At 69.2% G+C, this 57,671-nt stretch carries 51 protein-coding genes and 9 pseudogenes (1 of these 60 running past the window's edge); 29 read left to right on the forward strand and 31 right to left on the reverse strand.

Going from position 1 to position 57,671, the window contains the following annotated elements; genetic code table 11:
• Positions 1-384 precede the first annotated feature (384 nt).
• The 4 genes from ALI22I_RS08385 to ALI22I_RS08400 form a co-directional block, all read right to left on the reverse strand.
• Positions 385-1,611 (reverse strand): PQQ-dependent sugar dehydrogenase, encoded by a 1,227-nt coding sequence (locus ALI22I_RS08385; RefSeq protein ID WP_077004912.1) that lies wholly within the window; start codon positions 1,609-1,611, stop codon positions 385-387.
• 283 nt (positions 1,612-1,894) lie between these two features.
• Positions 1,895-2,134, reverse strand: a complete 240-nt coding sequence (locus ALI22I_RS08390; RefSeq protein WP_077004913.1) for a hypothetical protein — start codon at positions 2,132-2,134, stop codon at positions 1,895-1,897.
• Entirely contained in the window at positions 2,119-3,285 is a 1,167-nt protein-coding gene (locus tag ALI22I_RS08395; protein ID WP_077004914.1) for a hypothetical protein, read from the reverse strand. The genes ALI22I_RS08390 and ALI22I_RS08395 overlap by 16 nt, the downstream gene beginning before the upstream one ends.
• A gap of 256 nt (positions 3,286-3,541) precedes the next feature.
• A complete protein-coding gene (locus ALI22I_RS08400; RefSeq protein WP_179118156.1) occupies positions 3,542-4,342 on the reverse strand; it encodes a hypothetical protein in 801 nt (266 codons plus the stop codon).
• Positions 4,343-4,368: 26 nt separating this feature from the next.
• Here ALI22I_RS08400 and ALI22I_RS53295 point away from each other — a divergent pair, with 26 nt between their 5' ends.
• Both ALI22I_RS53295 and ALI22I_RS53300 read left to right on the forward strand, forming a co-directional pair.
• Entirely contained in the window at positions 4,369-5,046 is a 678-nt protein-coding gene (locus ALI22I_RS53295) for a hypothetical protein (protein WP_238598211.1), read from the forward strand.
• Positions 5,047-5,154: 108 nt separating this feature from the next.
• Positions 5,155-5,280 (forward strand): annotated as a pseudogene (locus tag ALI22I_RS53300) (integrase); the annotation flags it as partial.
• 32 nt (positions 5,281-5,312) lie between these two features.
• Here ALI22I_RS53300 and ALI22I_RS53305 read toward each other — a convergent pair.
• Positions 5,313-6,377, reverse strand: coding sequence for a recombinase family protein (locus tag ALI22I_RS53305; protein WP_238598212.1), 1,065 nt, complete (start codon positions 6,375-6,377; stop codon positions 5,313-5,315).
• A gap of 244 nt (positions 6,378-6,621) precedes the next feature.
• Between ALI22I_RS53305 and ALI22I_RS08415 the strand changes: the two genes are divergently transcribed.
• From ALI22I_RS08415 to ALI22I_RS52255, 3 genes are all read left to right on the forward strand, one after another.
• Positions 6,622-6,969, forward strand: coding sequence for a hypothetical protein (locus ALI22I_RS08415; RefSeq protein ID WP_077004916.1), 348 nt, complete (start codon positions 6,622-6,624; stop codon positions 6,967-6,969).
• 239 nt (positions 6,970-7,208) lie between these two features.
• Entirely contained in the window at positions 7,209-7,433 is a 225-nt protein-coding gene (locus tag ALI22I_RS53310) for a hypothetical protein (RefSeq protein WP_238598213.1), read from the forward strand.
• A gap of 384 nt (positions 7,434-7,817) precedes the next feature.
• Positions 7,818-8,279, forward strand: a complete 462-nt coding sequence (locus ALI22I_RS52255) for an integrase core domain-containing protein (protein WP_238598214.1) — start codon at positions 7,818-7,820, stop codon at positions 8,277-8,279.
• 59 nt (positions 8,280-8,338) lie between these two features.
• Here ALI22I_RS52255 and ALI22I_RS53315 read toward each other — a convergent pair whose 3' ends face one another.
• A complete protein-coding gene (locus ALI22I_RS53315; protein WP_238598233.1) occupies positions 8,339-8,539 on the reverse strand; it encodes a hypothetical protein in 201 nt (66 codons plus the stop codon).
• An 80-nt stretch (positions 8,540-8,619) separates the two neighbouring features.
• A pseudogene (locus ALI22I_RS55485) lies at positions 8,620-8,736 on the reverse strand (FCD domain-containing protein); the annotation flags it as partial.
• Between ALI22I_RS55485 and ALI22I_RS55490 the strand changes: the two are divergent.
• A complete protein-coding gene (locus ALI22I_RS55490) occupies positions 8,686-9,183 on the forward strand; it encodes a hypothetical protein (RefSeq protein ID WP_443216907.1) in 498 nt (165 codons plus the stop codon). The pseudogene ALI22I_RS55485 and the gene ALI22I_RS55490 sit on opposite strands and share 51 nt — an antisense overlap.
• A 157-nt stretch (positions 9,184-9,340) precedes the next feature.
• A complete protein-coding gene (locus tag ALI22I_RS08430) occupies positions 9,341-11,368 on the forward strand; it encodes an alpha-L-fucosidase (RefSeq protein WP_077004917.1) in 2,028 nt (675 codons plus the stop codon).
• Between the two features lie 90 nt (positions 11,369-11,458).
• Here the strand turns inward: ALI22I_RS08430 and ALI22I_RS08435 are convergent.
• Positions 11,459-11,839, reverse strand: a pseudogene (locus tag ALI22I_RS08435) (transposase); the annotation flags it as partial.
• A 351-nt stretch (positions 11,840-12,190) separates the two neighbouring features.
• Here ALI22I_RS08435 and ALI22I_RS08440 point away from each other — a divergent pair.
• The 7 genes and pseudogenes from ALI22I_RS08440 (at position 12,191) to ALI22I_RS08470 (ending at position 20,307) form a co-directional block, all read left to right on the forward strand.
• On the forward strand, positions 12,191-12,958 hold the full coding sequence (locus ALI22I_RS08440) for a FadR/GntR family transcriptional regulator (protein WP_077004919.1): 768 nt from the start codon (positions 12,191-12,193) through the stop codon (positions 12,956-12,958).
• Positions 12,959-13,274: 316 nt separating this feature from the next.
• Positions 13,275-14,363, forward strand: coding sequence for an enolase C-terminal domain-like protein (locus ALI22I_RS08445; protein ID WP_077004920.1), 1,089 nt, complete (start codon positions 13,275-13,277; stop codon positions 14,361-14,363).
• Between the two features lie 106 nt (positions 14,364-14,469).
• On the forward strand, positions 14,470-15,771 hold the full coding sequence (locus ALI22I_RS08450; RefSeq protein ID WP_202970874.1) for an ABC transporter substrate-binding protein: 1,302 nt from the start codon (positions 14,470-14,472) through the stop codon (positions 15,769-15,771).
• A gap of 114 nt (positions 15,772-15,885) precedes the next feature.
• A complete protein-coding gene (locus ALI22I_RS08455; protein ID WP_238598216.1) occupies positions 15,886-16,719 on the forward strand; it encodes a carbohydrate ABC transporter permease in 834 nt (277 codons plus the stop codon).
• Positions 16,716-17,636: a carbohydrate ABC transporter permease gene (locus tag ALI22I_RS08460; protein ID WP_238598217.1), complete on the forward strand. Its 921-nt coding sequence runs from the start codon at positions 16,716-16,718 to the stop codon at positions 17,634-17,636. Before ALI22I_RS08455 ends, ALI22I_RS08460 begins: the two co-directional genes overlap by 4 nt.
• A 17-nt stretch (positions 17,637-17,653) precedes the next feature.
• Positions 17,654-17,830 (forward strand): annotated as a pseudogene (locus tag ALI22I_RS53330) (bifunctional D-altronate/D-mannonate dehydratase); the annotation flags it as partial.
• A 131-nt stretch (positions 17,831-17,961) separates the two neighbouring features.
• Positions 17,962-20,307: a right-handed parallel beta-helix repeat-containing protein gene (locus ALI22I_RS08470; protein ID WP_083751560.1), complete on the forward strand. Its 2,346-nt coding sequence runs from the start codon at positions 17,962-17,964 to the stop codon at positions 20,305-20,307.
• A 5-nt stretch (positions 20,308-20,312) separates the two neighbouring features.
• On the opposite strand, the gene ALI22I_RS48915 is transcribed toward ALI22I_RS08470, so the two are convergent.
• A complete protein-coding gene (locus tag ALI22I_RS48915; RefSeq protein WP_143532068.1) occupies positions 20,313-20,450 on the reverse strand; it encodes a GDP-mannose 4,6-dehydratase in 138 nt (45 codons plus the stop codon).
• Between the two features lie 32 nt (positions 20,451-20,482).
• A complete protein-coding gene (locus tag ALI22I_RS52260; protein ID WP_202970876.1) occupies positions 20,483-21,166 on the reverse strand; it encodes an integrase core domain-containing protein in 684 nt (227 codons plus the stop codon).
• A 597-nt stretch (positions 21,167-21,763) separates the two neighbouring features.
• Between ALI22I_RS52260 and ALI22I_RS08480 the strand changes: the two genes are divergently transcribed.
• Positions 21,764-22,147, forward strand: a complete 384-nt coding sequence (locus ALI22I_RS08480) for a PEP-utilizing enzyme (protein WP_238598218.1) — start codon at positions 21,764-21,766, stop codon at positions 22,145-22,147.
• Positions 22,148-22,247: 100 nt separating this feature from the next.
• Here the strand turns inward: ALI22I_RS08480 and ALI22I_RS08485 are convergent, their stop codons facing one another.
• Complete coding sequence (locus ALI22I_RS08485; RefSeq protein WP_077004923.1) at positions 22,248-25,076, reverse strand: AfsR/SARP family transcriptional regulator; 2,829 nt, start codon at positions 25,074-25,076, stop codon at positions 22,248-22,250.
• A 343-nt stretch (positions 25,077-25,419) separates the two neighbouring features.
• Here ALI22I_RS08485 and ALI22I_RS08490 point away from each other — a divergent pair, with 343 nt between their 5' ends.
• A complete protein-coding gene (locus ALI22I_RS08490) occupies positions 25,420-25,962 on the forward strand; it encodes a hypothetical protein (protein WP_143532069.1) in 543 nt (180 codons plus the stop codon).
• A gap of 182 nt (positions 25,963-26,144) precedes the next feature.
• On the opposite strand, the gene ALI22I_RS08495 is transcribed toward ALI22I_RS08490, so the two are convergent.
• The 9 genes from ALI22I_RS08495 to ALI22I_RS08535 form a co-directional block, all read right to left on the reverse strand.
• A complete protein-coding gene (locus ALI22I_RS08495; RefSeq protein WP_077004925.1) occupies positions 26,145-26,495 on the reverse strand; it encodes a hypothetical protein in 351 nt (116 codons plus the stop codon).
• 58 nt (positions 26,496-26,553) lie between these two features.
• Positions 26,554-27,651 carry an integrase core domain-containing protein gene (locus ALI22I_RS53335; RefSeq protein ID WP_077004926.1) on the reverse strand — a complete coding sequence of 366 codons (1,098 nt, stop codon included), beginning with the start codon at positions 27,649-27,651 and terminating at the stop codon, positions 26,554-26,556.
• Between the two features lie 125 nt (positions 27,652-27,776).
• Positions 27,777-28,067, reverse strand: a complete 291-nt coding sequence (locus ALI22I_RS08505; protein WP_179118157.1) for a transposase — start codon at positions 28,065-28,067, stop codon at positions 27,777-27,779.
• A gap of 258 nt (positions 28,068-28,325) precedes the next feature.
• Positions 28,326-28,958: an adenosylcobinamide amidohydrolase gene (locus ALI22I_RS08510; protein WP_238598219.1), complete on the reverse strand. Its 633-nt coding sequence runs from the start codon at positions 28,956-28,958 to the stop codon at positions 28,326-28,328.
• Between the two features lie 32 nt (positions 28,959-28,990).
• Positions 28,991-30,040 carry a phytanoyl-CoA dioxygenase family protein gene (locus tag ALI22I_RS08515; RefSeq protein ID WP_077004929.1) on the reverse strand — a complete coding sequence of 350 codons (1,050 nt, stop codon included), beginning with the start codon at positions 30,038-30,040 and terminating at the stop codon, positions 28,991-28,993.
• Between the two features lie 21 nt (positions 30,041-30,061).
• Entirely contained in the window at positions 30,062-30,844 is a 783-nt protein-coding gene (locus tag ALI22I_RS08520) for an ABC transporter ATP-binding protein (protein ID WP_077004930.1), read from the reverse strand.
• Positions 30,841-31,947, reverse strand: a complete 1,107-nt coding sequence (locus tag ALI22I_RS08525; RefSeq protein WP_083751562.1) for a FecCD family ABC transporter permease — start codon at positions 31,945-31,947, stop codon at positions 30,841-30,843. Before ALI22I_RS08525 ends, ALI22I_RS08520 begins: the two co-directional genes overlap by 4 nt.
• A 13-nt stretch (positions 31,948-31,960) precedes the next feature.
• Positions 31,961-32,875 carry an ABC transporter substrate-binding protein gene (locus tag ALI22I_RS08530; RefSeq protein ID WP_238598220.1) on the reverse strand — a complete coding sequence of 305 codons (915 nt, stop codon included), beginning with the start codon at positions 32,873-32,875 and terminating at the stop codon, positions 31,961-31,963.
• Positions 32,876-32,994: 119 nt separating this feature from the next.
• Positions 32,995-33,903, reverse strand: a complete 909-nt coding sequence (locus ALI22I_RS08535) for an ABC transporter ATP-binding protein (RefSeq protein WP_077004932.1) — start codon at positions 33,901-33,903, stop codon at positions 32,995-32,997.
• Between the two features lie 29 nt (positions 33,904-33,932).
• On the opposite strand from ALI22I_RS08535, the gene ALI22I_RS08540 reads away from it, so the two are divergent.
• On the forward strand, positions 33,933-34,694 hold the full coding sequence (locus tag ALI22I_RS08540; RefSeq protein WP_077004933.1) for an ABC transporter permease: 762 nt from the start codon (positions 33,933-33,935) through the stop codon (positions 34,692-34,694).
• A 12-nt stretch (positions 34,695-34,706) separates the two neighbouring features.
• Here ALI22I_RS08540 and ALI22I_RS08545 read toward each other — a convergent pair whose 3' ends face one another.
• The 5 genes and pseudogenes from ALI22I_RS08545 to ALI22I_RS08565 all read right to left on the reverse strand — a co-directional run.
• On the reverse strand, positions 34,707-36,125 hold the full coding sequence (locus ALI22I_RS08545; protein WP_077004934.1) for a B12-binding domain-containing radical SAM protein: 1,419 nt from the start codon (positions 36,123-36,125) through the stop codon (positions 34,707-34,709).
• 334 nt (positions 36,126-36,459) lie between these two features.
• Positions 36,460-36,960, reverse strand: a complete 501-nt coding sequence (locus tag ALI22I_RS08550; protein ID WP_083751564.1) for a transposase — start codon at positions 36,958-36,960, stop codon at positions 36,460-36,462.
• Between the two features lie 47 nt (positions 36,961-37,007).
• Positions 37,008-37,763: pseudogene (locus ALI22I_RS08555) on the reverse strand (IS256 family transposase); the annotation flags it as partial.
• Positions 37,764-37,876: 113 nt separating this feature from the next.
• A complete protein-coding gene (locus ALI22I_RS08560; RefSeq protein ID WP_077004936.1) occupies positions 37,877-38,635 on the reverse strand; it encodes an SAM-dependent methyltransferase in 759 nt (252 codons plus the stop codon).
• 88 nt (positions 38,636-38,723) lie between these two features.
• A pseudogene (locus tag ALI22I_RS08565) lies at positions 38,724-39,205 on the reverse strand (transposase); the annotation flags it as partial.
• Between the two features lie 52 nt (positions 39,206-39,257).
• Between ALI22I_RS08565 and ALI22I_RS08570 the strand changes: the two are divergent.
• The 12 genes and pseudogenes from ALI22I_RS08570 to ALI22I_RS08620 all read left to right on the forward strand — a co-directional run.
• Positions 39,258-40,217 (forward strand): annotated as a pseudogene (locus ALI22I_RS08570) (ISAzo13 family transposase); the annotation flags it as partial.
• Between the two features lie 155 nt (positions 40,218-40,372).
• Positions 40,373-40,780 carry a transposase domain-containing protein gene (locus ALI22I_RS08575; protein WP_077004937.1) on the forward strand — a complete coding sequence of 136 codons (408 nt, stop codon included), beginning with the start codon at positions 40,373-40,375 and terminating at the stop codon, positions 40,778-40,780.
• Complete coding sequence (locus ALI22I_RS08580) at positions 40,690-41,640, forward strand: IS4 family transposase (protein WP_238598230.1); 951 nt, start codon at positions 40,690-40,692, stop codon at positions 41,638-41,640. The genes ALI22I_RS08575 and ALI22I_RS08580 overlap by 91 nt, the downstream gene beginning before the upstream one ends.
• A gap of 17 nt (positions 41,641-41,657) precedes the next feature.
• A pseudogene (locus ALI22I_RS53340) lies at positions 41,658-41,924 on the forward strand (ISAzo13-like element transposase-related protein); the annotation flags it as partial.
• Between the two features lie 890 nt (positions 41,925-42,814).
• Entirely contained in the window at positions 42,815-43,885 is a 1,071-nt protein-coding gene (locus ALI22I_RS53345) for an integrase core domain-containing protein (protein ID WP_077004940.1), read from the forward strand.
• 11 nt (positions 43,886-43,896) lie between these two features.
• Positions 43,897-44,568: pseudogene (locus tag ALI22I_RS55065) on the forward strand (AMP-binding protein); the annotation flags it as partial.
• Positions 44,569-44,733: 165 nt separating this feature from the next.
• Positions 44,734-45,012, forward strand: a complete 279-nt coding sequence (locus ALI22I_RS55070) for an AMP-binding enzyme (RefSeq protein WP_338013477.1) — start codon at positions 44,734-44,736, stop codon at positions 45,010-45,012.
• Positions 45,009-46,472 (forward strand): amino acid adenylation domain-containing protein, encoded by a 1,464-nt coding sequence (locus tag ALI22I_RS08600; RefSeq protein ID WP_077004941.1) that lies wholly within the window; start codon positions 45,009-45,011, stop codon positions 46,470-46,472. The genes ALI22I_RS55070 and ALI22I_RS08600 overlap by 4 nt, the downstream gene beginning before the upstream one ends.
• A 9-nt stretch (positions 46,473-46,481) precedes the next feature.
• The gene (locus ALI22I_RS08605) at positions 46,482-46,754 is read left to right on the forward strand and encodes an acyl carrier protein (RefSeq protein WP_077004942.1); all 273 of its coding nucleotides are present in this window, start codon (positions 46,482-46,484) and stop codon (positions 46,752-46,754) included.
• A complete protein-coding gene (locus ALI22I_RS08610; protein ID WP_077004943.1) occupies positions 46,751-47,881 on the forward strand; it encodes an acyl-CoA dehydrogenase family protein in 1,131 nt (376 codons plus the stop codon). Before ALI22I_RS08605 ends, ALI22I_RS08610 begins: the two co-directional genes overlap by 4 nt.
• 27 nt (positions 47,882-47,908) lie before the next feature.
• Complete coding sequence (locus tag ALI22I_RS08615) at positions 47,909-49,096, forward strand: acyl-CoA dehydrogenase family protein (RefSeq protein WP_077004944.1); 1,188 nt, start codon at positions 47,909-47,911, stop codon at positions 49,094-49,096.
• Between the two features lie 6 nt (positions 49,097-49,102).
• On the forward strand, positions 49,103-49,888 hold the full coding sequence (locus tag ALI22I_RS08620; protein ID WP_077004945.1) for an alpha/beta fold hydrolase: 786 nt from the start codon (positions 49,103-49,105) through the stop codon (positions 49,886-49,888).
• A 4-nt stretch (positions 49,889-49,892) separates the two neighbouring features.
• Here ALI22I_RS08620 and ALI22I_RS08625 read toward each other — a convergent pair whose 3' ends face one another.
• The 6 genes from ALI22I_RS08625 to ALI22I_RS08650 all read right to left on the reverse strand — a co-directional run.
• Entirely contained in the window at positions 49,893-51,632 is a 1,740-nt protein-coding gene (locus tag ALI22I_RS08625) for an ABC transporter ATP-binding protein (RefSeq protein WP_077004946.1), read from the reverse strand.
• On the reverse strand, positions 51,632-53,377 hold the full coding sequence (locus ALI22I_RS08630) for an ABC transporter ATP-binding protein (protein WP_077004947.1): 1,746 nt from the start codon (positions 53,375-53,377) through the stop codon (positions 51,632-51,634). Before ALI22I_RS08630 ends, ALI22I_RS08625 begins: the two co-directional genes overlap by 1 nt.
• Positions 53,374-54,807 carry an MFS transporter gene (locus ALI22I_RS08635; RefSeq protein WP_077004948.1) on the reverse strand — a complete coding sequence of 478 codons (1,434 nt, stop codon included), beginning with the start codon at positions 54,805-54,807 and terminating at the stop codon, positions 53,374-53,376. Before ALI22I_RS08635 ends, ALI22I_RS08630 begins: the two co-directional genes overlap by 4 nt.
• A gap of 97 nt (positions 54,808-54,904) precedes the next feature.
• Positions 54,905-56,305: an MFS transporter gene (locus ALI22I_RS08640; RefSeq protein WP_077004949.1), complete on the reverse strand. Its 1,401-nt coding sequence runs from the start codon at positions 56,303-56,305 to the stop codon at positions 54,905-54,907.
• A gap of 62 nt (positions 56,306-56,367) precedes the next feature.
• Positions 56,368-56,994 (reverse strand): TetR/AcrR family transcriptional regulator, encoded by a 627-nt coding sequence (locus ALI22I_RS08645; protein ID WP_143532070.1) that lies wholly within the window; start codon positions 56,992-56,994, stop codon positions 56,368-56,370.
• Between the two features lie 92 nt (positions 56,995-57,086).
• On the reverse strand, positions 57,087-57,671 hold the 3' portion of the coding sequence (locus ALI22I_RS08650) for an MOSC domain-containing protein (RefSeq protein ID WP_238598221.1). The gene runs 63 nt beyond the window's last position; 585 of the gene's 648 nt are visible here — the last part of the coding sequence; its start codon lies beyond the right edge, outside the window — the gene reads right to left on this strand; it ends in the stop codon at positions 57,087-57,089.

Raw genomic sequence — 57,671 nt, forward strand, 5'->3', positions numbered from 1 at the left:
AGCCGTAGAACACGAGCACCCCCACGGGCTATCCCGAGCCCTTGTCCCGCTCACGCTTCTCACCTGCATGGATGAGGTTATCGGCAGGCACAGCGTCAAGCCACTGAGGCCGAACAGATGACGAGGATGTAGTCGGAGTGGCGGTCGACGGCTCCATGAATCCACGGTCCGTACAGAACAAGCCTCCACTACACCAATAGCGGCATGAGCGGTTGCGCACATGAGTCAGAGCCGGGATCGACGGGCCCCGACGACGCGGTCTTCGACCCGACGGGGAAGCGTGCAACGTGACCTGCGGGGCCTGCATCGGGGATGAGCCGGGGACGGCCGCCTAGAGGTGGCCGTCCCCGGAGGTCTTGCGGATGCGGGAGGTCGTCCCGGGTTTCAGCGGTTTGCCACCCCGCCGCCAGAGGCCGGCTGGACCCGCTCGAACCGCACCCGGTTCAGGTATCCCGGGAGGTCGCTGAGCACGTACAGCTCACCGTGCACGTCGGTGCCGATCGCGCTCGGCTGGGTGGGGAAGTTGCCGATCTCGGCGGACTCGTAACCGCCGTCGAACTTGGGACGCACGGCGAACACACGGGTCGAGCAGTAGTCGCTCGCGACGTAGGTCCCCCACGCCTCCGGGGTCCGGAACCCCCGGTACACCACGCCGCCGGTCACCGAGCAGTTGCCGTTGTAGTGGTCGTACTCGAAGACCGGGTCGGTGTACCGCCCGCCCGCCCGGCATTGCTGCGGATCGAACACCGGGGTGCCCTCCCGGCAGGACCAGCCGAGGTTCGCCCCACCCTGCCACGGGCGGATGTGGTTGATCTCCTCGACCAGGCCCTGGCCGACGTCACCGATCCACAGCGAGCCGTCGACCGGGTCGAGGGAGAACCGCCACGGGTTGCGCAGCCCGTAGACCCAGATCTCCGGCCGCGCGCCCGGCACGCGGACGAACGGGTTGTTGTAGGGCACGCAGTAGGGCTTCGCCCCGCAGGTGCGGTTGACGTCGATCCGCACGATCTTCCCGAGCAGGGTGCCGAGGTCCTGACCGGCCTTGAACGGGTCGTACGCGTGGCCGCCGTCGCCGAGGGACCAGTAGAGGTAGCCGTCGCGGCCGAACGCCACCTGCCCGCCGTTGTGGTTGCCATACTCGGCGTGCTCCTGGGTGAGCAGCACCTGCACCCGCTCAGGAGCACCGAGGGGCACTCGCGCCAGGGTCAGCGCACCGGCCGGCAGGCTCGTGTAGGCCACGTAGAGGATCCCGGTCCGCGCGAAGTTCGGCCCGGGCGTGATGCCGAGGAGGCCACGCTCGTTGTCCGACGCGTCGATCCGGGCGGTCAGGTCGAGCACCGGCTCGGCCGCCAGGCCGGTGTCGGGATGGTAGGCGCGGACGGTGCCCTCCTTCTCCGCGATCAGCATCCGGCCATCCGGCAGCCCGGTGATCGCGATCGGACGCCGCAGACCGAACGCCACCCGTTCGGATACCACGGTCAGCTCAGCGAGCGGCACCGCGCGGGTGTGGGATGTGCCGGCAACCGACACCGAAGGCAACAGAAACGCAGGCAGGGCCAGGACGAGCAGGCCGGCCAGCAGGGTGAACGGGCGACAACGCCGTCGCAACATGGTTCGGCTCCTCAAGCAAGGTGGAAGACACGTTCTGGGAGCGCTCCCAACGTACCGCGACTTCCCGACGACATCCAGCCGCCGTCTTGCCCCCTTCGCCGGTCGGAGAAGAAGTACGGATCGACAGGCGCCAAGGACACGACCACGATCCCGAGGTCCACCACCGCCATATCCGGCGAGAACATCATCCGAGCCGACAGGCTTCACCACCTCAACGGTCCTGACCGCCCGGACACGATCCGGTCAAACCTCGACCAGGCGAAATCAATGGGCGGTGGCTGTGCTAGGAGGGCTGTGGGCCGGACTTCAGTGATTCGAGGAACGCGGCGATGGGATCGTTGATGCGCTTTTTCCGCACCTGTGTAGACAGGAGCGCTTCGTCGAACACGGTGTCCGGGTCCAGGTGCGGTCCGAGGACGATGGTCCTGATGAGGGCGCGGCGGACAATGGCCCGTAAGTGCGTGATGGCAGGCTTGAGCTGGTCCTCCTTGACCTCACTACCGTGGGCTACCGCGCTGCGCACCTTATAGGCCGAGTGACGCGATGGTAGATCGCCAGGCGCTCAGCGTTGTGGCGGCCGATCAGCACGGCTGTCCTTTGGGCGGTTCGCCGTTTGAGGTCGCCGCGATCGTCGTTGGCCGACACCAGCCGCTCTAGCGCCACGACGTAGTTGAACGCCACCTCACCGGGATCTTCCCCGAAGTTGACCTCGGCGTCGAAGGCGATTTTCGCGCATGTGTCGAGAAACCTGCCCGCCACCGGTCGTAGGCGCTTGCTCGGCCTGGTCATCCCCGCAGCAGCCGTCCACTCTTCGAGCTTGCAGGACAGCGCGGAGAGGAAGCCGGCCAACCAAACTGCTTGATCCTCGTCCACGTGCAGGGGGCCGAGCTGGGGGACCTCGTAGTCGCCCTCGGGACCGAGGAAGGTGGTGGGGATCGACTCCTGGTACGTGGCCACAGATCTGGCGGGCTCGATGAGGTACTCCGCGACCGGCATGACGTGCGTGTCTTGCGCGAGGTTGAGGCACAACAACGGCGCCCACGCGGGCGACTGTTGGACACGGGGTTGGAACAGCCGCCAGAAAATCCTGTTGTCGACCGGTTCGGCTCCAGGGTCCTCGGCCGAGAGCACCAAGTGCTGTCCGAACTCCAGAACGGGGTCGAACGACGGCTTTGCGGCGAAGTCAGCTGCGAGAGGGACCGGCCGCAGCGCGTTCCAGTCCTGCTTGCTCGGGCGCCACAACCGCCATCCCGCCAACATGAGCGGTTCGGCGAGATCCCAGTCGACGTTGAGGACCAGGTACCGGTGCAGCGGGACGCCCGGTCCCGCCAGGTAGACGGCTGTCTGAGCGACGAGCACGGGCGTGTCGATAGGTGCGCCGGAGCGCAGCAGTCCCGCGAGCCCGAGACGGTGCAGCACTGGACCGGAGAGCTCGCGTCCTGCCGTGGTGATTGGAGCACTGCCTCCTGCTCGACGGTCATCCTCGTCGACCATGTAGCGGTTTGCGATAGCTGTGGCGAGGGCGACCTCGCGGACTTGGCGGGCGCTGGACAGCTCAGCCATCGTCTCTGCGGCGTCGCGGTCGGCCAAGCCGACGAAGTCGTCGGACCGCTGGCGGACTTCGTCGAAGAACGACGCCAAAGCCGCGTCGAGCTCGCTGGGCAGGTTCGTCACCCAGGCACCATAGCGCCGCCCTACGCGGGGTCCACTGCGCATTTCCCAGTGCGTCCGCAGCTCCAACGCCGGATGCCTCAGCACAGCCACGGCGTGCTGGAGTGGCGGTCCGACAGCGCCTCACATGACCCCTTGAAGTGGGCTACAGAAACGCCTGAAACAGTCGATCGTCGGCAGAAGCGCGAACGTTCGTCGACACTCGGTCAGCGGCAGATCCGGAAGTCTCATGAGGGTTCGCACAGGGGGTCTTGAGACGTCACCTGCTGTACGGCGCCAGTCCTTCGTTCCCGGCAACGACCAGGGAATCGACTAGCATCTGCCACTCGGCTAGGCGGCCGAGTTCCTCCGCCGTGCTGCGAATCTCCTTGAGCCAGTCGTTCGACAGGAACGACTGCTTGACTGTGACACAGCCCTCTTGGATGCACAGGTCGGACACCCAGCGCAGGCCGCGAGTGACCTGCACCTCCATTGGGAGCTTCCGCAGGATGCCGATGAGCCCGTCGACGCATTTCATCTCCCCGTGGGCGGCGGGTAGCCATTCGTCGATCAGCTCGACGAGGTCTTCAGCGCGGACCCAGTCGATGGGTGCACCGATGATCTCGTTGTACAGGCCTTGCGTCCACGGCAGCGGGTCCGGCAGGAGAGCAGCGGCAGCCCAGTCGCCCCAGTGGTGGTCCTGGTAGGGAGTCGGGTCGTCGCTCAAGTAGCCGATGGCGCGGCGCAGCAACGATGGCCAGACACCTCGGGCAGCCGCAGCCAGGCGTTCGTTCTCTGCGCCGGCTGCCGCAAGGCCGTGGAGGAAGTTCGTCATCAGGCCTGCGTCCGCGCGAAGGACATCGAGGTGTTCGAGCACTGGCCCGACGTCACCGTTCTTTGCAATGCCCTCGAGCAGGGCCCGTGCGGCGACGAAGATGTGCGTTCCTCGGTCGTCCGCTGTCCAGCCCTTCTCTTCCTGGGCGACCATCGCACGTCGCTCGGCGTCGAGGAGGGTGGCGAGCAGCGTGTGGGGTGCCAGAACTCTGCACTGGGCTGCTGACCTGCGGTGATCGCGCACCATGGGTCGTAGGGGCATGATGGTGAGGCGTGGCGTTACGACTGCTGTACCTGATGTTCGTCCGGCTCGTCGGCTGGTTGGTTCTGCTCAGCCGATCGTCGGCGTCGAAGGACGTCGAACTGCTGGTACTGCGGCACGAGGTCGCCATGTTGCGTCGGACCAATTCTCGACCGCGGTTGGAGTGGGCCGATCGAGCGGTGCTCGCCGCGTTGACGCGCCGGCTCCCCCAGTTGCTGCGCGAGCACCGGTTGGTGACACCGGGAACCCTCCTACGCCGGCACCGGCGCCTGGTCGCGAAGAAGTGGACCTGCCCCAACCGCACCGGACGCCCACCGGTCGACGACACCGTCGTGGCGTTGATCGAGAGGATGGCACGGGAGAACGCGGGCTGGGGCTACCGTCGAATCCAGGGCGAGCTGCTCAAGCTCGGACACCGGACAGCCGCTTCAACGGTTCGCCGCGTGCTCAAGCGCCTGCGGGTACCGCTCGCGCCTCAGCGCGACACCGACACCTCCTGGCGACGGTTCCTGCGCGCCCAAGCCGCAAGCCTGCCGGCCTGCGACTTCTTCCACGTCGACTTTGCCGTCGCCCTCAAGCGCGTCCACGTGTTCTTCGTATGGAGGTCGCCACCCGCTACGTCTACATCCCTGGCACCACGACCAACCCCGACGGGCCCTGGACCACCCAACAAGCCCGCAACCTACTGATGGACCTAGGCGATCGGGCTGACGCCTTCCGGTTCCTCATCCGAGACCGGGCCGGCCAGTTCACCGCCCCGTTCGACGCGGTCCTCTCCGGCGCCGGCATCCAAGGTCGTGAAGATCCCACCACGGTGCCCACGGGCCAACTGCTACGCGGAACGGTTCATCGGCACCATCCGACGCGAAGCCACCGACCGACTGCTCATCATCAACGAACACCACCTGCGGGCAGTGCTGAACCGCTACACGGCCCACTACAATCACCGCCGGCCTCACCAAGCACTGCAACACACCCCACCACGACCAGACCAGCCGATCGCAGAACCGGGCCACACCTCGATACGCCGCCGACCAGTCCTCGGCGGCCTGATCAACGAGTGCGAACCCGCAGCAGCATAACCGCAGGTCAGACCATGCGGCCGACTTCTGGCACCCCACAGGTTCCACACCTGCCTCCCGGTGTAGCGCGGATTCCCCAGAATCGCCGCCACCGTCTGCACACTCCACGCACTGTCCGACCGATGCCGGTTGCGGTCCACATCGGACCCCGACGGGCTGGGCACGGCGCGTTCGTTGAGCGTGCGGGCGATCCCGGCGATGCTGTGCCCGGCCAACCGACGCTCGAAGATCCACTCCACGTGCGGCGCGGTCGCCGGGTCCGGCTCCAGCTTCTGCAACCGCCGCCCCCACTTCGCGTGCACCCGATTCGGATGCGACCCGCCATCCACGAGCCGATACCCGTACGGCGGCCGACCGCCCAGATACCTGCCCTGGTCACACGTCTGGGCCCGCATCGCCTGGATCACCCGGTTCCGGGTCCGCATCACCTCACGCTCCGACTGCGCACCGAGCACGCTCATCAGCGTGCGATGCGCGTCGTCGGCGAAGTCGACCCGCCCGCTCGCCTCCGGCAACCAAAGCTGAACCCCGGACTCCTCCAACACCGGCACCAGGTCCTCGAACTGCCGCCCGCAGAACGCCCGCTCGTACTCCCCCACCACAATCGCGTCGAACCCACGCTCCGGATCCGCCAACGCCGCCAACAACCGCGCCGCCGCCGGACGCCGGTGCCACGCACGCGTCCGCGAACACCCCTCGTCGAAGAACGAGTCCATGATCTCCCCGTGCCCGTCGACCAGCCGCTCGGCGATCTCCATCTGCCAGAACCGCGCCGCCCGCCGATCCTGGTACCCACTGGTCGACATCCGCCCGTAGAACACAAACCGCAACCCGCGATGAACATGCGGATCCTGCGAACGTCTCCGCTCCGACTTCCGCTGCTTGGTCCGCAGCCAACCGTCGAACAGCGCCTGGTCCTCATCGGGCATCGAGATCATCACGACCACCTTCATCAGCAAGGAAATGAGACGACACCGGGACCGCCCGCCCTGACGACCATGACGTCCGACGACCCGCCGACACCCGAAGAGCGCAACGAACACACCCGAATGACGCAACTACGGTGGGTGGCACTGCGATGCCTCACGACCGTGGGCGCCAGGGCTGGACGAGCCGCTGTCGGGCGATCCCGACGGCGCGGCACGATTCGCCCGACCGTGCCCGGGCGGTAACCTGTGCGGCATGGCCGAGCCCGAGAACCTGGAGTCCCGCGTCGCCGAACTGGAGGCCCGCGTCGAAGAGTTGGCCGGCCTGGTGCGCGCCACCGCCCAGGACGCCGCCGCCGCACGAGTGCTGGCCGGCGGCGCGGACCGGGACGTCTCCGAGTTCCGCGGCGAGATCCGCGACTTCCGCCAGGCCACGACCTCCAGCTTCAACGCCATGCGCGAGGACCTGACCGACCTCGGCACCAAGGTCGGCGACGGGTTCACCGAGATGCGAGGCAAGTTCGACGCCCTCGCCACCGGACAACAGACCGTCGTCGACCTGCTGACCAAACTCGCCGGCCCCGACGACGACCAGACCAACTGATCGACACCGGCCGGAGGCCATGTCCTCCGGCCGGGCGACCCAGGCCGCCTGACCGTGGAATGCTCCTCGAGGACGGGTACCCGCCCAGCGGTTGATCAGGTCCACGCCGCGCTGTGGCCAACACAGATCGCCGATCGCAGAACGTTCCCGTTCGGCAGCTTGTGGGGTTCCAGAACTCTGCGCTTGGGCGCTGAGCTGCGGTGATCGCGCACCATCGCTGTAGGGCATGATCGTGGAGCGTGGCGTTACGACTGCTGTATCTGATCTTCGTCCGGCTCGTTGGCCGGCTGGTTCTGCTCGGACGGTCATCAGGGGCCAAGGACGTGGAGCTGCTGGTGCTGCGGCACGAAGTCGCCGTGCTGCGCCGGACCAGTCCCCCACCGCGGTTGCAGTGGGCCGATCGCGCGCTGCTCGCCCACTGGTGCGCCGACTCCCCCGGCTGCTGCGCGAGCACCGGCTGGTGACACCGGCCACCGTCCTGCGACGGCACCGGCGCCTGGTCGCGAAGAAGTGGACCTACCCGAACCGGACCGGGCGACCGCCGGTCGACGATGCCGTGGTGGCGCTGATCGAGCGGATGGCCCGGGAGAACGCCGGCTGGGGCCACCGCAGGATCCAGGGCGAAATGCTCAAACTCGGCCACCGGGTAGCCGCCTCGACCGTCCGCCGGGTGCTCAAGCGCCTGCGGATACCACCCGCGCCCAAGCGTGACACCGACATGCCATGGCGGCGGTTCCTCCGCGCCCAGGCCGCCGGCATGCCGGCCTGCGACTTCCTCCACGTCGACTGCGCCGTCACCCTCCAGCGCGTGTACGTCTTCTTCGTGATGGAAGGTCGCCACCCGCCACGTGCACATCCTCGGTACCACCGCCAACCCCGACGGCCCCTGGACCAGCCAACAGACCCGCAACCTGCTCATGGACCTCGACGACCGGGCCGACGACTTCCGGTTCCTCATCCGAGACCGGGCCGGTCAGTTCACCGCCTCGTTCGACACGGTCCTCACCGACACCGGCATCCAAGTCGTGAAGACCCCACCACGGTGTCCACGAGCCAACGCCCACGCCGAACGATTCGTCGGCACCGTCCGACGCGAAGCCACCGACCACCTGCCCATCCTCAACGAACACCACCTGCGGGCGGTGCCGGACCGCTACGCGGCCCACTACAACCACCGCAGACCACACCAAGCCCGACAACTCACCCCACCACGACCAGACCACCCGATCACAGAGCCGGACTGCACCTCGATACGCCGCAGACCAGTCCTCGGCGGCATGATCAACGAGTACGAACCCACAGCAGCCTAACCGCAGGTCAGACCATATGGCCGACTTCTGGCACCCCACACCCCGCCTTCCCCTTCTGGTCAGGTGGGGACTGGTGGCAGTGTCTCGGGTTCCGAGTCGGTGCTGTCCGCCGCGTCGTGCACTCGGCGCAGCCACTGTTCGGTGGTGCTGACGTGCAGGAGGGCTGCGGCTTGGGCGAGGTTGGCGTCGCGGTTGGCGAGGGCGTTGTAGATCGCCTCGTGTTCGGCGAGGGTGCGGTCGGCGGCGTTGGCCTCGACCATGCCGCGCCACACCCGGGCGCGCGCAGTGTGCTGCTGGAGATGCCGTCGACGAGCGTGGTCAGTGCCTCGTTGCCGGTGGCCGCGACGACCGCGCGGTGGAACGCGGCGTCGTGTTTGTTGAGTAGTTCGACATCCTCGACGGCGGTGTGCATGGCGTCGAGGTGACCCTTGATCTCGGCGAGTTGGTCGGGTGTCATCCGGGCGGCGGCGAGGCCGGTGGCGACCGGCTCGAACAGCCTGCGTGCCTCGGTGAGCTCCAACAACGTGTTGCCCTGCATGAGTTCGACGGCCAGTCCGAGCCCTTCGAGCAGCTCGGCCGGGACGAGGCTGGTGACGTAGGTGCCGTCGCCGCGGCGCACGTCGAGCACCCAGGCCACGGCCAGGGCTTTGACGCCTCACGCATCGGGCTGCGGGAGATGCCCGACTCGGCGGCGAGTCGCGGCTCAGGCGGCAGCTTCGAGCCGGGCGGAAGCTTCCCGGACTGGATCAGCGTCCGGATGCGCGCGATCGCCTCGTCGGTCAGCGACATACGTCGACTGTATCGGCAGACATCGGACCTTAGTCAACCTTCGGCGCGAAGACACCATACGTATACCGACGTTTGCCCAGTACAGTTGGGCCATCTGGTCGGACACTGGACTTAACAGCAGACTTCCTCTACATATACATCTGATGTCTGTGTTCGGTTGGTCAAGGTGGACCGCTGCCACAGAACCGGTCCCGACGTGGATGCGGACGGGACGGACGCGGAGCACTTTGAGTCGGACGCGGACCTTCGGACCAAAGGAGGTCTTCCCTGCCATGTCCACTTTCGACCGCCGGAAGATGTTGGGTCTGCTCAGCGTGAGCGGTGCCGCGGCTGCCGGTCTGTTGCCCGCCGGTGCCGTCTGGGCCACGGACGGCCCGTCCAGCTACACGCCGACGTGGGAGTCGGTCGACCAACACCCGGCAGCCCCGGAGTGGTTCCAGGACGCCAAGTTCGGCATCTACTGGCACTGGGGGGCGTTCACCACCCCCGAGTACGGGTACGAGTGGTACGGCCGCGAGATGTACAACGACGGCACCGGCATCAACAACCACCACAAGGCGACCTACGGCGACCCCCGCACGCAGTGGGGATACACCAAGTTCATCGACGGCGGCGTCGACAAAGCCGGTAACCGTGTGCAGTTCCGGCCGGTGCTCAAGTCGCAAGGCGGCAAGTTCGACCCGAACGAGTGGGTCCAGCTGTTCAAGAACGCGGGCGCGCGGATCAGTGGGCCCGTCGCCGAGCACCACGACGGCTACTCGATGTGGGACAGCCAGGTCAACGAGTGGAACTCGGTCGATCGCGGCCCACGACTGAACCTGCTGAAGCTCTTCGCGGACGCGGTGCGCGGGCAGAACATGAAGCTGTTCGTATCTATGCACCACTCGTTCAACCACAACGGGTTCTTCCGGTTCGTTCCCCAACAGTCCGACCCGAGCCTGAAGAAGCTCTACGGCCAGCTTTCCCGAGCCCAAGAGGACCAACTCTGGTTCGACAAGCTCAAGGAAGTCATCGACCAGGCCCAGCCGGACATCATCTACCACGACTTCGCCCTCGACAGCCCCGGCTACTGCCACGGCGACCCAGGCCCGTGCGCGGTCGCCGAGCAACAGCGTCTGAACTTCCTGGCCTACTACTTCAACAAGGGCCTGGAGTGGGGCAAGGACGTCGTCACCACCTACAAGCACTTCGACCGAGGCTTCCACAACGCCAGTGCGGTCGAGGACTACGAGCGCGGCGGCCCGGCGGATCTGGTGTACCCGTACTGGCAGACCGACGAGTCGATCGCCTCCGGCACTTGGAGCTACACCAAGGGGATCAGCTACTACTCGTCCCAGCAGATGATCCACCAACTCATCGACCGGGTCAGTAAGAACGGCAACATGATGCTCAATGTCGCCCCGACCGCCGAAGGGGAGATCCCACAGGCGCAGCGCAACGTGCTGAACGACTTCGGGACCTACCTGAACCGCAACGGCGAGTCGATCTACTCCACCCGGGCGTGGGCGGTCTACGGCGAGGGTCCGACCAAGATGGGCGGCGGCTCGTTCGTCGCGCCGAAGGTCGGCACAAACACCGACATCCGGTTCACGCGGAGCAAGGACAACCGCGTCCTGTACGCCACCGTCCTCGGCTGGCCCACCGGCACCCTGAACATCACCACCCTGAACTCGAACCGGATCAACCTGGGCACCCTCACCTCGGTACAGCTGCTCGGCTCGACCGCCGGTACCTACGTCAACCTGCCCAGCCGAACCCAGGACGGCTCGGGCCTGCGCATCACCATGCCGTCGAACGCACCGTACAGCGCACCCGCGTACGTCGTGAAGCTGACCTTCTCCGGCGCCATCCCCACCCCAGGCGGCGGCACCGGTGGGACCATCCCCACCGGGTGGGCCCGGATCACGAACGTCGCCACCGGGCTGGTCCTGGACAGCGGCGGCAACGTCGCGTCCGGCTCACCGCTCAAACAGTGGAACTCCGGCAGCAGCTACAACCTTCAGTGGCAACTGGTCGACGTCGGCAGCGGCTACTACCGCCTGGTCAACCGCACCAACGGCATGGTCGCCGACAGCTGGGGCGACACCGCCAACGGGGCAATCGCCAAGCAGGCACCCTGGAACGGCGGCAACAACCAGCAATGGCGGCTCAACAGCATGGGCAACGGCCGCTACCAGATCATCAACCGCGGCACCGGCACCTGCCTGGACAGCGGCGGCGACACCACCGCCGACTCTCAGGTCAAGCTCTGGGCGCCACAGTCCAGCACCAACCTCCAGTGGACCATCACCGCAGTCTGAACTCCGACCACTGTCCATCGATGCCGGGAACCGTTGGAGCGAAGCGCTCCGGTTCTGGTGGAGTCTCCATCAATGCCGGAGCGCTTCAATATCAAGAAGGCGGTCCACCCGTCCGGCCTGCAGCAGGCGGTCGCGGAAGTCACCGAGCACGCTGTGGTGGAAGCCGGGATCGTCGAGCTCCAGACCGAGCGCGTACTTGAAGTCGATACGGCAGCGCACGGCCTCGGCGGCCTCGCGGTCGGACAGTCCCAGCAGGAACTGCAACACGCTCACCGTGGCCAACTGGGCGGGTGAAAGCCCGGGGCGCCCGTTACGCGAGTAACAGTCGGCGAAGTCCTCGTCCCTCCACAGGCCGCCGAGGCGGTCACGCATCCACATCGCCGTCGTACCACCGGGATTACCGGCACGAGCCATCCGCGCGGTGAGCTCCGGGACCTCCGCCGCCGGCCGGGGACCAACAGGTAAGGACATCTGACCACCTCAGGGAGCGTTACGACTTCACCGACCACGAAAGCCTCACTGTTACCTACCGGTCACCATCCACGACACGCCAGCTGCTTCAAGATTCCCGACAGAGTCAAGCCAGGGCCAGCGCCAACGGCAGCAACCCAACTCAGCGGCCAACTGCTGAACCTGGTCAACTGGCTGCTCGGGCAGCTTGTACCGCAGGTACGCGATCGCCTCGCCGGTGCGTTCGTTGCGGGCCGACTGCACCGCGAGCGCGAGTTGTGCGGCGCGGCGGCTTCCAGCTGGCGTGGTGCGGCACGGCGCCGACGATGTGGCTCGATGAGGGCGGACCGTGTGATGAGCCATACTAATCTGGTGGGTGAAACGGGTCACGGCAAGGTCGAGACGTTCGTACCGGAGGCGGACGGGGGTGCCACCTACCGGCCGGGTTATACCCGGGCGGCAGAGCGGATCCTGCAGTTCATCACCGAGCAGGGCTTCGTGCCAGGTGACCGGCTACCCACCGAGGCGCGGTTCGCCGAGATCCTCGGTATCAGCCGCACGATCACCCGGGACGCGCTGAAGACCCTCGCGGCCACCGGCCGGATCAGCACGCAGCGCGGGCGGGGCATCTTCGTCGCCGATCCGGCGGACGCGCCGGTGTCGCCGGTGGCCGGGTTCGTGCCGACTGACATTGCCCACATCATGGATATGTTCGAGTTCCGAGGGGTGCAGGAACGGGCTGCGGCCGGCCTGGCCGCGAAGCGGGCTACGCCGGGCGAGTTGGTTGCCATCGACGAGGCCCTCGACGCGTATGCCCGGTCGCTGGAGGCTGCGGATCCGAGGGTGATGGCGGCCGCCGACGAGTCCTTCCACCGTGCCGTCGCCAGGGCTGCCCACAATATGTTCTTGCTCGACTCGATCGCGACCGTTCAGGGTCTGCAACGGCGGGTGGTGGCGGCGGCGTTCGGCGGATTCAGCGGTGGTCCGGTGGCCACCGCTTTGGCGGAACACCGTCAGATCCTCGAGGCCGTCCGACGCGGAGACGCCGAACAGGCAGGCATCGCGGCCCTGGCGCACGTCGAGCGCACCCGCCTGAGTTACCAGGCGGAGATCGATCGGCGAGTCTTCCGGTCGTACTGACCGCAAGCACGGGGCAGGACCGACAGGCAGATATCTGTCGTTCTCGACCCCCTCTCAAGACTTGCTTCATCTACGTCAAATGAAGCTGGTTAATCTCTCTGATCCAGCGCTTTCCGCCGCGCCTGCCTCGTCCTCGTTCTGCCTGGGGCAGAAGGTTGATATGCGTCTTCTGGCGCCCGCACCGGCTCAATTGTGTCCAAAATGGGGCCTACTCATTTCGATCAGTGACTGATATGTTGTGCACCTCACACGAGATGTACCAGCTTCATTGACCGCCGATGCTGTATCGCCCTGCCCCGCCCGGACCGGAGTCACCGTGCGCATCACCCACGTAGAAGCCTTCTCTGCCGACGTCGCCGCTCCGGAGCCGCCCTTCCGGTGGCGTGACGGGTTGCGCGGCGGGTCCGGCGGACAGGTCGGCATCATCCGCATCGGCACCGACACGGGTGCGACCGGTGTGGCAACCGCGCACAAGCCGGGCTCCGCCGTCGTTCTGCGGGAGCTCGTCGACCGCGTGCTGCGCCCGGAACTGGTCGGCGCCGACCCGTTGCAGCGCGAGTGGCTGTGGGAGCGCCTCTGGAACGTCGACCGCACCGAGTATCTGCCTATTCACCTGCTCGGCGTCGTCGACACAGCGCTGTGGGACCTGGCCGGGCGGGTGCACGGCGCCCCGTGCTGGCAACTGCTCGGCGGCTACCGCACGCGCATCCCTGCGTACGCGTCGACCGTGACCTTCGATTCGATCGAGGAGTACCTCGACGTTGCGGACCAGTGTTTGGCGCTCGGCTATTCGGCCATCAAGCTGCACGCCTGGGGCGATCGCGATCGCGATACCCGGCTGATCCAGGCGATGCGGGCGCACGTCGGTCCGGACGTCCCGTTGATGTACGACGGCTCCGCGGCGTTCGACCTCGCGGACGCTGTGCACGTCGGCGACGCCCTGACCGAGTGTGGCTACCTCTGGTACGAGGAACCGATCCGGGAGTACAGCATCACGGCGTATCGGCGGCTCGCCGAGCGGGTCGGCGTGCCGCTCAACGTGGCGGAGACGATCCCCGGGGTGCATCTGAGCACGGCCGACTTCATTGCTGCCGGTTGCGCGACCTACGTCCGGACGAGTGCGGCCCTGCGCGGCGGAATGACCGGTGCGATGCGGATCGCCCACCTAGCGGACGCCTACCGGCTGCGCGCCGAGGTGCACGGCAACACCCAGTCGGCTCGGCATCTGTGTATGGCGATCCCCAACACCACTTACTACGAGTCCCTCGTGACCGCCAACCCCGTACGCAAGGAATCGGGCGTCGAACCGGACGGCTCGGTCTTGGCGCCCCGCGACCACGGGATCGGCCTCGCACCCGGGCCGGCCTATCCCGCCGCGCTCGGGGAGTACGTATGCGTCCCATGACCGGCTGCCCGCATCACCACGACGACATGACCATTCCTGGGAGGAATACATGATTACCCCGTCGACCAGGACAGGTCCGCGTCGAGCCCGTGCGCTGGTGGCCGTGATGACGGCCGCATCGCTGATCACCGCCTGCGCGGACGCCGACCCCAACCGGGACGGCGCCCAGCGAGCCGCCGCCGGCCCGTTCAGCCCGGCGCCGCAGGATCCGTCGAGCGAGATCACTGTATGGGTGGACGCGACCAGGACCGCCGCGGTCGAGGCCTACCGCGAGGCTCACCCGGAGGTGAAGATCAAGGCGGTCACCTACAGCGGTGGCGCGAACGGAAGCACCGAGCTGCGGACCAAGGTCGAGCTGTTCAACCGTACCGGTGAAGGGTGGCCCGACGTTGTCTGGCCGAACGTCCAGGACCTCGCCTGGGCGACCACGGGGGCGACCCCGTTCGCCGCTCCACTCGACACGCTGGTCGACAGGTCCGTGCTCGACGGGTACGTCAAGGGCGCGCTCGACCAATGCACCGTGGGAGGAAAGGTCTACTGCCTGCGCAACGATCTGGCCCAGAACGTGCTCTGGTACAACAAGAAGCTCATGGACCAGTTCGGCTACCAGGTCCCCACGACCTGGGAGCAGTGGCAGCAACTGGGCCTGCGGGTGGGCAGAGAGCACCCGGGATACCTGGTCGGTGAGGTGGGTAGCCCGACTACGCCGCACATCTACTTCTGGGGCAGCCAGTGCCCGGCCAGCGTTCTCACCGGGGACAAGACGGTGACCGTCGACCTCCGGGACCCCACGTGCACAAGAATGGCGCAGCTGCTCGATCCGTTGCTGAGTGCCGGTGCGCTGGGCACCCGTAACAAGTGGGACACCGGCTTCATCAAGGAGCAGGCCGCCAAGATCCTCATGATGCCGGGGCCCGCCTGGTACGGCCAGGCACTGTTCAACGCCGGCTACCACACCCCCCAGGGAGAGATCGCGGCCGCTGCACCGCTGAAGTTCGCGGCGGACGCCGAGACCTGGACCGGCGCCGTCGGCGGGGGGATGTGGTTCATCTCCTCCCACAGTCGCAATCTCAAGGCCGCCGTCGACTTCGCCACCTGGGTCACCACCGACCCCGGATACACGGCGACCGCCGCGACCTACCCCGCCTACGGCCCTGCGGCAACCGGCTGGCTGGCGGCCCAACAGGCGTCCGGCTACTACGCCAACGACATCGGCCCGGTCCTGCAACAGGCCGCCCCGCGGATCTGGACCAAGTGGGCGGTCAGCACGCTGTACAGCCAGGAGGCGATCTACGCCGCGACCATGGTGCCGGCGCTCTCCTCAGGCAAGTCCGTCTCATCGCAGATGGACGTGTGGCAGCAGGCGATCGTCAACAAGGCCACCGCACTCGGCTACAAGGTCAACTGATCGATGGTGGCGACCGGAACTCCCCAGGCACGGGTCGGCGCGAGCCGGCCCGGTATCCGGGCGGCGAAGCCCCGCGGGCGGCGTGTCGGCAGCGGCCGTGTCGGCTACCTCTTCGTGGCCGGCTACACGATTCTCCTGCTGCTGTTCGGCGTGGCGCCGGTGGCCTATGCCCTGTGGCTGTCGGTGACCAACTCCAGCGGGCAGTTGGTGGGCCTGGGCAACTTCACTCGGGTGTTCGCCGACTACCGGTTCGGCCCGGTCTTCGCCCACATCGGGCTCTACCTGGTCCTGTGGCTCATCAGCCTGATGGTGCTGGTGGTGACGCTGGCCCTGATGCTGCACGGCCGGCTGAAGCGGACGAGCGCGGTGGTCCGGTTCCTCTGCTACCTGCCGGGCGCTTTCGCCGGAGCGTCGAGCGTTCTGATCTGGCTGATCCTGCTCGACCCGGTCGCGAGTCCGATCGGTCCGGTGCTGCGGGCAGTCGGCTGGAGCAGCGCGGCACAGGTCGTGGCGCCGGAGAATCTGCCGGTGATCTTCATGATCATCGCCTTCTGGACGGGCGCCGGCAGCTGGATCGTCATCATGTACGGCGCGCTCAACGGTATTCCACACGAGGTCATCGAGGCGGCCCGGATCGACGGGGCCGGCGCACTGCAGATCGCACTTCGGATACAGCTCCCGATGTTGCGTAAGTGGATCGCGTACATGTTGATCCTCGCCTTCGCCGGCGGGGCCCAACTGTTCGTCGAACCGCAACTCGTGGGTACGGCAAGCTTCGGGCAGGTGCCCGACGACTGGTCGCCCAACCAACTCAGCTACCAGTACGCGTTCGTCGCTGCCGACTTCAACGGCGCGGCGGCCATCGCGGTCGTCCTGCTCGTGCTGAGCCTCGGCTGCGCCGCAGCCGCCGTATTCAAGGCTGGGCTGTTCGAGAGGGGCCACTCGTGACCAATCCGTCGTCGATCGCGAGCCGGGTCCCCGCCGGCCGGAACCGGGCAAGCGCGACATCAGTGGCCGCCCGGGTCGCCTGGGTGATGGTAGTCGGCGTCTTTCTGTGCTTCTTCGCCCTGCCGATCGCCTGGATGCTGCTCGCCCCGACCCGGAGCGACGCGGGAATCGTGCACGGTGCTCCGTTCACCTTCGGCTCGCTGGACGACCTCGCGGCCAGCTGGCGGCACCTCTACGACTTCCAGTCGCACGCGATCGTCACCTGGGTGGGCAATTCGGCGCTGTATTCGTTCTCGGCGCTCGCCATCACGCTGGTCACCGCTGTGCCCGCCGGCTACGCCCTGGCCACAACCCGCTTTCGAGGGAGGGTCGCGCTGTTGACAGCCACCCTGATGGTGATGTTGATGCCCAACGCCACCCTGGTGCTGCCGCTCTACCTCGAGATGAACGCGCTCGGCCTGGACGGCTCGCGGTTGAGCGTCATCCTGCCGCTTTCGTTCTTCCCGTTCGGGGTGTACCTGACCTACATCTACTACTCCACTACCGTCTCCGGCGACCTGCTGGACGCGGCCCGCATGGACGGCGCGAGTGAGTGGACGGTCTTCCGGCGGATCGCGCTGCCCCTGGCCCGGCCGGTGGTCGCTCTGGTCGCCTTCTTCAGCTTCGTGGAGAGCTGGAACAACTTCTTCCTGCCGTTCGTGATGCTGCCCGACAGCGAGCAGTATCCGGCCCAGGTAGGGCTGAACACCTTGTTGACCGCCTCGCCGATGTTCAACTCCTCAAGCGGCATCTCGGAGATCCTCCGGCCCGAGTTGGCGCTGGCTGCCTTGCTCACCAGCATCCCGGTCCTGATTGTCTTTCTCTTCTCCCAGCGCGCACTGGTCTCCGGCATGACCGCCGGGGCGACGAAGGAGTAGCCGTGCGGATCGTACGAGCGACGGTGAACGGCCGTGAGTTGGCGGTGGCCGGCTACCTGCGCGACCACGTCTGTCCTCTGCTGATCGGTATGGACGCGCACCGGATCAAGCACATCTGGCACTACCTGTACCGCGGGGCCTACTGGCGGCGGGGCCCGACCACCATGGCGGCCACCGCAGCGGTGGACCCTGCCCGTTGCTCTCCTGGCCGACGGAACCATCCACCACTGGTGATGCGCCCGGCCCGACATCCTCGCCGGGCGGTACACCGAGATCCATCCGGGTCACCACCCTTCCGCAACCACCGAGCAAGGAGTGGAACGCCATGAGCACAAGTAGGCGAGCAGCCGTGGCGACCGTCGCCGGAGTCGTACTGGCCGCGGGCCTGGTGCCCGCCGGGCCGGCGCAAGCGGCACCGCCCTGCACCTTCTACGTCTCCGCGTCAGGCAGCGACGGTAACGCCGGAACCTCACCGGATCGCCCCTGGGCGACCTTGGAACGGGCGCGGGACCACATCCGACAGCACGGGCTCAACAAGAACATGCGGGCCGACCTCCGCGTCTGCCTGCGCGGGGGCCGGCATACCCGGACGGCCACCTTCAACCTGGCCGAGGCGGACTCGGGTTCCAACGGGTTCAAGGTCGTCTACCAGGCGTACCCGGGTGAGACGCCCGTCATTGACGGGGGTAAGGCCGTCACGGGCTGGAACCGGGTAACCGACCGGCCTTACTTCGTGGCCGACGTGCCGGAGTCGGCGGGCTACGCCGACTACTTCCGGCAGCTCTACGTCGGCGGCCGGCGGGCTCAGCTGGCAATGGGCAAGGGCATCGTGGGCAGCGGCTTCTTCGATGAGGCATCGATCCCCAACCCGCCGGCCAACCCGGAGCGGCCGACCCGCTCCTACGACGGTGTGCAGTTCCCGGCGGCCGGCGTTCCGGCGTACACCAACGTCCGCGACATTCGGCTGCTGCACATCGCGATCGGCTTCAAGATCGACTACTTCCCCGTCGTGGACATCAGCGCGAGCGGTCCCGATAAGCGGGTGCGCCTGGCGCAGCCGCACTTCCAGGTGCGGCTGAACCGCGACGACGGCTTCTCGCTGGACTACGACGACACGTTCTACGTGCTCAACGCGTTCGAGGAGCTGGACTCCCCCGGCGAGTGGTATCTGAACCGGGCGACGAACAAGGTGTACTACTACCCGCGGGCGGGAGAGGACGTCAACCAGGCCGGGGCGTACGTGCCGGTGGTGGAGACGCTGGTGAACGTGGCCGGGTCCAGCCCGTCCGCGAAGGCGAGCGCGATCGCGTTCGACGGCATCACGTTCGAGCACGGAAACTGGCTGCTGCCTCGCGACCGGTTCATCGGCGGCTCGCAAGCGGAGGCGCAGTACGCGGACGACCCCTTCAAGGATCCGAACTACGACGGCTACGGCGGCGAGGTGCCCGGTCAGATCAAGCTGACCAACACCCAGGGCATCACCTTCACCAACAACACCGTGGGCAAGATGGGCAGCGGCGGACTGCAGCTGTTGACCGGAGCCGAGGACGTCACCGTCACCGGCAACCTCTTCTACAACCTGACCGCCGCCGGGGTCATCGCCGGCCGGTGGATGGACGTGCACGTCGACGGCGCCCGGCGCACCAGGAACGTGACGATCAGCAACAACGTCGTGACCGACATCGGTGACGACTTCTTCCCGGCGACCGGGATCAGCCTGATGAACACCTACAACGTGGCGGTCACCCACAACCTCGTCTACGACACCGCATTCATGGGCTTCCATCAGCGCAAGGCGGAGGAGTACAGCCTCCTCGACGGGGTGAACGGGATCGGCAAGACGACGTTCAGTCACAACGAGGTGTACAACGCCACGTCCAAGGTGTCCTGGGGGGTGCACGACTCGGGGGCCGTCTACTCGTTCGGGTCGTGGCCGGGCAGCGTGGTCAGCCACAACTACGTGCACCACTCGACGTCGACCGCGAACTACTACAGCGACAACCAGAGTCACCGGACCCGCTGGGACTACAACGTCGGGCAGGGCGGGCGGTTCGACTTCTCCCCGCGTTACCGCCGGCCCCTGTCGGTGTACGCGTCGCACAACTACACCGACTTCGCCGACAACTGGCTCAGCGGGGCCATCTACGACGGCGACGGGCGACCGCACGTGGTGACGGGTGGCGCGTGGCCGGCCGAGGCGCGGAGCATCATGAACCAGGCGGGCCTGGAACCGGCGTACGCCGCGCTGCGGTGGAAGGTGCCCAGGGAGAACCTGGCCGACCACTCCACCATGTCGCAGCGCAGTGCCTGGGACAGCGGCCTCGGCAAGCTTTGGGACGGCGTCACCGAGACCGGCGAGGCCGGCTCCAACGTGAACGAGTCCTGGGTGCAGTTCGACCTCGGCGCCGACTACGAGCGGTTCGCCTTCACCGTCCAGCAGGACAACTGCTGCACCTGGATGACCACCCACTGGAAGGTGCAGCGGTGGAGCGCCAGCCAGAACGCCTGGATCGACATCATGCCCTACCAGGCGATCAACACGGTGGCGCCGGTCGTCTACCGGCCGCCGGCCGACCTCGCCACCACCAACATCCGGTTCTACGCGCGCAACAGCAACCAGAACGGAAGCGTTGGCGTACAGGAGTTCAGCGCGACCGGCGTGCGGAAGTAGCGGCCTCAACACCACGCGGCGGGCGTGGCGCAGCGCGTCGGTGCCCACCCCAACTCGCGCCTGGCCTTCGCGTTCGAGATGCGCATCGAGGTGGTCATCAGGGTGTGCAGGTACGGGATCGCACGCAGCGTCCAGGTGGGCACCCTATGCTTGCCGAAAACGTCATCCGTGCAGGTCAGGCGGCGTGGTGGTACTCGTTGAGGATGCCGCCCAGTCGCTGTCGTCGGCGGATGTCGAGTCGGGTGACGGCTGCTTGATCGGTGGCCGGTTGTGGCAGCGGTCGTAGCGGTCGGGTGTTGGCGATGCTCTGGTGGGGCCGGTGGGTGTTGTAGAACCGCTCGTACTGGCGTAGCGCGTGGAGTAGCTGCCGTTGGTTCCAGATGAGGGTGCGGTCGAGGAGTTCACGGCGACAGCTGCGGAGCCGGCGTTCCATGATCGCGTTCATCCGCGGGATGCGGACGCCGGTGAGGACGACCTGGATGCCGGCGTCGGCGAGGACGGCGTCGAACAGGGCGGGGAACTTCCCGTCCCGGTCGCGGATCAGAGACCGTGCGGGGCTGCCCGCGTCTTCGAGGTCCATGACGAGGTTCCTGGCGGCTTGGGTGACCCAGGAGGCGGTCGGGTGCGCGGTGGCGCCCAGGACCCTGATCCGGCGGCTGGTGTGCTCGATCACCGCGAGCACATACAGGCGGGCACCGCTCAACGTGCAGGTCTCGAAGAAGTCGCAGGCCAGTAGAGCGTCGGCCTGTGAGCGGAGGAAGGTCGACCAGGTCATCGTGGTGCGCCCGGCCGTCGGATCGATCCCGGCGTCCTTGAGGATCTGCCACACCATGGACGCAGCGACCTTGATGCCGAGCACGAGAAGCTCGCCGTGGACACGGCGGTGGCCCCAGGTGGGGTTCTCCCGCGCCGGGCGCAGTACCAGGAGTCGGATCGAGCGGACGGTTCGTGGGCGACCGGGGCGCTTGGGGCGTGATCCGGCCGCGTGGCGTCGTGCGGGAAGGTCCCGGTGCCGGCGCAGGACCGTCTCCGGGTGTACCGGCGGCCGGAACCGACGAAGCGCGTCGACTGTGATGGGTGCAGTAGTGCCGCGAGGAATGCCCGGTCGCAGGGAGAGAATCGCGGTCGGGTATGGCCCGGTTGGCGTTCCAGGACCATGATCTGGTGGCGCAGTGCCGGGATCTCCGCGTCCTTGTCCTGATCGCTCACAGGCAGCAGGCGCAGTAGCGCGAACGCGTTGGTCACACCCCGGGTAGGCCAGTCGAAGCAGCACGGCCGGTCGTCCTGCCGCGGCAGCCAACGTCGCCGCAGACCGCGACCGCACCCGTGAGCTCTCGTGCTCCGCGCGGCTTCAACCTGCATGGACAGAGTTGTCGGCAGGCACAAGGTTGACGACGAGCTCATCCGTCGGCGCAAGGAGGCGTTCAGGTCATACCAAGCGCTCACGCCACCCCGGGTGCTCACGTCGGACGGCGAGGCCGTCGCCGGAGCGTACCGACGCGACGACCTGCCAGGCGGTGCGCTGGTCGGCCTGCCGGTTTCCGCCGGGACCGTCGAAGGGCGAGCCCGAGTCATCCTGGACATGGCAGAGGCCGATCTCGAACCGGGCGACATCCTGGTCACGACTCACACGGACCCCAGTTGGTCGCCCCTGTTCGTCGCGATCACGGGCCTGGTGACGGAGGTCGGGGGCCTGATGACCCACGGCGCGGTGATCGCACGGGAATACGGCCTGCCGGCCGTCGTCGAGGTGGAACACGCGACGCGCTTGATCCAGGATGGGCAGCGGATCCGTGTGAACGGAACCGACGGGTACATCGAGATCCTCCCCGCGATGTGAGCGCCCGGGTTCAGAGCATCCAGGCCAGTGGGCGTTTCGGTGCCGCCGCACAGCGTCAGATCATCTGCCTGGTCGGGTGATGGGTTCACCGGATTGGACGTCATCGGCGGATTGGGTGCGCCGCCTGCGCGGGCGGGTTGTCCGTCGCCGATGATCCGCTCAGTTCGTCGAGTTGCCGTCGGACGCGTTCGGCGTCGTCGTGGCGTCCTTGTCGCCGGCACAACTCCAGAGCTTCCCGCCACACCGCGCGGGCCTGGTCGTGCCGGCCGAGAGCCGTGTGCGCCTGCCCCGCCCAATCCAGGGTGATGGCTTCGTTGGAGATGTCACCGGCCCGGCGGAGGAGGACGAGCGACTGCCCGTAGTGGTCGAGAGCCCGTTCGTGCCGGCCGGTGTGGTGGTCGATGTAACCCAGGTTGCCCAGCGCGTGCGCCTCGCCGATGGGGTTGTGGTGGCGTCGGTGCACGGTGAGGGCGGCCTGGCAGTGGGTACGGGCGGTGTCGTACTCGCCGAGGCGGGCGGCGTGCCAGCCCACCTGGTTGAGTGCGTCGGCCTTCCACACCGGCTGGTCGTGCGTCCACGGGAGGTCCAGGACACGTCGGGCGTGCTCCAGAGCTTGCCGGTAGTCGCCGCGCCGTTCCGATGCCCACGCGAGGTAGAAGCGGATGTGGCCCTGGTGGAGGACGTCGTGGTGGTGTTCGGCCAGGGCGAGGGCCTGGTGCAGGTGTTCGGTCGCTTCCCTGTGGCGTCCCAGATTGGTGTAGGCGCCGCCGAGGTAGCGGTGGGTGACGGTGTGGGTGGTGGGGTCGGGCAGGTGTGCGGCGGCGTTCAGCGCGGCCAGCCACACGTCGAGTTCGTCGTGGTGGTGTCCCCGCCGGGTGTGGAAGGTGCTCAGCGTCCAGGCCACCCGCCATACCGCGTGGTGCTGTGCGTGGGCGGCCGCGGTGCGTTGGGCGGCGAGCAGGTTGGGGTGTTCAGTGTCGAACCAGGCCAACGCGGCCGGGACGTCCGGCAGCGGGTGGTGCCGGGTGCCTGGTCCGGGCGTGCCGAGTTGGGCGGGCAGGCGGTGGGGGTACAGCAGGCGGTCGGCGGCGTGGGCGGTGTGGGTGTAGAAGTCGAGTACCCGCGCCAGTGCGGCCTCCCGCACCTCCTCTGCCAGGTCGTGTGCGGTGGTGGTGGCGTAGCGGCGGATCAGGTCGTGCAGCCGGTAGCGGCCGGGGGCGTCCTGGTTGATCAGTGATGCCTGTTCCAGCGCGCGCAGCACCGTCCTGGTGTCGTTGAGGGCCAGGCCGACGAGGCTCGCGGCGGCGGGGAGACCGATGTCCGCGCCGGGTGCGATGCCGAGGAGCGCGAACGTGGTGGCCTGGTCGGCGGTGAGGGCCTGGTGGGACCAGGACAGCACCGCGGGCAGGCTCGCGGCTGGGTCGCCGTCGTCGAGCGCGTCGAGTCCGCTGTCGCGCAGTTCGTCGGCGATCGCGGCGAGGGACAGGTGCGGGTGGGTGTGCGCGCGGCCGGCGATGATGCTCAGCGCCAGCGGGAAACCGCCGCACAACCGCACCAGCTCGCCGACCGCGTCGGGTTCCGCCTGGACGCGTGCGGCGCCGAGTCGGGTGGTGAGCAGATCGCGGGCTTCGGCGTCGTCGAGGATGTGCAGGGCGAGGTGACGGGCGCCGTGGCCGGTGATCAGGCCGGGTAGTCGGTCGCGGCTGGTCACCACGACCGTGCACGACCGGCTGCCGGGCAGCAGCGGGATTACCTGGGTGGTGTCGGCGGCGTTGTCCAACACCAGCAGCATCCGCCTGTCCGCCACGAGGCTGCGGAACAGTGCGGCCTGGGCGTGCGGGTCGACCGGGATGCGGCCGGGGTCGACGCCGAGGGCGTCGAGGAACCCGCGCACGGCCACTGCGGGGTCCATCGGCTCGCCCTCCGGGCTGAAGCCGCGCAGGTCCACGAACAGCTGTCCGTCGGGGAACCGGTCGGCGTGCCGGTGGGCCCAGTGCAGGGCCAGCCAGGTCTTGCCGATGCCGCCCGCGCCGGCGATGGCCGAGACAACCACGGTGGCGGCGTGGTCGGCGGCGGCGTCCAGGGTGGTGGTCAACGCGGCCAGTTCGGCGACGCGGCCGGTGAAGTGCGGCGGCGCCGACGGCAGTTGCCGGGGCACCGGGTGCTGGACGGCCGGCGCCGGCTCGGTCACGGTGAGCGTGGCGTCGGCGGTGAGGATGCGGTGGTGAAGCGCCTGGAGGTCCGGGCCGGGATCCGCGCCCAGTTCCTGGGCCAGTCGCTCCCGCACGGTCTGGTAGTGGGTCAGGGCGTCGGCCTGGCGGCCGCAGCGGTACAGCGCCAGGAGGTACTGGGCGGCGGCCCGTTCGTCGAGGGGGTGTTCTCCGGCGCGGGCGGCGAGGGCGGGAAGCAGTTCGGTGTGCCTGCCCGCTTGGAGCGCCAGGTCGGTGTGGTCCAGTTCGGCGGCCCGGCGTTGTTGCCCCAGCGACTCCCGGACGGAGCTGATCCACGGGGTGTCCAGCCCGGTGAACGGCTCCCCCCGCCACAACGCCAACGCCTGCTCCACCGCCACCGACCCCGCCACGGGGTCCGGCGTGCCGCGGGCGTGCGCGAGCAGACGGTGGAACCGGTGCAGGTCCACCGCGTCCGGGTCGACCCGGAGCTCCCAGCCGCCCGACCGGCGCACGATCGTCACGTCCCGCACCTCGGACAACGCGCGGCGCAGCCTGGACAGGTAGGTGTACAGGGTCTCGCGCCCCCGCAACGGGATGCGCTCGCCCCAAGCCCGGTCCAGCAGTTGATCGGCGTCGACCACCCGGTTCGCGTCGACCGCAAGCGCCACCAGGACGCACTGCTGCCGGGCATGCCCCACCTCGACCCGACGCCCACCGGCCCATGCCTGGACCGTGCCCAGGACCCGCAGTTCGTCCACGACCGGTTCCCCCCATCGGTGGCGACACGTCCCTCCGGGTCCATCGATAGCAGGATGAGCTGCCGGTTTCAGGATCTTCGCAAGGTTCGTACCCGGTCGGCTCACCACCATGGCATCCACGGCGGCTGACTCACCAAGGCCCGAAGCGAGGGGCGTCATCGGGTTGTCCGGTGATCGGCAGGATCGCCGTGGCTCTCTTACGGAACAGGGGGAAGTTGCAGTGCGCCAAGGAACACTCGTGTCAGATCCAGACCACTCGATGTCCATAGGCCCGCGTGGCATCCGTAGGTCCACGTTGGGGAGGCACCTGGTTGCCCTCCTCGCCTTCGTCATGGTCGCGCTCGTGGCCTCGACGCTCGTGGCCTCGACCGAGGCGTCCGCCGCCTCTCCGGACGGTGCCGGTGCGCGGTTTGCCGCACAGACAGAGCGCGCTGGGCTGAACAGCGCGCAGGCGGCAGCGCTCCAGGAGAAGGTCGACGGCTACCTCGCGCAACAGGGCGGGACGCAGGGCTCCGCCAACCGCATCGACTTTCCGGACGGACGCTTGATCGTGGCCCTGCCGGGAGAGGAGTACGCCCGCGATCTGGGTGCATCCGGCGTGCAGCCCGCAGGCCTCGGCCAATGCAGCTACCGCTTCTTCTGCGGCTGGAAGGACGCGCACTACAAGGGCGATTTCTGGCAGAGGTCGAAGTGCGGCGTGTACCACGAGATTCCCGACGGCTGGAACCGCAGCGGTTCCTGGTGGAACAACCAGTCGGAGGGCATCCGCGCGGAGATGTTCGACAGGGATTACCTCATGGTCTACAGGACACCGCCTGCGGGTCCTAAAGCCAGGGATGCGGAAGGCGACTGGAAGCCGATTTGGTACGTGTGGGCCTGCGGCTAGACGACCGCTGTAGGTTCGGAGACTGGCCCGGCCTCACGAGCCGGGCCAGTCCCGTGAGTCGGTACGCGACCTCAGCCGGGCACGGTGTCGTGCTCGGCTGAGGTCCTGGTCAGCAGGTAGCCGGCCGCGGCGGCAAGGGGAACATCACCACGCCGTACACGGCGGCCGGCACCGCCAACCGCTCACTGCCCAGCACGGTCAGCGCGACCGTGATCGCCAACGTGCTGTTGTGCACGCCCACCTCGAACGCCGACGCCACCGCCTGCCGCCTGCCGCCTGCCGACCTTCGCCAGCCGTGGCAGCAGGTAGCCCGCAGTGAGGCTGCACGCGCAGAACAACACGGCCACCAGCCCGATGTCGGTCAGGTAGCCGCCGATGTTGTCCAGTTCGGCGATGATCGCGCCCGCGATCACGGCCACCAGCACGACCGCCGAGAAGATCCGCGCCGACCGGTCCGCGCGGTCGGCGAACGCCGCGGACCAGCGCCGCACCAGCATGCCCAGCACCACCGGCACCAGGACGATCGCGAACACCTGTGCGACCTTGCCGAACTCCAGACCCTGCGCCTGCCGAAAACGTCGTCCGTGCAGGTCAGGCGGCGTGGTGGTACTCGTTGAGGATGCCGCCCAGTCGTTGCCGTTGGCGGATGTCGAGCCGGCTGAGCGCTGCTTGGTCGGTGGTCGGTGGTGGCAGCGCGTGTAGTGGTCGTGCGTTGGCGATGCCTTGGTGGGGCCGGTGGGTGTTGTAGAACTGCTCGTACTCGCGCAGGGCGTGGAGCAGGTGCGGTTGGTTCCAGATCAGCGTTCGGTCGAGGAGTTCGCGACGGCAGGTCCGGATCCAGCGTTCCATGATCGCGTTCATCCGCGGGATTCGGACGCCGCTGAGGACGACCTGGATGCCCCCGTCGGCGAGGACGGCATCGAACAGCGCCGGGAACTTCCCGTCCCGGTCGCGGATCAGGAACCGTGCGGGGCTGCCCGCGTCATCGAGGTCCATGACGAGGTTCCTGGCGGCCTGGGTGACCCAGGAGGCGGTCGGATTCGCGGTGGCGCCGAGGACCCTGATCCGGCGGCCGGCGTGCTCGATCACCGCGAGCACGTGCAGGCGGACGCCGCTCGACGTGCAGGTCTCGAAGAAGTCGCAGGCCAGCAGCGCGTCGGCCTGCGAGCGGAGAAAGGCCGACCAGGTCATCGTGGTCCGCTCGGCCGTCGGATCGATCCCGGCGTCCTTGAGGATCTGCCACACCGTGGACGCGGCGACCCTGATACCGAGCACGAGAAGTTCGCCGTGGATGCGGCGGTAACCCCAGGCAGGATTCTCCCGCGCCAGGCGCAGCACGAGGAGCCGGATCGAGCGGATGGTCCGTGGGCGGCCGGGCCGCTGGGGGCGGGATTGGGCCGCGTGGTGTCGTGCGATGAGGTCCCGGTGCCACCGCAGCACCGTCTCCGGGCGCACCAGCAATCGGAGCCGACGAAGAGCCTCGACCGGAAGTCGGTGCAGCAGCGCCGTGAGGAACGCCCGATCGCCGGGAGAGAACCGCGGACGGGCGTTACCCAGTTGGCGTTCCAGGATCGTGACCTGGTGGCGTAGCGCCAGGATCTCCACGTCCTTGTCCCGATCGCTCATGGGCAGCAGACGCAGCAACGCGAACGCCTTGGTCACGCTCAGGTAGGCCAGTCGGAGCAGCATGGCCGGTCATCATGCCGCGTCAGTCGACGAAGCCGTAGAACACGAGCACCCCCACGGGCTATCCCGAGCCCTTGTCCCGCTCACGCTTCTCACCTGCATGGATGAGGTTATCGGCAGGCACAGCGTCAACGACCCATCTCCTTGGCAAAATACGCGGCGGCTTTGCGCAGGATGTCCTTCTCCAACTCCAGTTCCGCCACGCGCTTGCGCAGCGCCCGCAGCTCCTCCTGGTCCACCACCGCCGCCGTGTCGACCGGTCCGGCCTGCGCCTGTTCGGCGGTGCGGACCCAGTTGCGCAGGGTCTCGTGGTTGACGCCCAGCTCGCGGGCGACCTGCCGCAACGGCCGGTCCGACGAACGGGCCAGCTCCACGGCGTCCCTGCGGAACTGCTCGGGGTACTTCGACTTGCCTGACACGGGGAACATCCTTCCCCAGACCGCTGTCTGGGATCAGGGTGTCCGGTTCAAGGGGACAACCTCATCGTGAACTCGATGCTATCGATTGGCAAGTATGCGGGACCAGCCAAGGTTGCACAGTCGAGTGATCGGTTGGCGTCCCCGAATGAATCGCAACAAGTCGGCATTCGAAGTTTCATCAGGCGGCGTTCGGCCGGCACTGCTGCGGAGGTGATCAGTCGATCGGCGACGGCTTCGAGAGCGAGCAAGGGTGTCCGGTCAGGTGGTCCGCGGTACCGACCGCCCGGGATCGGTCGGCGGAGTGGACCAGGTCATCGGCGAGGTGCGCAGACCCGCCCGCACCGCCGCGTGCACCGCGCGCGCCAGCCGTGCGCCCAGAACGGAACGCGGGCCACCGTACTCCTCCGCCGGCCCCGTCGTCGGGCACAGCAGCACCGTGGCGTCAGTGGGCGTCCCGGTGCCCGGCACGCCAGCCTCCACCAGCGCTTGGGCCTTGGCCTCCGCGGCCGTGGCCACGGCGTTGACCAGCGCCGCCGGCGTCAACCGCTCGGGGAACCACCCCACCACGTTGATCGTGCCCGGCCGCCACGCCAATGTCCCGTCGCCCGCCGCCCAGGTCGGGTGGGCGCCGATGCCGGTGGTCGCGGTGACCGCCACCCCGCGGTCGGTTCTGGTCACCTCCTGGCGAACGTCCAGGGCGGTCAGCACGCCGGTGCCGTTCCCGACCAGACCGCACGCGGCGGCGAGGTCGAGCACGTCGGCGGCCGGGTCGTCGCGGTCGTAGTCCTGCGGCACGGTGGCGTTGAGCACCCACTCACGCTCGCCGATGCCGCCGCCGTGCACCGCGGACGAGATCGCCAGCCACGGCCGGTCGGTGCGCCACAGCAGCACCGACCGGCCGTTAACCTGGCGGTGTTCCGGATTCACGCGGCCCCGCCCGCGTCCCGGTCGAGCGCGGACAGCAGCGCGGCGGCCTCGGCCGCGACCGCCGGGTCGGCGCTGTGCGCGGCGGTGATCCGCAGCGCCCGGGCGGCGCGGGGGTCGTGGTTGCGGCCCGCGGCGATCGCCTCGCGTTCCCGGACCGAGTCGGCGCGCCGGTCGTAGTCGACGACGTCGAGCGGCAGCTCGTGCCAGTAGCGGGCCAGCGGGTCGTCCACCCCGCCGCCCGGCCAGGTCCGGTAGACCTCGTCCCACGAGTGGCCGACGTCCAGCTCCAGCGAGTCGCGGCACACCGGTTCGCGCAGCGGCTGGTATCGGCAGTCGGCGGACAGCCGGGGTCCCCGACCGGTGTTCCGGCCACCGCCGTGCACGGTGTGCGCGGTGAACACCAGCACGTCACCCGGCCACATCGGGCCGCTGCGGACCGCGTCGACGGCGGTGTCGATCTCCCAGCCGACGATCGTGCCGGCGGACAACCGCAGTGGCAGGACGCCGTCGCGGTGGGACCCCGGCACGACCGCCAGCCCGCCCGACCGGGCCGAGACCGGGGCCAACGGGGTCCACGCGGTGAGCGTGCGCGCCGAGCCCTGCACACCGGGGTGGTCCTGGTGCCAGCCGCTCACGAACGAGCCCCCGGCGGCCTCCGGTGGCACGAGGCGCAGCACCTTGCGCGGGTGCGGGAAGACCGGTTCGCCCAGCAGGCCCTCCACCACGCCCAGCAGGGCGGGTGAGTGCATGAGGGCGTGGAACTCGCGGCGGTTCCACATCGCGCGCCGGGTGGCCTCGCGGTCCGGTTCGCCGCAGCGTGCCATCGCCTCGACGTCGACCGCCGGCAGGCCGTCCTCGGCCGCTTCCGCGGCGTGCAGCCACCCGGCCGCCGCGGCGGTGGCGAGTACGAGGTCGCGCACGCGCTCCACCTCTGCTGCCGGCAGCACGCCGCGCAGGAGGAGGTAACCGTCCTCGGCTAGCCGGTCGGCCAGGCGCGGTGCGTCGTCGAGCAGGGGCGTGGAGTCGGTGTAGTCGTGGTGTTCCACAGCGGCCTCCTGTGCCTTCGGTCAGTCGCGGGAGCGGATCGGCACCACCAGCGGTCCGTCCTCGGCGTCGATCACCCGGACCCGCGCCTGGTAGTGGGTGGCGATCATCGATTCGGTGATCACCTCGCGCGGCGTACCGGCCGCCACCACACGACCGTCGACCAGCAGCACGACCCGGTCGGCGTACACGCCGGCGATCGACAGGTCGTGCATGGTCGTCAGCACGGTCAGCTCGTGGTCGCGGCGCAGGGTGTCCACGAGGTCGAGGACCTCCTGCTGGTGGCCGATGTCCAGGGCGCTGGTCGGTTCGTCGAGCAGGAGCAGCCGCGCCTCCTGAGCGAGGGCGCGGGCCAGGAACACGCGTTGCAGCTCGCCGCCGGACAGCGTCGGCAGTGCGCGGTCGGCGAAGTCCAGCAGTTCCAGCCGGACCAGGACGTCGCGCACCACGTCGAGGTCGGCGGCCGACTCGCGGCCGAACCTGGGGATGTAGGGGGTGCGGCCGAGCAGGACGTAGTCGAGGACCGTGACGCCGGGCGGCACGACCGGCGACTGGACGACCAGGGCCACCACTCGGGCCCGCTCGCGGTGCCGCATCCGCCGCACGTCGCGGCCGAACAGCGCCGCGGAACCGGTCGCCGGTACCAGCCCGGTGACCGCGTTGAGCAGGGTCGACTTGCCCGCACCGTTGGGGCCGATGACCGCCACCCACTCGCCGGCGCCGACGGTCAGGTCCACCCCGTGTAGCACGGCGTTGCCGCCCAGCTCCACCCGGAGGCCGCGGGCGTCGACCACCGGCGCGGTCACAGCCGTGTCCCCTGGCTGGTGGTGCGCAGCACCAGGACGAAGAACGGCGCGCCGAGGAACGCGGTGACCACACCGATCGGGATCTCCGCCGGTGCCGCGGCGGTGCGCGCCAGCAGGTCGGCGAGCACCAGGAACGCGCCGCCGAACAGCATCGACAGCGGCAGGATCGTGCGGTACCCGGCGCCCGCGAGCAGGCGCACGGTGTGCGGCACGATGATCCCCAGGAACCCGATGAGCCCGGAGACCGACACCGCCGCCGCCGTGCCCAGCGACGCCGCGGCGGCCAGCGCGTACCGCGTGCGCTGCGGGTCCAGCCCCAGCCCGGCGGCCTCCGAGTCGCCCACCGACAGCACGTCGAGCTGCCGCCGGTGCAGCAGCACGACCACCACCGTCACCACCGCGTAGGGCAGCACCAGCAGGACGTCGCGCCAGCCCGCCGTGCCGAGCCTGCCCAGCAGCCACGAGTAGATCTCCCGGATCGCGTCGGCGTCGCGCTGCATCAGGAACGTCTGACCGGCGGCCAGGAAGGCCGACACCGCCACGCCCGCCAGGATCAGGGTGGACGGCGAGCGGTCGCCGCCACCGCGCGCCGCGAGGAGGTAGGTCAGCGAGACGGCGGTGATCGCGCCGACGAACGCGGCGAGCGGGGCGGCCAGGGGCAGCGCGGCGGTGGCGTCGGCGCCCGCACCGCGGCGCAGCGTGATCACCGCCGTGACGCCGAGGCCCGCTCCCGCCGCCACGCCCAGCAGGTGCGGGTCTGCCAGCGGGTTGCGGAACACGCCCTGGTAGCAGCCGCCAGCCAGGGCGAGCAGCCCGCCGACCAGCAGGCCCAGCACGACCCTGGGCAGGCGCAGCTGCACCAGCAGCGCCCGTTCCCGTTCCGACAGCCCGCTGTCCAGGTCGATTCCGGGGAGCAGGTCGAACAGCTCGGCCGCGACAGCGGGCAGGGGGAGCGCCACCGGTCCGCTGCTCACGCCCACGACCGTCGCGACGAGCACCGACAGCAGGCCGATCCCCAGCCACACCGGCCGCAGCCGGGCGGGTCGCAGCACCGGGTCGGACGCCCGCCGCGCCGGTGTGCCGGCCCCGGCGGGCCTCACCACGGCGGACGGTCCTTCACCCGACCTCGCCCGCCGCGTCCGCGATGGTCCGGACCAGCTCCACCACGCGCGGGCCCCAGCGCGACGCGATGTCGTCGTCCAGGGCCACGATGCGGTCGGTGCGCACCGCCGTGATGCCGCTCCAGCCCGGCCGCGCCTTGACGGTGTCCGCGCTCTGCCCGCAGCACTTGGTGTCCGCGAGGAAGATCAGGTCCGGGTCGGCGTCGATCAGGAACTCGGCGGACAGTTGCGGATACCCCGCGTTCGTGCCCTGGAGGCCGGCCCGGTCGGCCACGTTGACCAGGCCGAGGCGGTCGAACAGCGCCCCGATGAACGTCGTGCCGGTCACCGTGTAGAGCGCCTGGTCCAGTTCGTAGTAGTAGGTCGGTTCCTCCCTCCGCTCCGGCACGTCCGCCACGATCCCGGCGATGTCGTCGCGCATCCGGGTCACGACGTTGCCCGCCTCGGCGGCGTGCCCGGTCAGCCGGCCCAGGTCGTCGAGCTGCGTGTATGAGTCGTCCAGGGTCCGCGCCGGGCCCGCCTGGTACACCGGGATGCCCAGGGTGTCGAGCTGGTTCGCGATCTGGTTGATGTCGCTGGAGATCACGACCAGGTCCGGCTCGTGGGCGGCGATGGCCTCGGCGTTGGGCTGGAACCCAGACAGGTCGGACCGGGGCGCCTCGGGGGGATGGGTCGACTGGTCGTCCACCGCGACCACCTGCCCGCCCGCGCCGATGGCGAAGAGCATCTCGGTGGCGGTCGGGGCGAGCACCACGATCCGCGCGGGCCGCTCGTCCAGCGTCAGCGGGCCGACGGTGACCGGGAACCCCGCCGTGTCGTCGGGTCGCGGGGTCTCGGGGGCGGGCGTACCGCAGGAGCCGATCAGGACCCCCACCACGAGCACGGCCGCGACCCGAACGCGTAAGATCACCGGCACCTGGCCACCTCCCGGTTCGGACCTTACCGACCTGGACCGGCCCCGGAATGGGCCGTCCGACGTAGTCTCATGCGACCCGGGGCGGGATATTCCCCCTTGCGGGGAAAGGAAGTTCAGTCGCGCAGCTGGCGTCCGGTGAGGGTGACGAACACGTCCTCCAACGTGGCCTGCCGCGTGGTGAGGCCGCCGATGCGGAAACCCGCCGACGCGGCCCGCGCGAACAGGGCCTCGACCGTCGTGTGGACCTCGGTCACGGTGAGCGCGTAGCCGTCGTCGAGCCGCTGCACCGATTGCACGCCGGGCAAGGCGGTGAAATCGTGCTCGCCGTCGACCGCGAACTCCACCACCCCGGTGCCGCCCAGCTCGGCGATCAGCGCCGCGGGCGTGCCCTGGGCGATCACCCGGCCGTGGTCGATCACCGCGACCCGGTCGCACAGCCGCTCGGCCTCGTCGATGTAGTGCGTGCTCAGCACCACGGTGCGGCCCCGCGCGCGCAGCTGCTCCAGCACCTCCCAGATCCGGCGGCGCGCCTGCGGGTCCAGCCCCGCCGTCGGCTCGTCCAGCAGCAGCAGCCGCGGGTCGCCGACCAGCGCGCAACCCACGGCAACCCGCTGCTTCTGCCCGCCGGACAGGTGCACGAACAGGGCGTCCTGCCGGTCGGCCAGGCCCAGCAGGTCGATCAGCGCGTCGACCGTCGGCCCCTGCCGGTAGAAGGAGCGGAACAGCCGGAGCAGCTCCCGCACGGTCAGGTGGTCGGGCAGGTGCGTCTCCTGCAGCGCGATGCCCACCTCGGCACGCAGCCGCTTGTCCCGACCCCACCGGCCGTCGAGCACCACGACCTCGCCGCCGTCCGCGGCGAGCAGACCGGCGATGATCTCCATGGTGGTGGTCTTGCCCGCGCCGTTGGGGCCGAGCACGCCGAAGCACTCGCCCTCGCGCACGTCGAGGTCGAGACCGTCGAGCGCGGTCACGGCACCGTAGCGCTTGACCAGTTCCCGGCACCGCACCGCGAGTGACGACATGATCTCGCGACGCTACCATCGGCGGCGCCATGAACTTCCACGCATTCCAGTTCGGCCAGCTGGCCCTGGCGCGGTTGCGCACCTACTACCGCGAGCCGGGCAGCGTGTTCTGGACGTTTGCCTCGCCGGTACTGCTGGCCCTGGTGCTGGGTCTGGCGTTCCGCGACGTCGGCTCCGGCTCCGGTCGCGACGAGGACTACGTCCACTTCCTGATCCCCGGCCTGATCGGCATGGGCCTGATGACCAGTGGGCTGTGGGGCGTGGGCTACTCCGTCGCCGACCTGCGCATCCGCAAGCTGGTCAAGCGGATGGTCGCCACGCCGATGCACAAATCGGCGTTCCTGTTCAGCTTCGTCGTGGTGCGCGCCCTGGTGATGCTGCTGGAGCTGCCGATCCTGCTGGTGTTCGGCGTCCTGGTGTTCGACCTCCCCGTCCGCGGGTCACTGGTGCTGCTGGTCGCGGTGACGGCGCTCGGCGCGCTCGTGTTCGCGGGCATCGGCCTGCTCGTCGCGGCCCGCGTCCGGAGCCTCCAGACGGTCAGCGGCCTGCTCAGCTCCGCCACCATGCCGATGTACCTGGGCTCCGGCGTGTTCTTCCCGTCCACGCGCTACCCGGAGGTCCTCCAACCGCTGCTGGAGTTGCTGCCGCTGACGACGGTCAACGACGTGCTGCGGGCAGTCGTGATCGAGGGTGCCGGCCCGTCCGCCATCGCCGGCGGCGTGGCGGTGATGCTGGCGTGGGTGGTGGGCAGCTTCACGGTGGCGACGCTGATCTTCCGCTGGTCGGGCTGACCGGCGAGGTCCTCACTCGTGCGGCTTGAGGTGGCAGCCGCGCTCCACGTGCACCACCTCGCCGGTGCGGTCGAGTTCGAGCATCCGGCGGTGGTAGGACAGCACCCGGTCGTAGTCGACGCCGAGCAGCGGGCCGTGACCCCTGGTCCGGATCTGGTCCGCGGTCCACGACCGGTAGTGGCCGGGGTCGCGCAGCAGCCCTTCGTCGAGGCAGCGCCGGTACGTGTCGGTGCCCGGAAGAGGGGTGAGGATGTTCGGGTTCGGGCTGTGCGGCCGGGTCTCGGCCAGGAACTCCATGGTCAGCTCGTAGTCCTCGGTGGTCTCACCGGGCACGCCCAGCAGGAGGTTGGCGCCGAAGCGGATGCCGTGCTCGGCGCACAGCTCGGTGGCCCGGAGCTGCGTGCGCGCGTTCCCCGGCTTGCGCAGCGCGCGCAGCAACCTGGGCGAGGCGGTCTCGAAACCGAACCACACCAGGCAGTTCGCGCCGGCCAGCGCCTCGGCCACGGCCGGGGTGAAGTGCGTCGAAGTGCAGTTGAAGCTGAACTCCACGTCGGGCAGGTCGGTCTTCATGAACTCGGCGAATCGCGCGAAGTCCGGGTAGGCGGGCGCGATGGAGTCGACCAGGATGACGTAGTTCGTGTCGTAGCGGTCGACGAAGTACCGCACCTCCGCGACCACGTCGGCCAAGGGCCTGGCGCGGCCGGCCTTGGGCGCGAACCAGTCGTTCTGGATGGTGCAGTACCGGCAGTGGAACGGGCAACCGCGCCCCAGCTCCAGGTAGATCGACCGGAACTCGCGGGTGGCCGGGAAGCGCTCGGCGGACAGGCCGCGCAGCGCGTCCACGTCGACCAGACCGTCGTCGCGGCTCGCCAGCTCGGCCACCGCCTCCGCGGTCAGCCCGGTCAGGCTCGCCGCCCGCGACGTCGACACGAAGGAGGGCGGGCGGTACACGTCCCGGTAGGCGGCGTCGTCGCGCGGCTGCGGGTAGTCCAGCAGGTCGAACGGCTCACCCTGGAGGACCTGCTCCTCCGGGCGGCGCCCCCGCTCGATGTCCGTGACGAGGCGGGGCAGGGTGCGCTCGCCCTCACCACGCACGACGTGGTCGAACAACCCGCTGTCCACGAGTTCCCCGGGTAACACGGTGGGGTGTGCCCCGCCGCCGATGGTGATCCGGCCCTGCTCGCGGCACAGCGCGGCTACCTCGAACGCCTCGTCACGCGAGTGGGACATGAAGCTGATCGCCACGACGTCCCCGCTCGTCGCGGCGAGCTCGTCGGCCAGAGGCGCCTCGCACAGCCGGGTGTCCAGCAGTTCCACCTCGTGCCCGGCGGCGGTCAGGCAGGAGGCCAACAGCGGTGTGGTCAGCGGTGCGGTCCACAGCGGGAAACCGACCTGCTCGGGTTCGGCGACGAACGCCAAGGTCACCTTCACGACTTCCTCCCAGAAGCGACTCGTCGTTTCTCCCGCCACCGTTCGCGCGGCCGGAGAACTCGTTGAACTGGTAGGGCACTCCACGCTCAACGGCTACCACCGGCCTGCCGGCCGCGGACACGCCACGAGGTGGCGCGCGCCCCGAGTCGGGGAGAGCACTGGAGATCGGCGGCGGCGTCGGAGGGACCTGCCCTGCGCCACCTGCCCTGCCCACTCGGCTCCAGCAACCTGCAATCACTACCACACGGTCGTGACTCTCCTCCATGCAAAGAGAGCGGCTGCCGCATGAGCAGGCGTCGACACCACGGCGCGGTGGTCCTTACTGCTGCGTTCCTCAAAGGTGGTAGATAAACCGGCGTCGCAGCTTCCTGGGTTTGGGCGCCGGACGGCCCCATACCCAGGGTCTGGCACGGGCGTTGAGGGCCGCTGTGGCCTGCCGGGTGGCGTGGTCGATCTCGTTGGGGTCGGCGAAGCTCTGTCCGGCCAGTGCTTCGCGGCGGAACAGTCGCCACCAGGGTTCCTGGAGGTTGAGCCGGCAGGCGCCGACGGGGATGAACGCGTGTTTGATGCGGGGGTGGTCGAGCAGCCATTCGCGGGTGGATTTGCTGTTGTGGCTGGAGAGGTTGTCGGTGATGACGTGGATGTCGCCGACCGGGTTGGCCTGTTCCGGCATCTCCAGGAACCGTTGGTAGTAGAGGCTGTTGCGCGATGATGCGGTGAGGGTGACGGCCTGGCCGTCACGCACGCGGATAGCTCCGTAGACCCTGTGGGGTGCCAGAACTCTGCACCTGGGCACTGAGCTGCGGTGATCGCGCACCATGAGCCGTAGGAGCATGATCGCGAGGCGTGGCGTTACGACTGCTGTACCTGATCTTCGTCCGACTTCGCGCCGTAGAGCTGGGCGAACGTCTTGACCGCCGCCTCGGCGTGGTCGCGGTCCTCGGCGTTGTAGATGTCCTGGATCGCCTTCTTCGCCCCCGGCTGCGCGGACTTCGGCATTACGTCGAGGACGTTTGCGGTTTTGTGAACCCAGCACCTTTGCTCGCGGGTTTCGGGGAACACCTCCGCGAGGGCCTTCCGGAAACCCAGGGCGCCGTCGCCGACCGCGAGGACGGGGGCGCGCTTGCCGCGGCGGGCACAGTCGCGCATCAGATCCGCCCACGACTCGGCGGACTCACGGTAGCCGTCCTTGAGTGCGACCAGCTCCTTCGATCCGTCCGCGCGGACCCCGATGAGCACCAGGACGCAGGCTTTGGCCTCCTCCAGGCGGACGTTGAGGTGGATGCCGTCGGCCCACACGTACACGTAGTCGACCTCCGCGAGGTCGCGGTCCATGAAGGCGGCGTGATCGGTCTGCCACTGCGCTGTCAGACGCGTGACCGTTGCAGGCGAGAGCCCGGCCGAGCTGCCCAGGAACTGCTCCAGCGCGGGCACGAAGTCGCCCGAGGACAGGCCATGCAGGTAGAGCAGGGGCAGCACCTCGCTGATCTTTGGGGATTTGCGGCACCAGGGCGGCAGGATCGCCGAGGAGAACCGCTCGCGCTCGCCCGTGGCCTCGTCGACACGCTTGTCGTTCACACGCGGAGCTTTGACCTCGACCGTTCCGGCAGCGGTAGTGACCTTCCGGGGCTGGTGGTAGAGGAATAGTCAAGACCTGTGGATCGGCGTGTCGTGCGACTTGCCCTTCTGACTTCTTGTCGGATCACTCGACGAGCTGGCCGCCGTAACATTGGCAGCAACGTGAACGCCGATCAGTCGCGCGCGCCAGCGGCGGCGACGTCGTGCAGGACGAAGGTGGCGAACCCAAGCTCGCGTCGCGCGCCGCTCAGCCAGGCCTCGCGATGCTCACGTGCAACGGCAAGCGCCTGGTCACGATCCTCCGTCGTCGAGGCCTCCCGTACGGCCCAGTCGACGAGCGACCCGGTCCAACTGAACTGGTAGTCGTCCCACTCGGCCAACGTGCTTACGTGCCCGTACGACGGCTCGAACCCGTGCTCACGGGTGGCTCGCACGAGGCCGGCGAGGTCGGGATAAGCGTCGGCAGAAACCTCAAGCGCCGCCAGCGCAGAGGCCGACGGGGGGCCCTCCCAGATGCTGTCGCCGATCAGCGCTTGGCCGCCGGGGCGCAGATGCCGCCGGACAGCGACCAGCATGTCCTCTAGCCGGCCGAAGGCGTGGCTCGCACCGACGCACAGCACCACGTCGAAGACCCCGTCGGCCCAGGTGGCGGCATCCGTTTCGATCCAGCGCACACGGTCGCTCAGCCCCCGCTCGCCGGCACGCCCGGCGGCAGAGGCTGGGAGCATGTGGTCTATCCCTACGCCCGTGATCCCGGGGTGGGCAAGCAGCAACTCCTGCAGCCACTCGCCCTCTCCGCACCCGAGGTCGACGGCGCGGGCGCCGTCGCTTGGGCGCAGCCAGCCGACCAGTTCGCGTAGCCGCTGGGGCGCCACCGGCGCCGCGATCGGATGGCGCAGGTGGGCAATGTCGAAGATCTCGGAGCGCTCCACTGCAGCAACTCTACAAGCAGACTCAACCGAGGCTGAGGCATGCCAGAGTGAGGCACATGATCCGCCGCACTTGTGTGGATCGGCGTGGTCATGCGACGTGCTGATCGCCTCCTGACTTCTCGTCGGGTCGCTCGACCAGGACGCCGCGTTCGAAGGTCGCGCCAGCGCGGACGAGGGCGACCAGGTGGGGTGCGTTGACCGCTCGCCACCGGTGCTGGGCGGACTCGATCAGCTTGAACGCCATAGCCAGGCCTGCCGCGCGGGATTCGGGGCCCCCTTGGTGACCTTCTGCCGCAACCGCACGGTCGCGAAGGTCGACTCGATCGGGTTCGTGGTCCGCAGGTGCACCCAGTGCTCGGCCGGGTAGTTGTAGAACTCCAGCAACACGTCCAGGTCGTCGGTGATCTTCGCGGCAGCCTTGGGAAACTTCACCCCGTAGGCATCGGCGAAGCTCTTGGCCGCTGTCCGGGCGTGGTCGGCGTCTTCGGCGTTGTAGATTTCCTGCATCGCTTTGGTCGCTGCGGGCTGCGCTGACTTCGGCAGCGCCGCAAGAACATTCGCACTCTTGTGAAGCCGTAAAGATCAAGGTGTTGCTTTCGGTCTTGGTGCTCGTTGGTCTGGTATGGCGATCACGCGGGAGGTCCTGTCGCAGCTCGGGCGCCGGTTCGCGGCGCTGTTGCCGCACCTGAACGAGCGGCAGCGACGCCTGGCCGTGGCCACCGAGGCCCGGCTGCTCGGCCACGGCGGCGTGCGCGTCGCGGCACAGGTCGCCCGAGTGAGCGAGACCACCGTCCGACGAGGCATGGCGGAACTGGACGCGGGCGGCGATCCGTTTCCGGACGGTCGGGTCCGTGCGGTGGGCGGCGGCCGTAAGCGGGCCGAGAAGAACGATCCCGTCGTGCTGGACGCGCTGCTGGCCCTGGTCGAGCCGGATGAGCGGGGCGATCCGGAATCCCCGTTGCGGTGGACGACGAAGTCGTTGCGGCACTTGGCCGAGGAGCTGACCCGGCAGGGACATCCGGTGTCGGCTCCGACGGTCGGCCGGTTGTTGAAGTCGGCCGGGTTCAGCTTGCAGGCCAACGCCAAGACGTTGGAAGGCGCACAGCACCCGGATCGGGATGCGCAGTTCCGCTATATCAACGAGCAGGTGAAGGACCACCAGGCCAGTGGCGAGCCGGTGATCAGCGTGGACACGAAGAAGCGGGAACAGTTGGGGCGCTTACCGGTGGCCGGACGGGAGTGGCGGCCGCAGGGGGAGCCGGTCGCGGTGGAGGACCACCACTTCTTCAGCGGCCCGGACGTGGAGCAGGCCATCCCGTACGGGATCTACGACATCACCCGCAATACCGGCTGGGTCAACGTGGGGGTCGATCACGACACCTCGGTGTTCGCGGTCGAGTCGATCCGCCGCTGGTGGAAAGCGCGCGGCAGTCTGGACCATCCGAATGCGTCGAGGTTGCTGATCACCGCCGATGCGGGTGGCTCCAACGGCTACCGCTACCGGGTGTGGAAGAGCGAGTTGGCCGCCCTGGCCGCGGAGACCGGGCTGGCGATCACGGTCTGTCACTTCCCTCCGGGAACACAATGCCGTTGTTTGCGGTGCGTAGTAGTTGCAGGGAGCGTGGCGACGCGCCGGCAGTGTGATCGTTGTTCTGGTCGTGCATTCGTGGATCGGACTGTCTGACGAGGTCAGGCTGGGCGTGCTCACCCGCTGGGTGACCGCGGAGCTGGTGGACGGTGCTGGCCGCGTGCGGCAGGCGGGACCGCCGGCAGGGGGCGCTGTCGGCGAGGTTCATGGTGTACTTCACCCTCGCTTTGGCGCTGTTCCACCAGGACTCCTATGACGACGTCGCGGAGAACCTGGTCGGCGCGTTGCCCGACATGGGCGACGACATCCCCAACCGGGCGTCGTTCACCAGGGCGCGGCAGCGCCTGGGGCCGCGCCCGCTGGAGGCGGTGTTTCGCGCTGTGGCCGGGCCGGCGGCCCCGAGCGGGCTGACCGCGGCGTTCTACCGGGGATGCGCCTGGCCGCGGTGGACGGGTTCCTGCTGGACGTGCCCGACACCGAGGCCAACCGGCGTGCCTTCGGCGGGCCCAGCGACGCGCGCGGCAACGACGCGGGGTTCCCGCAGGCGCGGGTGGTGACCCTGACCGAGACTGGGACCCACGCGTCGATCGATGCGAGGGTGGGTGGGTTCAACGGCGGCGAGCGGGAGTTGGCCATCGCCATGGCCGGCTCGGCCGCGGGGATGCTCGTGATCATGGATCGCGGCTTCCCCGGAGTCGAGCTATGGAAGGCATACACGGCAGCGGGAGCGCACTTGTTGCTCCGTGCCCGGTCCTGTGTCGCCCGCCGTCCGGTCCAGATCCTGGCCGACGGGAGCTATCTGGCGCGGATGAACCTGGCCGGGCAGAAGGGCGCCCACCCCGGCGGGGTGCTGGTCCGCGTCATCGAGTACCAAGTGGACGAAGGGGGGATCATCAGGCTGCTCACCGATCTACTCGACCCATACGTCCATCCGGCGGCGGAACTGGCGACCCTGTACCACGAAAGGTGGGAGGTCGAGTCCTCTTACCGACAGATCAAGACATTTCAGCGCGGCCCCGGGCAGGTCCTGCGCTCGGCTGGCCCGGACCTGGTTCGCCAGGAGGTGTGGGCTCACCTGGTCGTGCACCACTGCCTGACCAGGATCATCATGGAATTGGCTGATGGACACGGCATCGACCCGGATCGCCTGTCGTTCATCAAGATCCTCAAGCACGTCCGCCGCAGTGTGGTCCGGCAGTGTGCCGATACGCCGGCGAAGGTCAGGAAGTTCATGGCGATGCCGGCGTCGAAGGTGTGCCGCAAGCTCGACAACCGCGCCCGCCGTCTCCGCGAGGCCGCTCGGCTCCTCAAACGGCCCGAGTCGAAGTACTCCTACCGAGGCAAAGTCCAGCAACGCGGACCGACCGGCAAAGCAAGGCCGAAGGCCATCGCCCTCAACCCGACACTGCTTCAGTGATCAAACAACGGCATTGTCCGGGAACAAGTAAGTGGAACAAGATTGAGCACCGACTGTTCTCGCATATCACCCTCAACTGGCGGGGGCGTCCGTTGACCAGCCACGAGGTCGTGGTCAAGACCATCGCGGCGACCCGCACTCGCGCCGGGCTGCGGGTCGAAGCGGCTCTGGACACCGGCGACTACCCCACCGGCGTCGCGATCGGCAAGGAACGCTTCACCGCCCTGCCGCTGCAGCGGCATGCCACCCACGGCACCTGGAACTACACCCTGCTCCCACAGCCCGCCACGACGACCGACGTGGCAGCGGTGGGCGAGTCGGACGGGCCGGCCGGTCGCCGCCAGGCCATGCTCACCCGCCTGGCCGACCCCCGGCTGACCGGCCTGACCGGCACCGAACTCGACCGGCTGTCCAACGCCCTCGCACTGGCCCAAGCCGCCCGGACACAACAGCGCTACACCGAGCAACGCGGCGGCCGTGCCCGGCGGGCCACCGGCAGACTCCGCGGTGGCAAGCCGTTGTTCGACGACGCCGACCGCCTGCTGCTCACCCTTGTCTACCAACGGCAGGTCTGCTCCATGAACGTGCTCGCAGACCTGCTCGAGGTCACCGGCACCTGCATCGGGGACCTGGTGAAGCAGACGCGCGACGTCCTCGAAGACCACGGCCACAACCCAGGAGTGGCCTCGGTGCGCTTCGCCACCGCTCGCGACCTGCTCACGTTCCTCGATCACGGAATCCGCCCGGCCCGAACCGCGATCATCGAGGCGTTGTCCGATCCCGCCCTGACCGGGATGAGCCGGGACGAGCTGAACGACCTCACCGAACGGCTCGCGCCCCGACAGGCCGCTCACGCCGAACGTCTCACTCATCAGCGCCGTGGCGGCCCTCGCCGGCCCGGCGCCCGTGGTGGTGTCTTTCCCCAGAAGATCAGCAACAGTGAACGCGTCCTGCTCACTGTCCTGTATCTCAGGAAACTGTGCACATTGGACGTTCTCGCCGACGCTCTCGGCGACGTGAGCCGCTCGGCCGTCGCCGGTGTCGTCCGCGAGACACGGCCGCTCCTGGAGCGGGACGGCTGTCTCCCATACCCTGTGGGGTGCCAGAACTCTGCACCAGGTCGCTGAGCTGCGGTGATCGTGCACCGTGGATTACAGGAGCATGATCGTGAGGCGTGGCGTTACGACTGCTGTACCTGATCTTCGTTCGACTCGGTGATTGGCTGGCGCTTCTCGGCCGGTCCTCCACCGCCAAGGACGTCGAACTGCTGGTGCTGCGACACGAGATCGCCGTACTGCGCCGGACCACTCCCCGCCCACGATTGGAGTGGGCCGATCGCGCGGTGCTCGCCGCATCGACCCGCCGACTCCCCCGACTGCCGCGCGAGCACCGGTTGGTAACACCGGCCACCGTCCTCAGATGGCACCGGCGCCTGGTCGCGAAGAAGTGGACCTACCCGAACCGCACCGGGCGACCGCCGGTGAACGACACCGTCGTGGCGTTGATCGAGCGCATGGCCCGGGAGAACAGCGGCTGGGGCTACCGCCGAATCCAAGGCGAGCTGCTCAAGCCCGGTCACCGGACAGTCGCCTCGACCGTGCGCCGCGTACTCAAGCGCCTACGCATACCGCCCGCACCCAAGCGCGACACCGACACCTCGTGGCGGCGTTTCCTACACGCCCAGGCCGCGAGCATGTTGGCCTGCGACTTCTTCCACGTCGACTGCGCGATCACCCTCAAGCGGATCTACGTCTTCTTCGTAATGGAAGTCGCCACCCGCTACGTCCACATCCTCGGCACCACCACCAACCCCGACGCAGCATGGACCACCCAACAGACCCGCAACCTGCTCATGGACCTCGACGACCGGGCCGACGACTTCCGGTTCCTCATCCGAGACCGGGCCGGTCAGTTCACCGCCTCGTTCGACGCCGTCCTCGCCGACACCGGCATCCAAGTCGTGAAGATCCCACCACGGTGTCCACGAGCCAACACCTACGCCGAACGATTCGTCGGCACCGTCCGACGCGAAGCCACCGACCGCCTGCTCATCCTCAACGAACACCACCTACGGGCGGTGCTGAACCGCTACGCGAACCACTACAACCACCGCAGACCACACCAAGCCCGACAACTCACCCCACCACGACCGGACCACCCGATCGCAGAGCCGAACCACACGTCGATACGCCGCCGACCAATCCTCGGCGGCCTGATCAACGAGTACGAACCCACAGCAGCCTAACCGCAGGTCAGACCATGCGGCCGACTTCTGGCACCCCACAGGCCTCCCCCGCCGCCGAGGACATGGCACTACTCCTGCTCTCCGGCGGCACCACCGGGCTGCCCAAGCTCATCCCCCGGTCGCACGCCGACTACCTCTACAACGGACGCGCGGCGGGCGAGGTGTGCGGGCACTCGTCGGACACCGTGTACCTGGCGACCCTGCCCGTGGCGTTCAACTACACGATGAACTGCCCCGGCGTCCTGGGCACGCTGGCCGTCGGCGGCAAGGTCGTGCTGGCGGCCAACCCCGACCCGTCCTACTGCTTCGAGCTGATCGAGCGGGAACGGGTCACCATCACCGCGATCAACCCGCAATTGGCGCCCGTGTGGCTCGCCGAGCGGGGGGGCACCCGTGCCGACCTGTCGAGTCTGCGCGTCCTCCAGGTGGGCAGCGCGCGGCTGGCCGACGACGTGGCGCGGCAGATCATCACCGAGTTCACCGGCACCGTGCTCCAGCAGGTGTTCGGGATGGCGGAGGGCCTGCTCTGCCTGACCAGGCTGGACGACTCGCCGGAGATCATCGCCACGACCCAGGGCCGACCGATCTCCCCCGCCGACGACGTGCGGGTGACCGACGACGAGGACCGGGACGTGTCGGACGGGGAGGTGGGCGAACTGCTCGCCCGCGGCCCGTACACGTTGCGCGGCTACTACCGCGCGCCCGAGCACAACGCGAAGACCTTCACCGATGACGGGTACTACCGCACCGGTGACCGGGTCCGCCGGCTGCCCTCCGGCCACCTGATCGTCGCCGGTCGCAGCAAGGACCAGATCAACCGCGGCGGCGAGAAGATTCCGGCGACGGAGGTGGAGAACCACCTCCAGGCCCACCCTGCCATCCAGTCGATAGCCCTGCTGCCCACACCGGATCCGGATCTCGGGGAGCGCTCGGTAGCGTTCATCGTGCCGACCGGGGCGAGCACGCCGACCAGGCGCGAACTGGCCGCGTTCCTCACCGAACGGGGTGTCGCGGCCTACAAGGTGCCGGACGAGGTGCGCACGGTGGAGACGATGCCGCTCACCCCGGTCGGCAAGATGGACAAGAAGGCGTTGGCAGTGCTGCTGGACAAGGGTACATCCGCATGACCCTCGACCGACTGCTCACCGACACCGCGGGCCTGCACCCGGGCCGCCCCGCGCTCAGCGACGGCAGCACCGCACTCACCTACTCGGAACTGGACCACGAGGTGGCCGACGTGGCCGCCGCGCTCATCGCACACGGCGTCCGACGCGGCGACCACGTCGGTGTCCTGGCGCCGAAAGGTGCCGACGCGGTTCGCGCGATCCACGCCGCTCTTCGAGCCGGCGCGGTCGCGGCCCCGTTGGACCCGACGGATCCCGCCGAACGCGTGGAACGCATGGCGCACACGGCGGGGCTCGGGTTCCTCGTCGTCGCCGGACCGGTGCCCGCCGGGTTCGTCGACCGCTCCGCTCCGCTCGGTCACGGGCTGCGACTGGCCGTGGCTCACGGGCACACGCCGGCACGCACCCCCGACGGGGGCTACATGCTGTTCACCTCGGGCAGCACCGGCTGGCCCAAAGGTGTCCTGCTGTCTCATGAGAACGTGCTCCACTTCGTCCGGTGGACGGTCGAGGAGTTCGGCGTCGGTCCGGACGACCGGATCGGCTCGCAGGCCGCGCTGACGTTCGACCTGAGCACGTTCGACCTGTTCGCCGCGGCGATGACGGGCGCCTGCGCGGTGCTGCTCCCCGATGTGCTCAAGAACTTCCCGCGCGACGTCGTGACGTGGCTGGCCGAGGAACGGATCTCCCTGTTCTACGCGGTGCCGACGCTCTATCAGTCGCTACTGCGCGGCGGCATCGAGACGACGCCACTGCCGCGGTTGCGCGTCCTCGCCTTCGCCGGCGAGGCCTTCCCCGTCGGACCTCTGGAGCGCTACGTCCGGTTGTTCCCGCACAGCCGTTTCTACAACCTGTACGGACCGACCGAGACCAACGTCTGCACCTTCGAGCGCATACCCTGGAACTGGACGGCCGCCGAGCCGTTGTCGATCGGCCACGCACTGCCCGGCCTGCGGGTTGAACTGGTCGACGAGAACGGCGTCGCCGGCCCGGAGGGCGAGATCGCAGTCAGCGGCCCGGCCGTTTTCCGCGGATACCTCCAGGACGGCGTGCTGCGACCGCGCCTCGCCACCATCACGTGCGGCAAGGAGCGGCTCACCGCCTACCTGACCGGCGACCTCGGTGTGCGCGACGCCGAGGGACGGATCCACCTGCGCGGCCGACGCGACCACCAGGTCAAGCGGCGCGGCCACCGCATCGAACTCGGCGACATCGAGAGCGTGGTCCAAGAGTTGCCCGCGGTGCGGGCGTGTGCGGCCGTGTGGCGGCCCGACATCGTGGACGGCGGTGAGATCTGGCTCCACCTGGTGTGCGACGACGCCGAGCCTGAGGCAGTCGTCCGCGCCGTGCACGAGGCGCTGCCGCGACGCATGGCGCCGGACCACGTCGTCGTCACAGCGGAACTGCCCCTGACCAACCGCGGGAAGATCGACCGCGAGGCCCTGGCCTCGACAGCAACCTAGGCGGAGGACATGAACAGCGTCGACGATCTGTGCGACCTCATCCGGGCGATCCTCGCCGACACGTCCGCGCCGGCCGACGTGGACATCGAGCCGCAGACGGCCCTGCTCGTATCCGGGCTCCTCGACTCGCTGACGATCATGCGGATCGCCACCCGCATCGAGGAGACGGCCGGTGTCGCGTTCCCCGAAAGCGAAGTGGTGGCGGCGAACTTCCGCACACCCCAGACCCTGTGGGCGCTGGTCGAGACGCTTCGGGCCGAGAAGAGCGCGGTGACGCGGTGATCGGGACCGTGACGGACGATCTGGTCGCCGAGTGGTCCGAGTTCTCCGAATCGGCACTGGGCGGCTTGGGTTCCGCCGACTTCCGCACGCAGTGGAAGGCCATCGCGGGCGGCGGAATCCTGAGGACGGCTGCCTCGGACGCCTCCGTCGGCCCGGTCACCCGCGCGCTCGCCGCGGTCGAGGGAATCGGAGTCGGTGGTACGCCCGCCGGACTGTGCTATGCGCTGGCGTCCCAGCGGTTCGGCATTCAATTCCCCCTTCAAAGCTTCGGTGCACCGGCCTGGACCGCATTGGCGGATGGGGTCGAACGAGGCGACATCCTGCTCTGCCACGCGCTCACCGAGGAGGGAGGCGGCAGCGACCCGCTGTCGATGACCACGCGGGCCGTGCCCTCGGGCGACGGGGGATGGCGGTTGAACGGGCGCAAGGCGTTCGTCACCGCGGCTCCGGTGGCCGACCACGCGCTGGTGTTCGCCCGAACCGCGACCGAGCGGACGCCGTTCGCGCTGTCGGCCTTCCTGGTCGACCTGTCGACGTCCGGCGTCCGACGCAGCGACCCCTTCCCCAAGGTGGCGCTGACCGGGGTGCCCATGGGCGCGCTCGACTTCGACGACGTGCGGCTGGAGCCCGAACGGCTGGTGGGCCAGGAAGGCGCCGGGTTGGCGCTCCTCACCACCACCACGTCGTGGGAGCGCGCCCTGCTGCTCGGCTACGCGCTCGGACCGATGCGACGGGTGCTGGACCGCACGGTCGACTGGGCGCGATCCCGGCGGCAGTTCGACCGGCCGATGGGTGGGAGCCACCTCGTCGCCGGGCGGATCGCGGACATGGCGCTGGCCGTGCACCGCTCCCGCACGCTGGTCTACGCGATGGCCCACCGGTTCGACCGGTCGGAGTCCGCGCGGAGCCTGGCCTCCGACGCGGCGCTGACCAAGATCTCCGTGGCTCAGGACTACCTCGAGTTCAGCCGACAGGCGGCGATGCTGGGCGGCGTGCGGTCGTTCATCGCGGACACGGGGCTGACGGTCGACCTGGCCGACCCGATGGCCGCCTCGGTGTACGCGGGCCCCAACGACCTGCTGCGCGTGTCCGTCGCCCGTGAACTCGGCCTGCCCGTGCAGAACTGACCGCGCTTTCGAACAGGACGGGATTGCATGCGCACCATCGACGCGCCGGACGTGGAAACCACTCTGCTGCAAGTGGCGGAGGTCGCCGCCGGGCTGCGGCTCGTGGCCGGGGAGGTCGACGACGGGCGCATCCCCGTCGGGCACGGGTACGAGGTGGTGCGCGACACCGGTCTGCTCACCCTCCTCGTGCCCCGGGCCGCAGGCGGCAGCGGACTGTCCTATCTGGACTACACCCGCGTGCTGGAGGTGTTGGCGACAGGGGACGCGGCCACCGCCTTGGGGTACAACATGCACAACGTCGCCATCGGCGCACTGTGCGAGAGCGCGGCCCGTGACCTGCCGCCGAAGGCCGACGCGTTCCGCCGATGGGTGTTCGACGAGGTCGTGCACCGCGGTCGGATGTTCGCCTCGGCGACGTCGGAGGTGGGCGCGGGCGCCAAACTCACCGGTGTCAAGGCCACGTACCGGCGGACGGACGACGGCTTCGTCCTCAACGGCCACAAATCGTTCGTGTCCCTGGCCGGGATCGCCGACTACTACATCACCACCGCGCGGCGCGAGGGTACGGACGCGGCGGACGAGGTGTCGCACTTCGTGGTCGCCCGGGACGACGTGGGGGTGTCGTTCGACGGGCTGTGGGACGGCGCGGCGCTCAACGGGACCGCCACCGCGGCGATGACCATGTCGGAGGTCCGGATCGGCGCCGATCGGCTGTTCCTCGGGATCGAGGGCATGTCGCTGTTCAAACTGGTGCGCGAGCCGCACTGGATGGTGTCCGGCTACATGGGCGCCTACCTGGGCGTGGCCGAGTCGATCCTTCGGCACACCACCGACTCCGTCCGGGCGGACGAGCGCAAACGCGACTCCGCGGTCGTCCGTGCCGACGTCGGGCGGGTGGCGATCGAGGTGGCCGCCGCTCGGGCCCTGGTGCACGCGGCGGCCCGGCTGGTCGACGAGCGCAAGGGCAGTGTGGAGGCCAACAGCGCGGTGCACGCGGCGAAGTACTGCATCGGGGAACTGGTGCCGCGCCTGGCGCAGACGGCCGTGCGGATCTGCGGGTCGTCCGCGCTGCGCAAGTCGAACCCGCTGGAACGGCTGATGCGGGAGGCCGCGTTCTGCGCCGTGATGCCCGCCAAGCCCGACGAGTGCCTGGACTACGTCGGCAAGGCCCGGCTCGGGTTCAACATGTTCGATTCGACCACGATCGAGTGGTGAGGCGCCGTGCCGGTGATCGAACTGTCCGGCGGCCCGGTGGAGTACCGGCGCGTCGCCGGTTCCCCCGACCTGCCGGCCCTGGTCTTCCTGCACGAGGGCCTCGGCTGCACGGCGACGTGGGGCAGGTTCCCCGATCGCGTCGCTCACGCCACCGGACGGGAGGCCCTGGTCTACTCCCGCCACGGCTACGGGGCCTCGGGCCCGGCCACGACTCCGCGGACGCCTCGCTACCTGCACGACGAGGCGTTGGAGACGCTACCGGAACTGCTCGACCGCCTGGGGCTACACCGGCCCGCGCTGGTCGGGCACAGCGACGGAGCCTCGATCGCCCTCCTGCACGCCTCCCGTCACCCGGTGGACCAGGTGACGGTGATGGCACCGCACGCCTTCGTCGAGGCCAGGACGTTGGCCGGTATCCGGGAGTCGATCGCCGCCTACGCCGCAGGCCCTCTGCGTCGCCGCCTGGCCCAGGTCCACGACGACCCGGACACCGCGTTCACCTCCTGGACCGGTGTCTGGCTCTCCGCCGCCTTCCGGGAGTGGGACATCACCGCGGAGTTGGCCGGTGTCGACGCCCCCGTCCTGATGGTCCAGGGCGATCACGACCAATACGGCACCACCGCCCAGCTCGACGCCGTGGAACGCGCGGTGCGGGGCCCGACCAGGCGAGCAGAGCTGTCGGACTGCGGGCACTTGCCGCACGTGGAGAAGCCGGAGGAAGTCCTCGGGCTGGTCGAGAACTTCCTCCGGTCCAGGGTCGGCGCGGACGACCTGGGCGCCGGCGTGCCGTGACCGCTCAGCCGGACTTGAGGCGCCAACCGCCCACGCGGTCGCGTTCGCTCCAGAACCGGCGGTAGAGGCCGTCCACGGCCATCAGCTCCTGGTGGGTACCCGACTCCCGCACACATCCCCCGTCGAGCACCAGGATGCGGTCGGCGTCGACCACCGTGGACAACTGGTGGGCGATCACCAGGAGCGTGCAACGGCCGGCGAGCGCACGAACGGTGTCGGTGATCGCGGCCTCGTTGACCGAGTCCAGCGCGGCGGTGGCCTCGTCGAGGATGACGACGGGAGCACGTTTGAGGATGGCGCGGGCCAGGGAGACGCGTTGGCGTTCGCCCCCGGACAGCGCGGCGCCGCCTTCACCTACACGGGTGTCCCAACCATCCGGGAGCCGGTGGACGATCTCGTCGACCCTGGCCAGACGCGCGGCCTCGGCGACGTCCTCGTCGCTCGCGTCCGGTCGACCGAGCCGGACGTTCTCCGCGATGGTGCCCTCGAACAGGTAGACGTGCTGGAACACCGGGGCGACGAGCGCGGTGCGGTCGGCGGCGCTCAGCTCGCGCACGTCGACGCCGCCGATCCGGACCGAACCCGAGTCGACGTCCCAGAATCGGGCGATGAGCCGGGTGAGCGTCGTCTTGCCCGAGCCCGACGGTCCCACGAGCGCTGTCACGCCGTTGGCGGGGATGACCGCGTTCACCCCGTCGAGGAGGAAGCGGTCGGTCGGCGAGCCGGGATAGCGGAACCGGACGTCGACCAGCTCGATCCGCGAGCCCGCGGGTGTGCGTGGCCGTCCCGGTTCGGGCAGCGGCGGCACGTCGAGGATTTCCCGCACCTGCGCCAGCCGGGCTTTGACGGTGCGCAACGAGCCGCCGAGGTCGCCGAGCGCGGAAACGGGTTCGGCGAACCGGACCACCAGCACGGCCAGCGCGATGAACTGCGGCACGTCCGCGGTGTCACCGAGGGCGAGCAATGCGCTCACCGCCAGCACGAACGTCACCGACAACTGCACAGCCCCGCCGAAAAGCCCGCGCGCCAACGAGTTTCGCCGGAGCTGTCGCCGGCCGGCCTCGTGCTGCCCGACCAGCACCTCGTCCAGTCTGTCCTGGTGCGCACGCCCACCGCCGAAGGCGCGCAGCACCGACTGGCGTTGGGCGAACTCCAGGATCCGGTCGTTGGACCGGCCGATCGCGGCGTCCACGTCGGCGTCGGTTTCCGCCAGCACTCTGGTCGACCAGCGGTACGCGGCGTAGAGCACGGGCACGGTCGCCGCCATCGCCAACGCCGGCCGCCAATCGAACACCGCCATGCCCACCAACACGGTCAGCGGTGTGGCGACCGCGGTGATCAGCGGACCCACCAGGTGCGCGAACACGACGGTGACCTCGCCGACGCCCGCGGTGGCCAGCCTGGTGAGCGAACCGAGCCTCACCGCGGCGAACCAGCCCAGCGGCAGGTCGCCGAGGTGGTCGCCGAGCCTGCGGTACAGGGCTCCGGTCGCGGCCACCGCAGTGCGGAAGCCGAGCAGCGCCTGCACGTAGTAGGCGACCCCGGTCACGACGGCCGCCACCGCGAGCGCCGCCAGCCAACGCAGGGCCGCGTCGGTCTCCCCGCGCAGCAGCGCCCGCAGCAACGGCACGAGCAGCACGAAGACGACACCTTGCGACACCGCGTGCCAGAGGACGGCGGCCAAGTGCAGCCGGATCCGCCGCGCCTCCCCCGACCCGATCACGCGGATGAGTTCACGCAGCATCAGCGTCGTCCTCCCGTGGGCGTGCCCTGTTGTTCGGCCGCCTGCCACAGACGTCGGTAGACGCCGTCGTGGGTGAGCAGCTCGGCGTGGGTGCCGCGCTCGACCAGCGTTCCGGCGTCCAGCACGAGGATCTGGTCGGCCTCGGTCACCGTGTGCAGGCGGTGCGCGACGAACAACACCGTTCGCCCGGCGACCAACGCCGACAGCGCGTCGTAGATGGCCGCTTCCGACTCGGGATCGACGAACGCCGTCGCCTCGTCCAGCACGAGGACCGGGGCGTCGGCGAGCAGCGCGCGGGCGATCGCCACCCGTTGTGCTTCTCCACCGGACAGTTGCGCGTCCTCGCCGACCACGGAGTCGTAGCCGCGGGGCAGCGCGGTGATCCGGTCGTGGCACCGAGCCGCGACGGCCGCCGCACGCACGTCGTCGTCACCGGCGTCCGGTCGGCCGAGACGGATGTTGTCGGCGATGCTCGCCGTCACCAGGCCGGCGTCCTGGAAGACGAACGAGACCGACGCGTACAGGGCGGCCGCGTCGAGATCCCGCAGATCCACTCCCCCCACCCGGATCGAGCCTTCCCACGGGTCGAAGAAGCGGGACAGCAGGGCGGCGGTGGTGGACTTGCCCGCACCGGACGGGCCGACCAGGGCGGTGACCGTGCCGGGTTCCAGCACGAAACCCACGTCACGAAGGCTCGGCGCCCCTTCCTGGTAGCCGAAGGTGACGTGCTCGAACTCCACCCGGCTGTCGGCCGGGCTACCCGACACGGGTGGTTCCGGCAGTTCCGCCGTGGCCAGCACCTCGTCCACTCGTTCGGCGGCGGCACGCGCGGCGGCGAACGCCTGAGGGCCGTACGTGATCACCACCAGCGGTGCGGTAAGCGCGAGGCCCAGCAACACGAACGGCAGCACGTCGATCGGCCGGACGAGACCGAGTGCGACGAACACCGTGCCCGCCGCGGTGGCCGACAGCAGCATCGCCGCCGGACTGACCAACGCATATGCCGTCGCGCTCAGCTTCAGGATCGGTCCCTTCACCGCGCTGAACGCGACCATGTAGTCGTCGATCGCGCGGTGGAACCGGTTGTCCGCCCGGTCGCGCCCGCCGAACGCCTTGATCACCGCGATGCCCTGGACGAACTCCACTACCGCCCTGGTGATGCCCGCGACCGCGCCCGCCATCCGCTCGCCCTGACGGCTGCCGCGCCGACCGGTGGCTACGAACAGCACTGCGAACAGTGGCAGCAGGACCAGCGTGGCCAGCGTCAGCCGCCAGTCGAACACCACGAGCAACAGCAGTGCGCTCACGGGCATCACCACGGCCGCGGTCAGGTCGGGCAACGCGTGGGCGACCAGATAATGGACGGCCTCGATGTCGTCCGCCAGCGCCTTCTTCACCGTGGCGCTGTTCCTCGCACCGAACCAGCCGAGCGGGACGCGGCCGAGCTTGGCCGCGACCCGCCTGCGCACGGCGAGTTGGAAGTCGATGTCCGCGTCGTGCATCAACTGGTAACCCACCGCTTGGGCGACCAGACGCACGACCAGCGCGCCCGCCGCGAACGCGACCACGGCCCACACCGCGCCCCGATCCACCTCGGGGCGCAGCAGTTCCAGCGCCAGGAGGTGGATCGCGACGAAGGTGGCCAGCGACGCCACGGTGGCGACGGCCTGGAGCACGACGCCCCCGGTGATCCGGCCGCGCACCGGCCGCAGCATCGAGCGCAAGCCGTCCTGGTGCCCGGTCATCGGTGGGCGACGCGGTCTGGTTTGACCGCGAACACCGCGATCAGTGTGGCAACGGCCAGCACGACGGCACTGGCCAGGAACGCGATGGCGTAGCCGTCGGTCAGCGTCCTGTCGGACAGCGGACCGGCCGCCGCGGTCACCGAGATGGCCACGACGTTGAGGGCGGAGATGCCGACCGCGCCACCGATCTCGCGCATGGCGTTGGTCAGTGCACCGGCCACTCCGGCGTCGCCGTGGTCGACGCCGTCGAGGGTCAGTTTCATGACCGTGGTCATCGCCGCGCCGATGCCGAGTCCCACCACGACCTGCGCCGGCATCAGCGTGCTCCAGAAGCCGGTCGTCGGCTCGATCAGGCCGAGCCAGCCGATACCCAGCACGCCCGCCAGGAGCCCGACGATCACCACACCGCGCGCGCTCATCCGGCCGAGCAGGCGCCCCGCGACCACCGAGCCGATGAAGATGCCGACGCCGATGGGCACGAAGGCCAGGCCGGTGCGCAGCGGCGTGTAGTCCTGCACGACCTGGAGGTAGTAGGTCAGGAAGAGGTAGAACGCGTACAGCGCCCCACCGATCAGGAAGACCACGGCGTAACCGCTGCCGCGCACCCGGTCGCGTACGACCCGCAGCGGCATCATGGGCGCGGCGGACCGGTGCTCGATCCACACGAACGCCACCAGCAGCACGATCCCCACCAGTACGAAGGTCAGCGTGGATGCGCTCAGCCAACCGCGCTCGACGGCCTGGGAGATCCCGTAGATCAACGTGCCGACGCCGAGCGTGCCGGTCAACGTGCCGGGCAGGTCGTAGCGGACGGGCCCACCGGCCCGGCTGTCGCGGAGCACCCGGAACGCGGCGATCAGGATCAGCAGCACCACGGGCACGTTGATCAGCAGAGTCCACCGCCACGAGCCGTACTCCGTGAGCACGCCGCCGAGCACCATGCCGATGACGCCACCGGTGCCGACCGCCGCGCCGAAGATGCCGAACGCCTTTCCGCGTTCGGCGGGATCGGTGAAGGTGGTCGCCAGCAGCGCCAGTCCGGCGGGCGCGAGGAACGCGGCGAACCCGCCCTGCACAGCGCGCGCGGTCAGCAGGATCGCGGCGTTCTCCGCGAGACCACCGACCGCGGACGCGACGGCGAAACCCACCAGGCCCCAGACGAACATCCGCTTGCGGCCGTGGAGGTCGGCCATCCTGCCGCCGAGCAGCAACAGGCCGCCGAAGGTCAGGGAGTACCCGGTGACCACCCACTGCTTGGCCACGTCGGACATGCCGAGCGCCTGCTGAGCCGACGGCAGCGCGATGTTGACCACCGAAGCGTCCAGCACGACGAGCAGCTGGGCGGCGGCGATCACGGCCAGCGCTAACCAACGCCGTGGATCAGCGCTGTCCGTGCTTCCGCTTGCCGTCTCGGCGGCGGACTGTGCCATGACATCCCCAATCGATTCACGGCGGCTGCGACCGCCGACTTTGCGACAAACTGTCATAAATTGGTCCGGCCGAACCTGTCGTCCGGTACCAGTCAGATCAAGCGGGAACGGTCGCCCGCCGTGGCGCGGTCGCGAACAGTGCGACCACCGCGGCAACGGCGAACAACACCGCCCCGACGAGGAAGGCCACCACGTAACCGTCGGTGAGCGCCTCCGGGCCGGTCCCGACGGTTGCGAACAGTGCGACGGCGTTGAGCACGGACACACCGACAGCCCCGCCGACCTGCCGCATCGCGTTGGTCAGCGCGCTCGCCACACCGGTGTCCTCGGGCGGGACGCCGTCGAGCGTCGCCTTGGTGACCGTGGTCAGCGCCGCGCCGATGCCCAAGCCCCCGACGAGCTGCGCGGGCACGATCAGCGACCACATCCCGCTGGCGGGGTCGAGGGTGCCGAAGGCCGCGAGCCCGACCGCGCCCAGCGCCAGCCCGCTCACCAGGATGACGCGCGGGGTGATCTTGGCCAACAGCCGTCCCGCACTGAGCGAGCCGATGAAGATGCCCAACCCGCTTGGAACGAAGACCAGGCCCGTCAGCAGCGGCGAGTAACCGCGAACGAGTTGCAGGTAGTAGGCGAGCAGCAGGTAGAACGCCAGCAGCGCCGCGCCGGCGAGGAACACGATCAGGTACCCGGCACCGCGGACGCGGTCGACGACGATCCGCAGCGGCATGATCGGACGCCGCGACCGCCGCTCGACCACCAGGAAGACGGCCAGCAGCACTACGCCGGCCGCGATGAACCCGAGGGTTGTCGGATGCGTCCAGCCTTGGGTCTCGGCCTGGCTGATGCCGTACACCAGAGAACCCACACCCGCGGTTGCGGTGAGCGCGCCGGGCAGGTCGTACCCGGCGACACCGCTGCCGCGGCTGTCGTCGAGCAGTCGCAGTGCGGGAACCAGGACCAGCGCCGCGAGCGGCACGTTGATCAGCAGGCACCAGCGCCAGGAACCGATCTCGGTGAGCACGCCGCCGAGCACCATGCCCACGGCCATGCCCGACCCCACCGCGGCGCCGAAGACGCCGAAGGCCTTGCCCCGCTCCTTGGGGTCCTGGAACGCGGTGGCGAGGAGCGCGAGCCCGGCGGGTGCCATGAGAGCCGCGAACACGCCCTGGGCGGCCCGCGCCACCGGGAGCATGACCGGGCCGGTCGCCAGTCCGCCGACGAGGGACATCAGTGCGAACCCGACCACGCCGACCAGGAAGACCTTCTTGCGGCCCACCATGTCCGCGAGCCGTCCGCCGACCAGCAGGAAGCCGCCGAAGGTCAACGTGTACGCGGCCACCACCCAGTGCCGCGCCGCATCACCCATGCCCAGCTCCGCCTGCGCGGAAGGCAGCGCGATGTTGACCACCGAGGAGTCGAGCACGATCAACAACTGCGCGGCGGCGATCACCGCCAGCGCACCCCACCGCCGTGGGTCGAGCCCTGTGTCAACCGACATGCGTCCTCCCCGACGTAGACACGACGAGGAGGACTTTACAACACTCTGTCAGAAAGTGGTTCTCATCCCTGCCGCGCGGCCACACCGTCGAGGAACAGAGCCAGTTTGCGCTCGAACCAGGCCGTCGCGGAACCACTCACAGCGCCGAGCAGCACCGGGCGCAACCGGGGGTCGTACAGGTCCAGCCACGGATCGATCAGCTCGCGCCTGCGCCGCTGGGAGGCGTCCAGTGACGCGCCTTCGCCGTCGGGCGGCGTCGCCAGGAACTCCTGCACGACCAACTCCGCCAGCATGTCGACCACCAGCATCGCGGCTTCCGGCGAGAAGCCGAACCCCAGCAGGTGGACGCCGGTCTCGTTGTCCCGGCGTACCAGGGCGGGGCTCGTCAGGCGCAACGCCGTGATCTCGCGAGCCAGGCCCGGGTGCGCGTCGTGCAACCGCCAGTGCGCCCAAGCGGTCTCAGTCAGGAACGACCTCCAGCCATCGGCGGGCAACGGCCACTCGATGGCCTGGACGGCGTGGTCGACCACCGCCGCGGCGAGTTCGTCACGGCTTTTGAAGTACCGGTAGAGCGTCGAGTGCGAGATCCCGAGCCGCTCCCCCACAGCCGACACCGTCAGCCGGGAAAACCCGATCTCCAGCGCGGCCCGCACGATGGCGTCCCGGTCCGCGACCGGCGGTCTGCCCATCCTGGTAGCAGGCTTCGCCGCCCCGTCCGTTCGCCGCACACCCATGCTCCGCCTCTCGCCGACAACAACCCGCAACAATCGTACGAACGGTGTCAGGCGCCCACCCGGCGACGGGCAGTGGCCAGGATGTCCTCGGCCAGCGCGTCGACAGTGACTATCCGCGACAGGAGTTCGGATTCCGTGGTGATCGCCCGGAACACCAGCCCGACGGTCACCCCGTGGCCGGGTCGGTGCACCACCTGGACTGCGTCGCCGGCTCGCACGCTCCCCGGTGTCAGCACCCGCAGGTACGCCCCCGGCGCCGCACGCCGGGTGAAGGTGTGAATCCACCGCTTCTCGTCCATCCAGGCGGCAAACGTCCGACACGGCGTCCGAGGCGCGCTCACCTCCAGGACCAGTTCGGCACCGATCCGCCAGCGCTCCCCGATCTCCGCCCCGGTCACGTCCACCGCGATCGTCGTCAAGTTCTCCCCGAACACCCCGGAGGCCAGGCTCCGACCGAGTTCGGCCCGCCACCAGTCGAGGTCCTCACGTGCATAGGCGTAGACGGCCCGGTCACCCCCTCCGTGGTCGTCGGGATCCCCGATGAAGTCCCCCGCGAACCCGGAACCCCCGTACCCCGGAACCCCGACCTCAACCGCGCCCACCACGGGCCGCTTGTCGATCCCGCTGCGACC

The sequence above is a fragment of the Saccharothrix sp. ALI-22-I genome (assembly GCF_001984175.1).
Classification (GTDB): domain Bacteria; phylum Actinomycetota; class Actinomycetes; order Mycobacteriales; family Pseudonocardiaceae; genus Actinosynnema.

Excerpts from the sequence above, each read along its gene's own strand:
- ALI22I_RS08450 (WP_202970874.1), top strand. The coding sequence starts at position 14,470 with ATGACGGCCGCATCGCTGATCACCGCCTGCGCGGACGCCGACCCCAAC.
- ALI22I_RS53305 (WP_238598212.1), bottom strand. The coding sequence starts at position 6,377 with ATGATCTCGATGCCCGATGAGGACCAGGCGCTGTTCGACGGTTGGCTG.
- ALI22I_RS08470 (WP_083751560.1), top strand. The coding sequence starts at position 17,962 with ATGAGCACAAGTAGGCGAGCAGCCGTGGCGACCGTCGCCGGAGTCGTA.
- ALI22I_RS08550 (WP_083751564.1), bottom strand. The coding sequence starts at position 36,960 with ATGCTCCTACGGCTCATGGTGCGCGATCACCGCAGCTCAGTGCCCAGG.
- ALI22I_RS53315 (WP_238598233.1), bottom strand. The coding sequence starts at position 8,539 with ATGGTCGAGGCCAACGCCGCCGACCGCACCCTCGCCGAACACGAGGCG.
- ALI22I_RS08630 (WP_077004947.1), bottom strand. The coding sequence starts at position 53,377 with ATGACCGGGCACCAGGACGGCTTGCGCTCGATGCTGCGGCCGGTGCGC.
- ALI22I_RS08400 (WP_179118156.1), bottom strand. The coding sequence starts at position 4,342 with ATGGTGCGCGATCACCGCAGGTCAGCAGCCCAGTGCAGAGTTCTGGCA.
- ALI22I_RS08615 (WP_077004944.1), top strand. The coding sequence starts at position 47,909 with ATGCGCACCATCGACGCGCCGGACGTGGAAACCACTCTGCTGCAAGTG.
- ALI22I_RS08415 (WP_077004916.1), top strand. The coding sequence starts at position 6,622 with ATGGCCGAGCCCGAGAACCTGGAGTCCCGCGTCGCCGAACTGGAGGCC.
- ALI22I_RS08600 (WP_077004941.1), top strand. The coding sequence starts at position 45,009 with ATGACCCTCGACCGACTGCTCACCGACACCGCGGGCCTGCACCCGGGC.
- ALI22I_RS08430 (WP_077004917.1), top strand. The coding sequence starts at position 9,341 with ATGTCCACTTTCGACCGCCGGAAGATGTTGGGTCTGCTCAGCGTGAGC.
- ALI22I_RS08535 (WP_077004932.1), bottom strand. The coding sequence starts at position 33,903 with ATGTCGTCACTCGCGGTGCGGTGCCGGGAACTGGTCAAGCGCTACGGT.
- ALI22I_RS08645 (WP_143532070.1), bottom strand. The coding sequence starts at position 56,994 with ATGGGCAGACCGCCGGTCGCGGACCGGGACGCCATCGTGCGGGCCGCG.
- ALI22I_RS08385 (WP_077004912.1), bottom strand. The coding sequence starts at position 1,611 with ATGTTGCGACGGCGTTGTCGCCCGTTCACCCTGCTGGCCGGCCTGCTC.
- ALI22I_RS08540 (WP_077004933.1), top strand. The coding sequence starts at position 33,933 with ATGAACTTCCACGCATTCCAGTTCGGCCAGCTGGCCCTGGCGCGGTTG.
- ALI22I_RS53335 (WP_077004926.1), bottom strand. The coding sequence starts at position 27,651 with ATGCTGCTCCGACTGGCCTACCTGAGCGTGACCAAGGCGTTCGCGTTG.
- ALI22I_RS08625 (WP_077004946.1), bottom strand. The coding sequence starts at position 51,632 with ATGCTGCGTGAACTCATCCGCGTGATCGGGTCGGGGGAGGCGCGGCGG.
- ALI22I_RS08605 (WP_077004942.1), top strand. The coding sequence starts at position 46,482 with ATGAACAGCGTCGACGATCTGTGCGACCTCATCCGGGCGATCCTCGCC.
- ALI22I_RS08640 (WP_077004949.1), bottom strand. The coding sequence starts at position 56,305 with ATGTCGGTTGACACAGGGCTCGACCCACGGCGGTGGGGTGCGCTGGCG.
- ALI22I_RS08635 (WP_077004948.1), bottom strand. The coding sequence starts at position 54,807 with ATGGCACAGTCCGCCGCCGAGACGGCAAGCGGAAGCACGGACAGCGCT.